General features: G+C 48.1%; 59 protein-coding genes (1 of these 59 running past the window's edge). 26 read left to right on the top strand and 33 right to left on the bottom strand.

The genetic code is table 11. The annotated features are described in order from the left end of the window. Window positions 1-102 precede the first annotated feature (102 nt). The gene (locus L985_RS01830) at window positions 103-681 is read left to right on the top strand and encodes an AAA family ATPase (protein ID WP_047391814.1); all 579 of its coding nucleotides are present in this window, start codon (window positions 103-105) and stop codon (window positions 679-681) included. A 38-nt stretch (window positions 682-719) separates the two neighbouring features. On the opposite strand, the gene L985_RS01825 is transcribed toward L985_RS01830, so the two are convergent. The 3 genes from L985_RS01825 to L985_RS01815 are packed head-to-tail and all read right to left on the bottom strand — an operon-like array spanning window position 720 to window position 3,148. After that, window positions 720-1,061, bottom strand: a complete 342-nt coding sequence (locus tag L985_RS01825; RefSeq protein ID WP_047391817.1) for a GNAT family N-acetyltransferase — start codon at window positions 1,059-1,061, stop codon at window positions 720-722. After that, on the bottom strand, window positions 1,062-2,108 hold the full coding sequence (locus L985_RS01820; RefSeq protein ID WP_047391821.1) for a DNA alkylation repair protein: 1,047 nt from the start codon (window positions 2,106-2,108) through the stop codon (window positions 1,062-1,064). After that, window positions 2,105-3,148, bottom strand: a complete 1,044-nt coding sequence (locus L985_RS01815) for a bifunctional transcriptional activator/DNA repair enzyme AdaA (RefSeq protein WP_047391825.1) — start codon at window positions 3,146-3,148, stop codon at window positions 2,105-2,107. The genes L985_RS01820 and L985_RS01815 overlap by 4 nt, the downstream gene beginning before the upstream one ends. Before the next feature lie 161 nt (window positions 3,149-3,309). Between L985_RS01815 and L985_RS01810 the strand changes: the two genes are divergently transcribed. From L985_RS01810 to L985_RS01795, 4 genes are all read left to right on the top strand, one after another. Then, the gene (locus L985_RS01810) at window positions 3,310-3,888 is read left to right on the top strand and encodes a class I SAM-dependent methyltransferase (RefSeq protein WP_047391828.1); all 579 of its coding nucleotides are present in this window, start codon (window positions 3,310-3,312) and stop codon (window positions 3,886-3,888) included. Continuing rightward, window positions 3,863-4,552, top strand: coding sequence for a response regulator transcription factor (locus L985_RS01805; protein WP_047391831.1), 690 nt, complete (start codon window positions 3,863-3,865; stop codon window positions 4,550-4,552). Before L985_RS01810 ends, L985_RS01805 begins: the two co-directional genes overlap by 26 nt. Then, on the top strand, window positions 4,549-5,898 hold the full coding sequence (locus tag L985_RS01800; protein ID WP_047391834.1) for a sensor histidine kinase: 1,350 nt from the start codon (window positions 4,549-4,551) through the stop codon (window positions 5,896-5,898). Before L985_RS01805 ends, L985_RS01800 begins: the two co-directional genes overlap by 4 nt. A gap of 136 nt (window positions 5,899-6,034) precedes the next feature. After that, window positions 6,035-7,828 carry an acyltransferase family protein gene (locus L985_RS01795; protein WP_047391837.1) on the top strand — a complete coding sequence of 598 codons (1,794 nt, stop codon included), beginning with the start codon at window positions 6,035-6,037 and terminating at the stop codon, window positions 7,826-7,828. A gap of 51 nt (window positions 7,829-7,879) precedes the next feature. Here the strand turns inward: L985_RS01795 and L985_RS01790 are convergent, their stop codons facing one another. The 3 genes from L985_RS01790 to L985_RS01780 form a co-directional block, all read right to left on the bottom strand. Continuing rightward, window positions 7,880-8,869, bottom strand: a complete 990-nt coding sequence (locus tag L985_RS01790; RefSeq protein ID WP_084642204.1) for a copper resistance D family protein — start codon at window positions 8,867-8,869, stop codon at window positions 7,880-7,882. Continuing rightward, complete coding sequence (locus L985_RS01785) at window positions 8,866-9,393, bottom strand: copper resistance CopC family protein (RefSeq protein WP_052169404.1); 528 nt, start codon at window positions 9,391-9,393, stop codon at window positions 8,866-8,868. Before L985_RS01785 ends, L985_RS01790 begins: the two co-directional genes overlap by 4 nt. 63 nt (window positions 9,394-9,456) lie before the next feature. After that, window positions 9,457-10,821: a copper amine oxidase gene (locus tag L985_RS01780; protein WP_071908738.1), complete on the bottom strand. Its 1,365-nt coding sequence runs from the start codon at window positions 10,819-10,821 to the stop codon at window positions 9,457-9,459. 245 nt (window positions 10,822-11,066) lie between these two features. Between L985_RS01780 and L985_RS01775 the strand changes: the two genes are divergently transcribed. Further along, complete coding sequence (locus L985_RS01775) at window positions 11,067-12,074, top strand: hypothetical protein (protein WP_052169405.1); 1,008 nt, start codon at window positions 11,067-11,069, stop codon at window positions 12,072-12,074. A 66-nt stretch (window positions 12,075-12,140) separates the two neighbouring features. Here L985_RS01775 and L985_RS01770 read toward each other — a convergent pair whose 3' ends face one another. From L985_RS01770 to L985_RS01760, 3 genes are all read right to left on the bottom strand, one after another. Continuing rightward, window positions 12,141-12,614, bottom strand: a complete 474-nt coding sequence (locus L985_RS01770) for a FixH family protein (protein ID WP_047391843.1) — start codon at window positions 12,612-12,614, stop codon at window positions 12,141-12,143. Beyond that, window positions 12,607-13,974, bottom strand: a complete 1,368-nt coding sequence (locus tag L985_RS01765) for a PepSY-associated TM helix domain-containing protein (RefSeq protein WP_029343245.1) — start codon at window positions 13,972-13,974, stop codon at window positions 12,607-12,609. Before L985_RS01765 ends, L985_RS01770 begins: the two co-directional genes overlap by 8 nt. Window positions 13,975-14,250: 276 nt before the next feature. Beyond that, entirely contained in the window at window positions 14,251-14,832 is a 582-nt protein-coding gene (locus L985_RS01760; protein WP_029343244.1) for a DedA family protein, read from the bottom strand. Between the two features lie 272 nt (window positions 14,833-15,104). On the opposite strand from L985_RS01760, the gene L985_RS01755 reads away from it, so the two are divergent. Beyond that, window positions 15,105-15,890: an NUDIX domain-containing protein gene (locus L985_RS01755; RefSeq protein ID WP_052169406.1), complete on the top strand. Its 786-nt coding sequence runs from the start codon at window positions 15,105-15,107 to the stop codon at window positions 15,888-15,890. A 47-nt stretch (window positions 15,891-15,937) separates the two neighbouring features. On the opposite strand, the gene L985_RS01750 is transcribed toward L985_RS01755, so the two are convergent. Beyond that, window positions 15,938-16,786, bottom strand: a complete 849-nt coding sequence (locus L985_RS01750; RefSeq protein ID WP_047391846.1) for a VOC family protein — start codon at window positions 16,784-16,786, stop codon at window positions 15,938-15,940. A gap of 121 nt (window positions 16,787-16,907) precedes the next feature. Here L985_RS01750 and L985_RS01745 point away from each other — a divergent pair, with 121 nt between their 5' ends. Both L985_RS01745 and L985_RS01740 read left to right on the top strand, forming a co-directional pair. Next, a complete protein-coding gene (locus tag L985_RS01745; RefSeq protein ID WP_029343241.1) occupies window positions 16,908-17,258 on the top strand; it encodes a winged helix-turn-helix transcriptional regulator in 351 nt (116 codons plus the stop codon). A 103-nt stretch (window positions 17,259-17,361) separates the two neighbouring features. Next, window positions 17,362-18,144 carry a nucleotidyltransferase domain-containing protein gene (locus L985_RS01740; protein ID WP_029343240.1) on the top strand — a complete coding sequence of 261 codons (783 nt, stop codon included), beginning with the start codon at window positions 17,362-17,364 and terminating at the stop codon, window positions 18,142-18,144. Between the two features lie 51 nt (window positions 18,145-18,195). Here the strand turns inward: L985_RS01740 and L985_RS01735 are convergent, their stop codons facing one another. The 3 genes from L985_RS01735 to L985_RS01725 form a co-directional block, all read right to left on the bottom strand. Next, window positions 18,196-18,780 (bottom strand): DUF4352 domain-containing protein, encoded by a 585-nt coding sequence (locus L985_RS01735; RefSeq protein WP_052169407.1) that lies wholly within the window; start codon window positions 18,778-18,780, stop codon window positions 18,196-18,198. Window positions 18,781-18,949: 169 nt separating this feature from the next. Beyond that, complete coding sequence (locus tag L985_RS01730) at window positions 18,950-19,885, bottom strand: NADP-dependent oxidoreductase (protein WP_029343237.1); 936 nt, start codon at window positions 19,883-19,885, stop codon at window positions 18,950-18,952. A gap of 111 nt (window positions 19,886-19,996) precedes the next feature. Then, window positions 19,997-21,466, bottom strand: a complete 1,470-nt coding sequence (locus tag L985_RS01725) for a methyl-accepting chemotaxis protein (protein WP_029343236.1) — start codon at window positions 21,464-21,466, stop codon at window positions 19,997-19,999. A gap of 154 nt (window positions 21,467-21,620) precedes the next feature. Between L985_RS01725 and crcB (L985_RS01720) the strand changes: the two genes are divergently transcribed. Both crcB (L985_RS01720) and crcB (L985_RS01715) read left to right on the top strand, forming a co-directional pair. Continuing rightward, entirely contained in the window at window positions 21,621-22,019 is a 399-nt protein-coding gene (gene crcB / locus L985_RS01720) for a fluoride efflux transporter CrcB (RefSeq protein ID WP_029343235.1), read from the top strand. Further along, the gene (gene crcB / locus L985_RS01715) at window positions 22,020-22,370 is read left to right on the top strand and encodes a fluoride efflux transporter CrcB (protein ID WP_029343234.1); all 351 of its coding nucleotides are present in this window, start codon (window positions 22,020-22,022) and stop codon (window positions 22,368-22,370) included. It begins immediately after the preceding gene. A gap of 54 nt (window positions 22,371-22,424) precedes the next feature. Here the strand turns inward: crcB (L985_RS01715) and L985_RS01710 are convergent, their stop codons facing one another. The 11 genes from L985_RS01710 to L985_RS01660 form a co-directional block, all read right to left on the bottom strand. Next, window positions 22,425-23,279: a DegV family protein gene (locus L985_RS01710; RefSeq protein WP_029343233.1), complete on the bottom strand. Its 855-nt coding sequence runs from the start codon at window positions 23,277-23,279 to the stop codon at window positions 22,425-22,427. 70 nt (window positions 23,280-23,349) lie between these two features. After that, window positions 23,350-24,381, bottom strand: a complete 1,032-nt coding sequence (locus L985_RS01705; protein ID WP_029343232.1) for an aldose epimerase family protein — start codon at window positions 24,379-24,381, stop codon at window positions 23,350-23,352. Window positions 24,382-24,470: 89 nt separating this feature from the next. Continuing rightward, window positions 24,471-26,147, bottom strand: a complete 1,677-nt coding sequence (locus tag L985_RS01700; protein WP_047391853.1) for a LytS/YhcK type 5TM receptor domain-containing protein — start codon at window positions 26,145-26,147, stop codon at window positions 24,471-24,473. A gap of 179 nt (window positions 26,148-26,326) precedes the next feature. Next, on the bottom strand, window positions 26,327-27,643 hold the full coding sequence (locus tag L985_RS01695; protein ID WP_047391857.1) for a hemolysin family protein: 1,317 nt from the start codon (window positions 27,641-27,643) through the stop codon (window positions 26,327-26,329). Window positions 27,644-27,679: 36 nt separating this feature from the next. After that, on the bottom strand, window positions 27,680-28,048 hold the full coding sequence (locus L985_RS01690) for a MerR family transcriptional regulator (protein ID WP_029343230.1): 369 nt from the start codon (window positions 28,046-28,048) through the stop codon (window positions 27,680-27,682). A gap of 155 nt (window positions 28,049-28,203) precedes the next feature. Then, window positions 28,204-30,339: a (Fe-S)-binding protein gene (locus L985_RS01685; protein ID WP_029343229.1), complete on the bottom strand. Its 2,136-nt coding sequence runs from the start codon at window positions 30,337-30,339 to the stop codon at window positions 28,204-28,206. A gap of 177 nt (window positions 30,340-30,516) precedes the next feature. Beyond that, window positions 30,517-31,851, bottom strand: a complete 1,335-nt coding sequence (locus L985_RS01680; RefSeq protein ID WP_029343228.1) for an alkaline phosphatase — start codon at window positions 31,849-31,851, stop codon at window positions 30,517-30,519. Window positions 31,852-31,955: 104 nt separating this feature from the next. Beyond that, the gene (locus L985_RS01675; protein WP_029343227.1) at window positions 31,956-32,393 is read right to left on the bottom strand and encodes an NUDIX domain-containing protein; all 438 of its coding nucleotides are present in this window, start codon (window positions 32,391-32,393) and stop codon (window positions 31,956-31,958) included. Window positions 32,394-32,452: 59 nt separating this feature from the next. Then, window positions 32,453-32,872 (bottom strand): hypothetical protein, encoded by a 420-nt coding sequence (locus L985_RS01670; protein WP_047391863.1) that lies wholly within the window; start codon window positions 32,870-32,872, stop codon window positions 32,453-32,455. Then, window positions 32,862-33,263: a YwiB family protein gene (locus L985_RS01665; RefSeq protein ID WP_235609852.1), complete on the bottom strand. Its 402-nt coding sequence runs from the start codon at window positions 33,261-33,263 to the stop codon at window positions 32,862-32,864. The genes L985_RS01670 and L985_RS01665 overlap by 11 nt, the downstream gene beginning before the upstream one ends. Before the next feature lie 129 nt (window positions 33,264-33,392). Then, on the bottom strand, window positions 33,393-35,093 hold the full coding sequence (locus L985_RS01660) for a glycoside hydrolase family 13 protein (protein ID WP_052169408.1): 1,701 nt from the start codon (window positions 35,091-35,093) through the stop codon (window positions 33,393-33,395). A 349-nt stretch (window positions 35,094-35,442) separates the two neighbouring features. Here L985_RS01660 and L985_RS01655 point away from each other — a divergent pair, with 349 nt between their 5' ends. From L985_RS01655 to L985_RS01615, 9 genes are all read left to right on the top strand, one after another. After that, the gene (locus L985_RS01655) at window positions 35,443-36,879 is read left to right on the top strand and encodes an NAD-dependent succinate-semialdehyde dehydrogenase (protein WP_023466816.1); all 1,437 of its coding nucleotides are present in this window, start codon (window positions 35,443-35,445) and stop codon (window positions 36,877-36,879) included. Next, complete coding sequence (locus L985_RS01650) at window positions 36,876-38,504, top strand: acetolactate synthase large subunit (protein ID WP_047391866.1); 1,629 nt, start codon at window positions 36,876-36,878, stop codon at window positions 38,502-38,504. The genes L985_RS01655 and L985_RS01650 overlap by 4 nt, the downstream gene beginning before the upstream one ends. Before the next feature lie 5 nt (window positions 38,505-38,509). Then, complete coding sequence (ytxJ, locus tag L985_RS01645) at window positions 38,510-38,836, top strand: bacillithiol system redox-active protein YtxJ (RefSeq protein ID WP_029343222.1); 327 nt, start codon at window positions 38,510-38,512, stop codon at window positions 38,834-38,836. 304 nt (window positions 38,837-39,140) lie between these two features. After that, a complete protein-coding gene (locus L985_RS01640) occupies window positions 39,141-40,676 on the top strand; it encodes a DHA2 family efflux MFS transporter permease subunit (RefSeq protein WP_023466811.1) in 1,536 nt (511 codons plus the stop codon). 120 nt (window positions 40,677-40,796) lie between these two features. After that, the gene (locus tag L985_RS01635) at window positions 40,797-41,093 is read left to right on the top strand and encodes a metal-sensitive transcriptional regulator (protein WP_029343220.1); all 297 of its coding nucleotides are present in this window, start codon (window positions 40,797-40,799) and stop codon (window positions 41,091-41,093) included. A gap of 13 nt (window positions 41,094-41,106) precedes the next feature. Beyond that, a complete protein-coding gene (locus tag L985_RS01630) occupies window positions 41,107-43,236 on the top strand; it encodes a heavy metal translocating P-type ATPase (protein WP_029343219.1) in 2,130 nt (709 codons plus the stop codon). Beyond that, entirely contained in the window at window positions 43,233-43,439 is a 207-nt protein-coding gene (locus L985_RS01625; RefSeq protein WP_029343218.1) for a copper ion binding protein, read from the top strand. The genes L985_RS01630 and L985_RS01625 overlap by 4 nt, the downstream gene beginning before the upstream one ends. Before the next feature lie 87 nt (window positions 43,440-43,526). Beyond that, on the top strand, window positions 43,527-43,751 hold the full coding sequence (locus tag L985_RS01620) for a hypothetical protein (protein WP_023466807.1): 225 nt from the start codon (window positions 43,527-43,529) through the stop codon (window positions 43,749-43,751). 171 nt (window positions 43,752-43,922) lie between these two features. Beyond that, window positions 43,923-45,224, top strand: coding sequence for a globin-coupled sensor protein (locus L985_RS01615; protein WP_029343217.1), 1,302 nt, complete (start codon window positions 43,923-43,925; stop codon window positions 45,222-45,224). Window positions 45,225-45,280: 56 nt separating this feature from the next. On the opposite strand, the gene L985_RS01610 is transcribed toward L985_RS01615, so the two are convergent. Both L985_RS01610 and L985_RS01605 read right to left on the bottom strand, forming a co-directional pair. Then, complete coding sequence (locus L985_RS01610; protein WP_029343216.1) at window positions 45,281-45,889, bottom strand: class F sortase; 609 nt, start codon at window positions 45,887-45,889, stop codon at window positions 45,281-45,283. Continuing rightward, a complete protein-coding gene (locus L985_RS01605; RefSeq protein WP_023466804.1) occupies window positions 45,861-46,649 on the bottom strand; it encodes a DUF4397 domain-containing protein in 789 nt (262 codons plus the stop codon). The genes L985_RS01610 and L985_RS01605 overlap by 29 nt, the downstream gene beginning before the upstream one ends. A gap of 220 nt (window positions 46,650-46,869) precedes the next feature. On the opposite strand from L985_RS01605, the gene L985_RS01600 reads away from it, so the two are divergent. Further along, on the top strand, window positions 46,870-47,328 hold the full coding sequence (locus tag L985_RS01600) for an Lrp/AsnC family transcriptional regulator (RefSeq protein WP_029343215.1): 459 nt from the start codon (window positions 46,870-46,872) through the stop codon (window positions 47,326-47,328). Continuing rightward, a complete protein-coding gene (locus L985_RS01595) occupies window positions 47,328-47,921 on the top strand; it encodes a LysE family translocator (protein ID WP_029343214.1) in 594 nt (197 codons plus the stop codon). Before L985_RS01600 ends, L985_RS01595 begins: the two co-directional genes overlap by 1 nt. 46 nt (window positions 47,922-47,967) lie before the next feature. Here the strand turns inward: L985_RS01595 and speB are convergent, their stop codons facing one another. From speB to L985_RS01580, 3 genes are all read right to left on the bottom strand, one after another. Further along, complete coding sequence (gene speB, locus L985_RS01590) at window positions 47,968-48,840, bottom strand: agmatinase (RefSeq protein WP_047391872.1); 873 nt, start codon at window positions 48,838-48,840, stop codon at window positions 47,968-47,970. 114 nt (window positions 48,841-48,954) lie between these two features. Next, window positions 48,955-49,797, bottom strand: coding sequence for a polyamine aminopropyltransferase (gene speE / locus L985_RS01585; RefSeq protein ID WP_023466799.1), 843 nt, complete (start codon window positions 49,795-49,797; stop codon window positions 48,955-48,957). Window positions 49,798-49,941: 144 nt separating this feature from the next. After that, entirely contained in the window at window positions 49,942-50,613 is a 672-nt protein-coding gene (locus L985_RS01580; RefSeq protein WP_029343212.1) for an NAD(P)H-dependent oxidoreductase, read from the bottom strand. Between the two features lie 378 nt (window positions 50,614-50,991). Here L985_RS01580 and L985_RS01575 point away from each other — a divergent pair, with 378 nt between their 5' ends. Together L985_RS01575 and L985_RS01570 are read left to right on the top strand one after the other, a co-directional pair. Next, a complete protein-coding gene (locus L985_RS01575) occupies window positions 50,992-52,548 on the top strand; it encodes a BCCT family transporter (protein WP_047391880.1) in 1,557 nt (518 codons plus the stop codon). An 89-nt stretch (window positions 52,549-52,637) separates the two neighbouring features. Next, the gene (locus L985_RS01570) at window positions 52,638-53,483 is read left to right on the top strand and encodes a metallophosphoesterase (protein ID WP_047391884.1); all 846 of its coding nucleotides are present in this window, start codon (window positions 52,638-52,640) and stop codon (window positions 53,481-53,483) included. Window positions 53,484-53,518: 35 nt separating this feature from the next. Here the strand turns inward: L985_RS01570 and L985_RS01565 are convergent, their stop codons facing one another. Both L985_RS01565 and L985_RS01560 read right to left on the bottom strand, forming a co-directional pair. Then, window positions 53,519-54,013, bottom strand: a complete 495-nt coding sequence (locus L985_RS01565) for a YwhD family protein (protein WP_023466794.1) — start codon at window positions 54,011-54,013, stop codon at window positions 53,519-53,521. A 65-nt stretch (window positions 54,014-54,078) separates the two neighbouring features. Further along, window positions 54,079-54,603: a hypothetical protein gene (locus L985_RS01560; protein ID WP_023466793.1), complete on the bottom strand. Its 525-nt coding sequence runs from the start codon at window positions 54,601-54,603 to the stop codon at window positions 54,079-54,081. Between the two features lie 168 nt (window positions 54,604-54,771). Here L985_RS01560 and L985_RS01555 point away from each other — a divergent pair, with 168 nt between their 5' ends. Both L985_RS01555 and L985_RS01550 read left to right on the top strand, forming a co-directional pair. Beyond that, window positions 54,772-54,957 (top strand): 2-hydroxymuconate tautomerase, encoded by a 186-nt coding sequence (locus tag L985_RS01555; protein ID WP_023466792.1) that lies wholly within the window; start codon window positions 54,772-54,774, stop codon window positions 54,955-54,957. A 72-nt stretch (window positions 54,958-55,029) separates the two neighbouring features. Continuing rightward, window positions 55,030-55,674 carry an NAD(P)-dependent oxidoreductase gene (locus L985_RS01550; protein WP_047391903.1) on the top strand — a complete coding sequence of 215 codons (645 nt, stop codon included), beginning with the start codon at window positions 55,030-55,032 and terminating at the stop codon, window positions 55,672-55,674. 55 nt (window positions 55,675-55,729) lie between these two features. On the opposite strand, the gene L985_RS01545 is transcribed toward L985_RS01550, so the two are convergent. Both L985_RS01545 and L985_RS01540 read right to left on the bottom strand, forming a co-directional pair. After that, complete coding sequence (locus L985_RS01545; protein ID WP_023466789.1) at window positions 55,730-56,908, bottom strand: NupC/NupG family nucleoside CNT transporter; 1,179 nt, start codon at window positions 56,906-56,908, stop codon at window positions 55,730-55,732. 122 nt (window positions 56,909-57,030) lie between these two features. After that, window positions 57,031-57,671, bottom strand: partial view of a phosphotransferase family protein gene (locus tag L985_RS01540; protein ID WP_235609851.1) — the 3' portion only. The gene runs 187 nt beyond the window's last position; only the last 641 of its 828 coding nucleotides appear in the window; the start codon falls outside the window, past its right edge — the gene reads right to left on this strand; it ends in the stop codon at window positions 57,031-57,033.

Below are 57,671 nucleotides of genomic sequence, written 5' to 3'. Positions count from 1 at the left end.
GGACTTCATACCTGAATTATATCAAATTACGAACAAACGTTCTAGTTATGTCACTCGTCGGAATGTGCTATTCTTAGCAGAAAAAGGAAATGAGGTTCGTCCATGAAATTTGTCTTGTTACTTGGTCCGCAAGCGGTCGGAAAGATGACGATCGGTCAGGAAATCGAACGGTTGACGGAGATGAAAGTCTTCCATAACCACCAGACGATCGACCTGTTATTGCCTTATTTTGATTTCTCAGAACCCGCACACCACCGTTTAAAGGATACGATCCGCCGCGAAATGTTCAAGGAAATGGCGAACAGTTCGCTTGAAGGTGTTCTGTTTACATTCCTCTGTCTATTCGGCGTCGAAGGCGGTGGTCTCGAGTTCATCGAAGAGACGGTCGAATTATTCGAACAAGCAGGTGCTGACGTCTATATCGTGGAACTGGATGCGCCAGTCGCAACACGCCTGCACCGGAATACGACCGAAAACCGATTGACGCATAAAGTAACGAAGCGCGATCTCGCTGCTTCTGAACAGGACTTACGCGAGACGACAGACGGATACCGGACACGTTCGCTGCCAGGCGAACTACCGGACGTCAACTATCTCTTCCTTGATACGGAACAACTAAGTGCACGCGAAAGCGCTGAAGCGATTTGCGATCATTTCAACTGGTCCAAAACAACGGTCTAATCACAAACGAGCCCCGTCCTACTCAAGCAGGCGGGGCTTTAGTGATAGAGTTCGCGTGCATATCGATTCGCTTGCAACTGGAATCCGTTCCGACGCCAGACCGCCGCGCTGCCTGCTTCGCCGTAGACACGCGTCAGTAATAACGTCCGCGCGAGATACGATAGAATCGATGTCAGTGCTTCCCTGATGTACCCGCGCTGATCGTCCTCATCCGTCGTCGTGTAACGTAAGTTTCCGGTCGATCCATTCCATGTGAAGGTAATCGTTCCGACGATCGTTTTCTCACGTAACGCATGCAGCGTCCACTTACAACCCGATTCTTCATCCGTTGCTTCGACAAACAATCGTGACGTCGTAAAATCCGGATGTCGTCCTTTCATTCAGCTCTCCTCCTCGACCTCAAACGTTGCTGTCGCGTAAACCTCTCCGTTAATTAAAATCGTTAATGTATGTGTACCAGGATAATGGACACGCGTCGTCATGTTCCGAAACGATTGGCGTCGTTCGACTTGTAAGACACCTTTAACTTCCCGCTCCCGCAGTTGAAACACCTTCCGACTCGTTCCACGTTGTTTGACGTAATCGATCGCGTACTCTAAGCGCAAACGTTGTGGAACGGAACTCGTCACCGTGAACGAGAAGTCGAGTTCTCCACCGATCGTCACTGGAGAAACGACTAAGTTCGTGACCATCACTTCACCTTGCGTGACATGTCCGAATAACTGTAAGACTTCTGGATTCCCACGCTTCAGTAACGTCCGGGAAGCGTGACGTAAAATCCAGTCCGTGTTCGGATCTGTTCCTAAGTGACGTTCGATCCGCTCGATCAGGTATTCCGGATGTGTCTTTGAAATATCATTCAAGTGATTGGCGACGCTCTTTCGAACATAGAGTGATGGATCCTGCAGTAACGCATCAAGAATCGGTAACGCCGGTCGCGGATCAGCAATCAAACGCGGAATTGCTTGTCCCCATGGTAGACGTGGTCGTGTCCCTTCAGACGCTAAGCGCCGAACATGTTCATCGTCTGATGTTGTCCATTTGAGCGCTTGCTTAAGATAGCGTTCTTGATCGACAAGTAGAAAACGGCGAACCGCGAACTCCGACGTCGAATGTGGCGTCAACTTGGCAAGTGTCGCTAGCGCAAGCGTCCAGTCAGTAAGGTCTGCCGTTCGTTCGACGTACTCTGGAAAAACAATTCCCGGTAGCCCGGTAAACTGCGGCGCGAGTCGCTCTAGCTCCGGCACCGAGTCCGGAAACGGTGACAAAATCGTCTCCAGTGTCTCCGCCACACGGCGGACACGTTGTTTAAACGCGAGTTCATTCCAGTCCCCCTGTTCGACTCGTCTTCGAAAATCTGGTACATCGACCGCCACGCCTAAGCGGTCGAGCCAACTCGGTGAAAACACATCTTTAATCAAACTCATCCTTCATCCAGTCCCCTCTGTGTGCGCTCCAGTTTGAGCAATGTTTCCTTGCGTGCGAGCCCACCCGCGTATCCACCTAAGTCTCCGTTCGTCCGAATGACCCGGTGGCACGGAATGACGATTGCCAGTTGGTTCGCCCCATTTGCCCGTGCGACGGCACGAACGGCAGTCGGCTGACCGATCCGGATCGCCAGTTCTTGATAGGAGATCGTCTCCCCACTCGGAATCCGTTCGAGTTCTTCCCAGACGCGGCGTTGAAAGGGTGTCCCGTATCGCATCAAGGGTGTTTGAAACGATATCGGCTCTCCTTTGAAGTAGCGACGGAGCTCCGCTTCAATTTGTCCAAAGACCGGTGATTCCCCGGGAACGATGACGGCGCGCGCTTTTTGACGCATCTGTTCGATTTCCCGCTCGAGTCCCCGTCGGTCGACGAACTCGAGCAGATGTAAAAGCTGATCGTCGGCAATCGCCAGCATCGAACCGAGTGGTGTATCGAGCCATTTCGCGCGTAAAACTTGCCCGTCAAAGCGTGATGGCGCCTGTCCGAGAATCCGTGCTGATGCCTCACGAAAACCACTGCTGGATTCATAACCACCGGCTAACTGTCCTTCGATGACCGGTTTACCGGTCCGGATCTCCTTCATCGCTAAACCCATTCGCCGTGCCCGGGCATAGGCGACAAACGTCATTCCGAAGCGCTTCTTGAACTGACGGCGTGCCGTTGATTCATCAAGACCAAGTGCTCGGAAATCCGCTTCCTTGAATCGTTTGTCCGGTTCTGCTTCGACCGCTTCGATCAGACGCTGAACCGTACCATGATCCCCGGGATATGCGAGTGGATGACACCGACGGCACGGTCGATACGAGGCAAGCAATGCCTCTTGCGCCGTCTCGAAAAACTCACAGTTCTCTGCTTTCGGTTTTCGTGCCGGACACGTCGGACGGCAAAAGATGCCGGTCGTCTTGACGCCGACGAAAAACGTTCCTTCATATGTCGCGTCCCGGCGAACGAGCGCTTCATAATACGTGCGGTGTTCCATCGCCTTCCCCTCCTTTGTCTTTAGTATAACGGCTTGTCTGGTTACAATGTCGCCGAAAATCAGGCATCGATTTTTTAAGATTCACTTAAGAAACATCATCCTGTTTTCGAAAGGGACGACGTGCATACTACATGCTATACTCAACGGAAAGTAGGGTTTTCATGTTTGATTTCTTAAAAGAAGCACTTCACGCTCCACTGCGCGTCGGAGCGGTCGCACCGAGTAGTCCACGTCTTGCCGAAATGATGGCACGACGCGCCGTCGCCGATCGTCCGCGCCAGATTCTCGAAGTCGGAGCCGGTGACGGGGCAATCACAAAAGCTTTGCTAGCCGCTCGTTCACCGGAGACACATCTTTTGATTTGTGAACAGAGCGAAACGTTCCGCCCCGCACTCGAGCAGTTGCTGGCTCAGGAAACGAACGTCACCCTCTTCATTGGTGACGTTCAAGGATTATCTGGTTCGTGGAGCGGACAGATCGACGTCATCGTCAGTGGTCTCCCGTTTGCGTCGTTCCCAGCAACATTACGGCATGACCTATTGGCACAGTTCCAAACATTATTACGACCAGGCGGTCACTTCATCGCCTTTCAATACACTCGGTTCCAGTTCAAGATGTTCCGGGATTATTTTCAAGAACACAGTTATTCGCACACGCTCTACAATCTTCCCCCGGCTTATGTTTTCGAGGGGGTACAACAGGAGGAATCTACACATGCCTACGCTCTTGATCGTCGATGATGAGGCGGATATTCGTCAATTGCTTCGACTCTATTTAACCAATGAATGTCACGAAATCATTGAAGCAGATAATGGCGAGGAGGCGTTAGCGATCCTTGCTTCGCGTCCGGTTGATGCGATGTTACTCGATGTGATGATGCCGGTTCGTGATGGCTTCTCGACCGTTCAGGCGGCGCGCGCTGCTGGTCACACGTTACCCGTCTTGATGCTGACGGCGAAACGCGAAGACATGGATAAGATTCAAGGCTTGACCTTTGGCGCGGATGATTACATCGGTAAACCGTTCAATCCACTCGAAGTCGTCGCCCGCGTCAAGGCGCTGTTACGCCGCGTCAGCCAGTATCATGTCCCAACTACAACTTCAGCGGTTCAGGTCGGTCCGTTCACACTTAAAGAAGACGAACGCGTCATCTTTAAATATGATGTGCCACTCGCCCTGACCCGCCGTGAATTTGATTGCCTGGCGCTCTTCTTGAGTCATCCCCGTCGTGTCTTCTCGGCTGACGATCTCTATGAACGGGTTTGGCAAGAAGAAGCACTCAGCTCCGCGTCGAACGCCGTCATGGTCTTGATCCATAAGCTCCGCGACAAAATCGAAGATGTCCCGAAAGAACCCCGTCACTTCCAGACTGTCTGGGGTGTCGGTTATAAGGTCGAACCATGAGACGGATCAAACTGACGGTCTGGATGCTTGTTCTGCTATTACTTGCCGCACTGTTAAGTACTACACTCGCTTGGTTGCTTGCTAGCCAGTTCCCGATTGGTACGAAGACCGTTCCTCGGTACTATTACACGACAGAGCAAGAAGTCGTCCAAGACGTTAAACGTGATATCGCCCGTTACGAGAGCAGACAATCGCCGAATGGTCCTTACGAATGGGCTGTTTACAGTGCCGATAGTCGACGCATCGACGCGTCTGATGAGTATCCGCAAGGCTTGACGCCGAGCCGGTTACTGGCTGCTCAAACACCGACCGAGCGAGAGCCGTCTGACACGGGAACGATTCGGACATTGCACCATATTGAAGCGATTTCCTTACCAAATGGTGAGTCTGGCTTTTTCCTGACGGTACAAACAAACAAGCCGAGACTGAATGAATATCAAGTCGGTAATCCGAATGCGTTCTTCATCTTGCAGGTCGTCTTGTTCATTCTCTTTTTACTGCTTTTGACGCGTTGGATCGCTAAATTGTTCCGGGAACTCGAGCGACGACTCGAACGGTTGACGGTCGAACCACCGCCGACCGAATCGCTCCCACCGGTCAAAGGACCGAAGGAGTTCAAATTGTTCGCGCAATCGATCGAACGGATTGAACAGGAACTCCGGACGTTACGGATGCGTGATCAGGAACGGTTCGTTCAGCAGTTACGATTGATCACCAGTCTATCGCATGACTTACGAACGCCCCTGACTTCAATCCAAGGCTTCATTCAATGGCTGACGGAAAAACATGAGACGTTATCTGCGACCGAGCGCACGGAGCTGCTAGCGATCGTCACCCGCCAGTCGGAAACGCTCGCCGCCCGAATCGATGAACTGTTCACGCTCGCTAAATTATCGAACACTGATTATCCAGTCGAACGAACATCACTTGATCTCGTCACACTGACGGAACAAGTCCTGGAGCTGTTTCCTGGCACTTTCGCTACTGTTAATGGTCCTGCACACGCGACTCTCTTCGCCGATCCGATGCTCTTACGGCGCCTGCTCGAGAACCTGATTCGCAATGCAACACTTCACGGGACAGGTGACATTCGGATTTCGATCAAAGAAGAAACAGAAGGCATCCAGCTCATCTGCTCGAATGCGATTGAGTCGACCTATATGCTAGAGGAACTAAACGAATGGCTGACACCTTTCGGGACATCTGACGCATCGCGTTCTTCCGGCGGTTCCGGTATCGGTCTGTCGATCGTTCAACAAATCATGGCACGTCATTCAGGTAGTGTCGAGTTGAATTCAAAAGACAACCGCTTCATCGTGACCTGTCGTTTTCCACGTGTTTCGTAAGCCTGCATCCGACGCTTTCGTCGGGTGCATTTTTTAGTCAGGTTGTTACTTCTTAGACACTTCTTTGAAATTGGAATTCGATACACTAAAGACTGTTAGAAATTAGTTGTCGTTTTAAAGGAGTTGTTCGTGTCTTATGAAATCCTCGTCTCGTTCGATTACATATATGCCAGGGCTTGATGGCTTACGTGCCTTCGCCGTCCTATCTGTCATTCTCTACCATTTATCCGTTTCATTCTTCTCTGGTGGTTTCCTCGGTGTTGATCTCTTTTTCGTCCTATCCGGTTACCTGATTACCGGTCTCTTGTTGCGCGAGTGGCAAACGACCGGACGCCTCGACTTGAAACGTTTTTGGATTCACCGCTTCCGTCGCCTGTTCCCAGCCTTATTCGTCATGCTGTTACTCGTTCTCGGGTACGTGACCGTCTTTGAACGCGACCTGTTGCATACGGTCCGCCAAGATAGTGCCTTTGCGCTCATTTACGGAACGAACTGGTGGTATATCTTCCATGACGTCTCGTATTTCGAGTCGTTCGGCAAACCGTCACCGATCCAAAATCTATGGTCACTCGCAATCGAAGAGCAGTTCTATCTGCTATTCCCGATCTTACTTTGGTTCGGAATGAAAAATCGTCGACTGTTCCTGCAATTGATTGGCGTTGCGATTGGCGCATCCGTGCTCGCGATGGCGATTCAGTTCACAGCCGGTGAAGACCCAAGTCGCGTTTACTACGGTACGGATACCCGCTTATTCGCCTTGTTGATCGGCAGTCTGCTCGCGTTTGCGTGGCAACCGACCCGCTTTAAGCTCGATATCCCAAAACGCGGTATCCGGTTATTGAATCAAACGGGCGCTGTCTCTTTGCCACTCTTGCTTATACTAATGATCGTCACAAGTGAGTTCGGAAGCTTCTTATACCGGGGTGGCTTTTTCCTTGTCGCCGTTCTTGCTGCGCTATTGATTGCTACGATCGCCCACCCGGCGTCGATTTGGAGTCGCTGGTTTGCGCATCCGGCACTCGTTGCGATCGGCAAACGATCGTACGGTTTATATCTCTGGCATTTTCCCGTCATTACGCTGATGACGCCAGTCGAGCAGATCGGAACGTTTTCATTGCTTCGGACCGTGTTGATCGTCGTCGTGCTGGTTGCGTTAACCGAAGCATCGTATCGCTTCATCGAACGTCCGATCCGTCAGCATGGTCTGTCCGGTTACTTAAAACGTCTATCGTTACATCCGCGACAGTTACGTCAGTTTTCAAAGATGCAGTGGACGAGTGTTGCCGTATTAACGGTTCTCGTCGTCAGCTTCATTGGTAACTTATCGATTCTTGCTGTCTCCGATACACCGAAGCCAGAACCTGCTTTTCATAAGGTAGCGGCGCCGAAAGAAAAACCGAAACCGGTCCTGAAACCGACGACACCGAAAGAAAAGCCCGACCAGCGAAAAATCTGTCGACCGACGCTTGCGATCGGTGATTCAGTATTACTCGGTGTCGAAGATTATCTCGGCAGCACACTCAAGCAATTGACGATTGATGCGAAACTCGGTCGCCAGCTCCGGGAGGCGATTCCATTGAGTCAACAATACGCCGCATATAACCAACATGGACGCCAAGTCATTCTTCATCTCGGAACGAACGGTAGCTTCCGGAAGGATCAGTTGAATAGTTTACTCGATCAATTCGCGAATGCCGATCACGTCTATCTGGTGACAGCACGCGTCCCGCGTCCGTGGGAAGCAGAAGTCAATCAGATGTTACGCGAGGCCTCGAAACGAAAACGGGTCGAGCTGATCGACTGGCATGCTGTTGCCGTCAAGCATCCGTCTTACTTCGAAGCGGATGGCGTTCATTTGAATATCAAGGGCGCACGTGCCTATTCGAAGATTCTTGCCAAAGCAACGAATTGCGCTGTTTCAACGAAATAAAACCACGTCAAACAAGGTAGCGGAACGATCCGCTACCTTGTTTTTTCATGTTCACCCTGTCGCCAGCAACCCAAGATAAATCAGACTGACGCTGAATAAGCTCAGCAAGACACCCACTGCATGGCGACGATACCCGAGTAAGAGCAGTGGTAAGGTCGCGATACCGATCATCAAGACCCATCCGTCCCCTGCTGGACTACTGGTCGGTAGTTGCCCTAGCGTCGGTTGTTCTAGACGACTGAGTGATGCACTCGCCATGAACAGCAATACTAAAATGATACTCTCCATTCGAATTAACGATCGCGGATCGTACGTTGAGTCAAAACGCAACCGGCGCCGGACGAGCGTGCCATTACAGAAGGCGTAGAATAAAAGCGGCAACAGCAGGAGGTGCTTCAGCAACAATGCTTGACCGTATGGCACACCCCAAAGATTCGGATAACGTTCAAGTGGAATCGCCAGTTGCATCAGCAACAGCCCCGACAGGATGACACCGATAAAAGCAATCCGGGCAAATGGACTGAACCAACTTAAAAAGGCAGACCAACGCTCGGTCGAGCGAGCACCGATGGCTATCCAAAATACGACACCGATCCAAGCTGTCACACATAAAAAGTGACTAAACTGAAGTGTCCATCCGAGAGCACCATATTTCGCTGCAGCGTGACTCGTTCCTGCGATACCAATCCATAATGGGATCGTCAAAAGTGCGAGGAGGACGGACCGTTGTTTTTGCCACGCGAGTACAATCAATATGAGTAAGGCAGCGAAGTAAACGACAAGAAACATCCGACCGATGTGTAATTCCAGTAAACCCGTTCGCAGAGCCGCTGTCATCGTTTGCGTCGAAAGCAGAAAACGAACGGCACCGATGACTGGGATACTCGTTCCAAGAACAAGCATCCCGAGTCCCGCTACCGCCCATGACGTACCGTCCATTAATGGTGGTTTGCGTTTCGTTGAGATGAAGCGTAATACCAAATAGCCCATCCAAAGCGCACCACCCATGTAGACGAGTAGTTCTCCTACGAACGCACTCATGTCGTGCGACGACGTAACAAGAGAAGGATGACGATACTGATTAACAGTCCCCCGACGATCCAAGGAAGCAGTGTCGGAACGAGTCCTTTTGAAACTGGCTCCGCTTCAGGAACGACTGCTGCTTTTGTTTCCATCGGCTCAGCCTTTTCTACAGTGCTTGTTTCAGCTTTTGCTGCACCCAGTACCGTAAAACGGATCGTTCCTTTAACGGGATGACCATCATCTGAAATCGACGCCCACTTGATCGTGTATTTCCCTTCCGTTAAAGGCTCTGAGACGACGGCACTGAGTTCATTTCCAATGATCAGTGGTTTTGCAAGAGGCTGTTCGACGCCATTCGCGTCTACTACACGTAAGGTACTTGTTTTTTCAACAGCCTCACTGAACGTCAACCGGATCCGATCGACGGGTTCAGATAATGCCGATCCCTCTGCCGGATTCGAGCTTTTTAAACTCGTGTGTGCTTCGACGGATATGGGCAACAGACAAATCAGGAATAGAAGTACAAATCGGATGATGCGCATGTCGTTTACCTCCTTTCTGCTTGATGTGTAAAAGAAAACCCGCTGTTGCCAGCGGGTCGTCCTTTATTGTTGCGGGCGACGACGGAGTGCGAAGAATCCAAGGATCGATGCTGCTGCGATACCAAGCAGTGACCAAACGATACCTGTCGTCGATGATTCTTGCATACCACCGAGACCTGTGTTCGGCATTCCAGGCGCACCTTTGAATTTATCTGGGAACTGATCGACGATTGCTGTCGCAGTCCCTTCCCCTACGCCGTACATATGCGCGTACGCTTCGCGAATCGCTGGGTACGTTTTGTCGTAATCTTTTTCATTGTAGCTATTGAAGGCAAGTAAGAGTTGGTCGATGTGGACCTTCAATCCTTCTTCCAAATCTTTCGCTTTTAAGCGACCTTCCGTTGCCGCATCGAGGAATGCTGCCTGTTCGACACGGTACTCATCAAGTTCCTTCACAGCCATGTCACGTGCTTGATCATCTTTCGCACCTGTTGCTTTGACATAGTCGACGAAGTAGCCGATGTGGCTCGACCAAATCTTCTTGAATTGTTGCGCTGCTTCGCTACCATAAACAGAGCCAATCGAAGCAGTCAGGTCATCCGTATTTTGATTCAAGGCACCAGCTGCCGCATCAAAGTCTTTTGCTCCGTCAATCCCTTTTTGCATCGCGAGCACTGCAAGCGCCGCGTGTTCAGAGAAGTTTCGGTTCAGTCCGGCACGAAGATCAGCTGCTGGTGTATCAACTTTCGTATTTTTGAATTTATCTGGGTACTGATCGACGATCGCACCAGATAACCCTTCTCCCACCATATACATATGCTCGATTGCTTTACGTAGATTACTGTAGGCAGCATCATAATCACCAGCAACGTAGCTATCAAACGATGTTAACAGTTGCGTGATATGGACTTTTAGTCCTGCTTCGAGATCCGCTGCCTTCAGACGTCCTTCCGTTGCTTTATCGAGGAACGCAGCCTGTTCGACACGATACTCATCAAGCTCTTTCAATGCTTTTTGTTTCGCGTCTTCGTCCTTGGCACCAGTTGCTTTGACGTAATCGACGAAGTAACCGATATGGCTCGCCCAGATTTCTTTGAAGGCAGCGCCTGCTTCTTCCCCGTAGACGGAACCAACAGCTGCCGATAAATCATCCGTGTTTTGATTCAAGGCACCGGCTGCCTGCTCAAAATCTTCTTTACCATCAATTCCTTTTTGCATCGCAACGACTGCGAGATACGCGTGTTCAGATAGAATTTGATCGAGTGTCGCTCGTAAATCCGATGCTGGAGATGAGACATCGAGGGAGACTTTTCCTGAACTGTGAGACATCTTACTATGGTCCTCATGACCATGTGCACTAACACCTGCTGCTGGAATCAACAATGCGGCACTAAGCGGAACAGCGAGATACGACTTTTTCATCTTCATCTTATGAACACCCCTTTGATTTTTTGGACTTCACATAGATAACGTAAGGAGTTCACGAATGGTTTTATCTTTTTACATTTTTTATTTAAAATATTTTTTCTAACGAAATAAACTTATGCAGCACTTTCATTATTTTTTAGTTTTTATTTACTCATTTCGCGAAACAGCCAACTTATTTTCTAATCATTTCATTAGAATCTTCTTATAACCTCATCTTTTATCTTTTATAGAACAGGAGTGGACTTATGAAACGGATTGTCATTGGCGCAGTACTTGCTTCGCTCGTCGTCTCGCAAGCAGTTGGACCTGTCGAAGCAAAAAGTAAAGCGAAGAAGAAACCTGTCGTGCAAGTCGATCGAGACAAAAATGGGATTCCAGATGCTTGGCAAAAACAATATCATTTGGGATATGGAAAACAAGTCGCGACAAAAGATCACGATCGCGACAGTTTGATGAATGCACAAGAGTATCAACTTCGCCTCAACCCTACAAAATCGGATTCGGACCGCGACGGAATCAAGGATGGGAAAGAAGATTCGGACCGCGATTCCCTTACGAATCAACAAGAATACACAGCGCATCTAAATCCGTTGAAGAAGGATTCCGATCAAGATGGTATTTCTGATGATAAAGAAGACCAAGATCAGGATCGATTGACGACACGAGAAGAATTCATCGTGGGTACGCAGCCACTGAAAAATGATTCAGATCGTGACGGCATCAAAGATAACGAAGAGGACCGCGATCAAGATACGCTTCTGAATGAAGACGAATTCGAACTTGGTTCTGATCCAACCAAAGCAGACAGCGATCAGGACGGGACTCGAGATGATCAGGAAGATACGGATCAAGACGGAGTTCAGAATGACCAAGAACTCAAACGGATCATGATCAAAGTGACGGATACGAATAAGAAAAAGTTCGAGTGGCGTTACAGTAATGAACATCAACGGAAAGAATTGCGCTTTAAAGACGAGATCGGTATTACTGACGTTGCGACGTTAAAAGATCGTCTTCTCGTCACACCATCGATGACGGAAGAAGAATTATTAACGTTAGTCGCACAGGCACTTCAATTGCCAAACATCAAAACGTTACACGTCCAGATCAAGTTCTATAATGGACAGGAACTCGAATCAGAAGATGAGCACTCGGATGACGATGATTCTTCGGATGACTCAGAAGATGATGATCAAGATGATGATTCAGACGATGACGGGGATGATCACGGAGATCATGGTGATGACGATTAATCGTCTATACGAAAAATGAGAGGGCGGAATAGTATTCCACCCTCTCATTTTTTATTTCCTTATTCTTCAATGATGGTGACCGCTACTTCCGTCAGCTGGTTTTGCTCCACCTTGTAAGATTTTTAAATCTTCTTTCGATAACTCACCGACGATGAACTGCCGTGTTGGCATGATCATCGTACCTTCACTGCTTGCATGCGCTTTGACATAATACAAACCGGATTTCGGTAGTGCCTTCGCAATCGTATAGACACCTGGCTTTGTCTCCTCTGCCGGTTCCATACTATAGCGTACTGTTCCATCCGCTTTCCAGATTTCGAAATGTACATAATCGACTTTTTGAACCGGTTTGGCTTCACGCCAGACTGTTGCTTCAAACGTCTGCTTTTTCTTGGCATCCGGTTGTAAGTCCTTTGGGATATTCATTTTGATCGATAACGGCTTAGCTACGGCATACTGTTCTGCTGCATCGGAATCGACCGCACAGCCAGCAAGACTCGTCGTCGTGACGAGCATGAGTGTTTGTATCGATTTACGCATTGAAGAACCTCCTTACACTCGGAATACGACGGATGACGAGGAAATCGACCAGCCAGACGACGAGCAACGATAGACCGACGAGCGGGAAGACGATTCCCAGCACGACAAGCACAGCGAGGAATCCTTTCAACATGAATGCTTTCGGTCCTTTCGGTGCCCCCATTCCTGTGCTTGGTTTTCGTTTCAACCAGAGATAGAAACCACTGACCGCTACGAGAATGATTCCAAGACAAATCAATAGACTGATCAATTGGTTGAACCAGCCGAATTCAGTTCCTTTGTGAAGCGTGATTCCGGTCGCGACGATTTTACCGACGACTCCATAGTTGTCATAACGGTAGTCAGCGAGCACGGCACCGGAATATTGATCGAGATGGATCGTCGCTTCATTCTGTGCTTTCGCTGGATACGCGGACAGTGTATAAACACCGCTCGGATCGCTTGGAATACTAATTTTAAAGCTTGGGTCCATTCCCTGTTGTTTACCGATCGCAACGATGTCATCGATCGAAGCCGGAACAGCTCCTTCGACTTTTGACTGCGGAACATCAAGTGTTTCAGCAGCCCATGGGACTTCCGCAATATCCTTCGTTTGAAGCGTTGACGTCGGTGCCTCCCCACCCCAGATGGACGGGGGATAGCCCAGTCCTTGGTTCGTGACGAGGGACTGGAAGTTTGCTCCCCAGAAACCGGACCACGGTAAGCCAGTCAAGATCAGGAACAGCATCCCTGCTGTGATCCAGAATGCCGGAACGGCGTGGAGATCACGACGAAATAGCTTCTTTCCTTGACGCAATCGCGGAAACAATACGCCGGCCACCCCTTTTTCTTTACGCGGGAACCACAAGAATAATCCTGTCACGATCAAGACGATTGCCCAACAGGCAACGAGTTCAACGAATCGGTCGCCGGTCGTTCCCGCCATCAGTTCTCCGTGGATCTCTTCGATTTTATTCATGATCCGGTCATCGTCTGATAATGTTCCGATGATTTTCCCGGAATACGGATTGACGAAGACGGTCGCCGACATGTCTGGTGACGACACCTTCACTTCACTGGATCGATTGTCGGATTCACCCGGTCGGTACGACGTGACGAGTGCATCGGGATACTTCGCTTTGACGCGATCGATCTGTTCCGTTGCCGTGATGCGATCTGCTTTTGGTGTGACTTCATAATACGATTGATACAGTACGTTTTCGATTTGCGGCTTAAAAAGATAAATGGATCCTGTCACAGCAAGCATGACGAGGAACGGCGCAAAAATGATACCAGTATAAAAGTGCCACCGCCAAATCGTCCGGTAAGCAGAAGAAGTCGGTGCTTTTTTGACCGTCTCTTCTGTCTGCATGAGATTCATATGTATCCTCCTCTAATAATAAATATGTCCACTCTGTGAACACCTCCTAGTATAAGCGTTTACAATCCAATTTCAGACACTTGCTTGTGACGATAAATTGCCAATACAGTGTGTAAATCACGTAGCTTTTAAGAAGTGAAAAACGTCTTTTTTTGACAATGATTTCACTTTTCTTGTAGATTCCTTCTTATTTCAAAAAACTATCTTTATTCATAAAATCAAACTTCATCTAAAAAAGCGAATCCTGATCTGGATTCGCTTGCTCGTGTGATGTTTTTATATTGAAGAACTTTCCTCGACTGATTCCTTTTGACGCCGATGATGCACGATACCAATTACGGCAATACCGATTACGATGATCAAGACAGAGCCGACGATTCCTGGATTCACCTGAAGCCAGTTCCACAGTTCCGACCAGGTGACGGCTTCTCCGATCCGGACGATTAAAAAGGTCCAAAGACCGGTATAAACGCCTGCCGCTAAGAACGTCATCACTAAATAGCGTGGTAACGGATAACCAAGAAGTCCGGCGACATAATGAATCGGATGTCTGACGCCGGGTAAGAAGAACGATAGTCCAATCGCCCATAATCCGCGTCGTTCGATGATCGTTTCTGCTCGTTCCAAGAAACGTGACTTCATCCACCGTTTGACGAGCGGAATCTCACGGAAGAACCGTGCAAGTAAATAAAACCATGTAAAAGCAATGAAGAAAACCGGCCATGCGGTCAACCAAATGACGACCGGGTACATTCCCTCCCGTAAACGTAATGCCGCAAAACTCATCATCAAGACATCGTCCGACAATGGGGTGAACATGATTCCGCCAGCCAGGCGGACGAGTGCCATGATATCCATCACGTATCCCTTCTTTCTGTTTCTCTCTATATTCAGTATCCCCGATTTTTCTGAAGTTGAGCCCTACCCATTTCTTAAGTTCTTCTTTAGCTTTACTTTTTCGATCAATATGAATCATCATCGATGACTGAAAATCATTCACACCATATGACATGTAGACGCAATCGATTCATAAAACATTCTTTTCCTACATCGAGAAAAAGGGTTTCATCCATCCGTTCGAGAAGGGGTACAACGTACATCTGAACGCTCATCTGATAGGAGGAATTTCCATGTTACATCGCCGGAAGACCTATACGATTCGTCCCGAACGCCTAGAAGAATTCACTGAGTTTTTCCATACCTATTTGTACCCGCTTCAAGTCAGCCATGGTGCCCGTCTTGTTGGGCGCTGGGTGACGGAAGCAGAAGATGAAGTCATCGCCATCTGGGAATACCGTGACCGCGAACACTTCGAACAAGTCGATCGTGATGTCCGCAACAGTGCCTTACGTCGTGAAGCGATGAAGAAGCGCGCACGCCTCGGCAAAAACCTTTATATCAAATCGTATGAAGATTTTATGACAGCGACCGGTACGTATGCTCCCCCTCGCGCGATCGTCAGCGTGACCGCGTATATCACGAACGATGCCGGTGAAGTTCTCCTCGTCCGTAACCTGCATCGTGGTGATACGTACGAGATGCCGGGTGGACAAGTCGAGAATCATGAGTCAATTCTTGACGCCATCAAACGCGAAGTCAAAGAAGAGACCGGTGTCGATGTCTCAATCGATGGTATCACCGGTATTTATCAAAATGTCTCAAGCCATGTCCTGTGCGTCTGCTTCCGTGGAAAAGCCGTCGGTGGTGAACTCGCGACCCAAGAAGGCGAAACGACGGATGTCGGCTTCTTCCCACTGACACGTGACTCGCTGAGTGAGTATATCAAACGGGAGCACTTCCAGTTGCGGACGCTTGATGCGATGGATCCACATTACTTTCCGCATGCCTTATATAAAGTCAGACCGTATGAACTGATCAGCCGGTACGACGGTAATACAACGTCGTCTTCACGGTAAACCAAAAATCCCCTTACAGTGTTTTCACTGCAAGGGGATTTTTTTGGTTACGTTGTTAATCGAGCGGTAATTCCAGCATCATCGGTGACATAGACATCGCCTGCTTGATCGGTAACGGTATAAGTGGAAGACTTCAACGCCTCGATTGTTGCTTGAAGCGTCGCTTGATCCGGATAACGTAGTGTCCAGTAGACGAGTCCGACCGCATCTTCCGGATTCGTCGGTGCGTTGACACCAGACCAGACGTTCAGACCGATGTGATGGTGATAGCCACCGGCAGCAACGAACAATGCACGCATTCGCGAAGCGTCAGCGGCAACTTCAAAACCGAGCGTCTCGACATAAAATGTCCGCGCTGCTTCGAGTGTCTTGACGTGGAAATGGACATGTCCTATGACCGTATCGCTCGGCATGCCATACCAGTCTTCTTCTCCCGCTTCGACAAGCATGCTTTGCCAATCGACGGGATCCGTCGTCATCTTGACGTCTCCATTGGCTTCGTATGTCCACGTCTCACGCGGACGATCGGCATAAATCTCGATTCCGTTCCCATCTGGATCCGATAGGTAAAAGGCTTCACTGACGAGATGGTCGCCTTGACCAATCTCAATCCCTTGTTCGATCAAATTCCGGATGACGAAACCGAGTTCTTTTCGGTTCGGTAGCAAAATCGCAAAATGATATAACCCGGCGACCGAGTTCGGTGGGAAACGACGGGCATTCGGATGGACTTCAAGTTCAACGAGTGGTGTATCTTGTGCGCCAAGAACTGTGAGCTGATCCGTTTGCGTCAGCACACGTAATCCAAGTGACGTTGTATAAAATGAAATCGAACGATCGAAATCCGTGACGCGTAAACGAACAGGACCGAGTGTAATCTGTGGGTGAATCGACATGTTGTTTCCTCCTTCAATGAAATAGCTCGTACCCCTATTATTACGCGGAAGCGATCGAAACGGAAGTAGGCACGAATAAGTGGTATAGTATCCTAAACGATACCATGAAGGAGGAAGACCGATGGAAGAGACACCAAGCTGTCGCGTCGAGACAGCGCTCGAAATCTTGACCGGAAAATGGAAGCCGTCGATTTTACTCGTCTTGATCACACACGGAACGCTCCGCTTCAGTGAATTGAAACGCCAATTGCCGAACATTACGCAAAAAATGCTGACGGCTCAACTGCGTGAACTTGAACTGAACGACATCGTTCATCGCGAGATTTATCAGGAAGTCCCGCCACGCGTTGAGTATTCTCTAACGGACTATGGACGGACACTTATCCCCGTTCTTGACGCCATCAATGCATGGGGCGAACAACACGTCATCCATCTCGAAAATAAAGACAAACTTACGTCTACTTCACAATGAGAAGTCCATTCCGATGCGATTTCTCATTTTTTATGGAATAAACTGTCTATTATCACGTATACTGACGTAATAGACTTCTGTTTTTGGAAAGGAATGAGTTCCTATGCATCAACTTCATGCGATCGAGCAACTGGTTGCTCGACTCAAACAAGATCCTGCAGTCGAAGCCATCTTCTTGAAAGGATCCTTCGGGCGGGGAGAAGAAGATGTTCATTCAGACATCGATTTGTACTGTCTCGTCTCAGAAGAACGTCAAACAAAATTCTTATCGCGTCGTTTGTCCCATCTTTCTACTTATCGTTCAATCATCTGGAAAGATGAGATCGACATCATCGCACCACAAATGATCGTCGTCTATGATGATCTCCTACATATCGATTTATTCACGGTGACGCTCGATTCGCTGAACCACAAGGATCAATTGCGCGTCTTGTATGATCCACAAGAACAGTTGACGGACTTTACCGATACATGTGACTTAACACTTTCTGCTCAAGAAGCGACCGATGAAGCAATCGATGCTGTCTGGTTCTTGTTTCAATATAAAAAAGCAGCAGCTCGGGGAAATGACTTATGGGCAGTCGAGATGCTCCGTAGCGCCTTGATTAAGTTCGCAAAAGTATTACTCCATCATCATGTTCCTGAACGAGCGCAACTCGGATTAAAGACGATTCCGACGACATTGCCAGACCATCCACGCTTTGCGCTTGAAGCAATCTATGACGTCCTGACACCCGCAACGCACGCTGAAGCGGCTCAACGTTATTTGGCTTGTTTAGAAACTGAACGAAACGCGCTCGACCAGACGCTTGCCTCTCATCCAGAGACGCTCGCTTTACTCGATCGATTAACGCCTGAACTCTCGATCCAACAATTAAAACGATAACGACAAAGGAGTAGCAGGCATTTGCCCGCTACTCCTTTGTCTGCTCACTAATCATCGTGTCAATTGAATCTCCTTCGATTGTCCACCTGCCCAGCCAAAGCCAGATGAGACTTCAAGCATTGGATTTTTGACCTGTTTCGGTAATTCAAAGACGATATTGCCGGTTTTTTCGATGTTCGGATTGATCGTCTCTAAGAAGAAGCCCATCCCGTCTTCATTTGCATAGAGATCAAGTTCCGTATCGGCTGAGTATTCCGTATCGCCGACATTGACTTTAAACATATTGCTGTCGACGAACCGTTCTTCCTTGTCTCCATTTAGAATCGTCAACCCGATGACTAAGAATTGTCCTGACGTTTTCTTTTCGCCGAGGACGTTCGACAACGAATCGACCATCTTGACGTCATTGACGACATACGTCAGTTTCCCGACCTTCACCTGATCGTTGATGCCATAGGTTTTCTTGACCGGCTTCGCCGCTGCTTTTGCTTTCACGGGTTTTGCTTCTGATTTGACTGCTTCTTGTTCGACCTCTACTTTTTTCTCCGGTGCTCCTTGTTCTTCGTCATCTCCTAGATTCCCGAGAATGACTGCGCCAATCACGATAATTCCTGCCCACTTCAATCCTTTTTTCATGTTACTTCCTCCTTTTAATGTGGCTGACTCACGTCTGATAGCCCTAGTATAGGAAGAAGCAACCCCTTATCCTTTACACTTTTTTAACCAGGTCTTTTTTTGTTTCAGGTTAGAAAAATAGATTGACAACACAAAAAAAAGAGCGCTGAATTCAGCGCTCTCTTGCTCCTTATTCTCCTTTGACCCGGATGACGATTTTTCCTTTTGCGTGCCCTTCTTCGCCATAATCATGTGCTTCCTTGATTTGATCCAGATCAAAAATCCGATCAACGACAGGTTGTAGCTCGCCACGCTCGACCGCTTTAGCGATATGCCGCAAACGTTCACCGGTCGGTTGCATGAAGACATATGCAGATCGTGCATTATGTTGCTTCGCTTGCTCTTCATCCGGTGGTGTAGAAATCGAGACGAGCATGCCGTTCGGCTTCAGCATCTGATACAGTTCCCCTTGCTTGTCGCCGCCCATTGTATCGAATACAAAATCGACGTCGCGAACACGATCCGCCGGATTTTCCTGTTTGTAGTCGATGACTTCGTCGGCTCCAAGTGCTTTTACCCAGTCAACGTTTTTCGTACTTGTTGACGTAATAACGTACAAACCATTCGCTTTCGCGAGTTGAATCGCGACGGTTCCGACACCCCCTGATCCGGCACCAATGAAGATCCGGTCACCCGGCTTCGCATCCATCACTTCGAACATGACCTGCCATGCTGTATGCGAGACGAGTGGCAGAGACGCTGCTTCTGCGAAACTGAGCGATTCTGGTTTTTTCACAACTAAATGCGCATCGACTGCGACGTACTCTGCATACGTCCCTTGACGAGCGATTTCCGGACGACTGAAGACAGCGTCCCCGACTTGAAGATCGGAGACGTTCGCTCCGACTTCCTGAATCACGCCAGCAACGTCCCAACCGATGACGAGCGGCATTTCGTAGCTCAACATCTGACGCAAGTAGCCTTCGCGTAGTTTCCAATCGACCGGGTTCACACTCGCGGCATAGACTTCGATTAAGACATCATCCGGTCCGATGACTGGCTTTTCCAGTTCTCCAACCTTGAATTGTTCCGATCCACCATACTGTTCAATGTAAGCTGCCTTCATCCGTTGACTCCTCCTTCAATATTCGTTCCCTATCTTCTTCCCCGTCCGTTCCACCGACAAACAGTCTGAAGATGCACAACAGCTCCCCATCGATCGATGAGGAGCTGTTTCTTAGCCATTCGTTTGCTGAAGGGTTGATGCCGTCTCGTTCAAGGCATGAATCGCCTGTTGCAGTTCCATGACCTGACCGACTTGGTGACGTGTCAGACCGGATAACGACTCACTTTGTGCGAGCAAGGCGTTCATGAACGTGTCGAGTTGACCGGCTGCTGTCGTGATAGCAACAAGACTGTTCGTCATCGTCGCGAACTGGGTCTGTGCCGACTGGATCGAACCAACGACTTCCGTTGCATCTGTTTCGATCGTTTGCAACGCTAACTGACTCTCTGCCATGCGTTCTTCCTGCTCACGTAACAGTGTCGTACTGGCATGAATCGAGTTACCGGTTTGTGTGACGTCTTGATCGACACGTTCGATAATCGCATTGATTTCTTTTGACGCTTCTGCCGTCTGCGCTGACAGGTTGCGAATTTCTTGCGCGACGACCGTGAAGCCTTTTCCGAACTCACCAGCGCGGGCTGCTTCGATCGACGCGTTAAGACTGAGCAAGTTTGTCTGAGCCGCAATTGCATTAATGCTCGACGTAATCGCGACGATTTCTTGGAAACGTCCAGCGAGCTGTCCGAACGACGTGACCGACTCATCCATGCTCGTCGTCAATTGTTGCAAGGATTGTCCAGCTAGACCAATCGTCTGCCTGCTTCGTTCAGCGGTTGTCCGCGATGAGGAACTCCGCTCGAGGGCGCGATCGACTGAAACCGTCACATCCTCCATCCGGTTGACTTGCTGGTCATTCAATTGGCGAATTTCACGAATCGCTTGGACGCTTCCTGCTGCATCATGTGCCAGCTGTTGCATCGCCATATCAACCTGACTGAAAGAATCCTTCGCCGCGTCGACCGTTTCACTCATCTCTTCTGTGAACGTCGTTACTTCCGTTGCTGTTGCTGCCGTTTGCTCAAGGGCGACTTGCGACGTTGCCGCGTAAGCTTCCGATCGCTCTTGTTCTTGACGAACTGCCTGCATGACGTTTCGTCCAAAAACGGCAACGAAGACAGCCGCTGAGAAGATCATCAAATAGATGACATACGCGACGATCAAGTCGAATGTGTTCGTAAAGACAATCGTTCCGTTGGCTGTGAATAACGCCATTTCAAGTAGTCCGAAAATCCCAGCCAGAACGACGAGACGCGGAATCAAATAGACGATTGAAATCGTCAAATAAAGGTAAGCAATCGTCCAGATGATTGGGGACGGTAATGTCATCAAAACTAAGGCGAGGACGAGATACGTTAATGTCACTTGAACATATTTCCCACTCGGACGATGTCCGAGTAGCCGGTTGCCGACCAGCAACGCGACCGCCAAGATCAGACCACCGACTAAAAACTGATAGAACACACTGATTGGAACGTAATTCATTTGGGCAAATACGAAAATCAACGGATGCGCAATTGTAATCAACGTTGCAATCAGACGGGATAAAATCTTTGTACTTTGTTGCTCGAGGGCAGATACCATCTTGTTCAAACTCCTTCATCATAGTAAAGTCATACAATTGTTCATCGGCAGAAAGAATTCAATCGTTAAGTCTCTCCGATGACTTTTTTTCTTGACGCTTTCTTGAGAGCGGGAGTACGGTTAACGTAGACTTTTTTCAGAAAAGAGGATTCCTATGCTCTATGTACTCGTAGGTCTCGCAGGTGTTCTCGGTGCCTCTGCACGTTATGGACTTGGACTGCTGATTGGCGACTTTACGAACGGTCCGTTTCCGTGGCCCACGCTTGCGATCAACTTGATCGGTAGCTTTCTGCTCGGCTACGCGACACACTTTTTATTTCGAACGAAACTCTTGCATCAATATGCGATCACAGCCATCGGAACAGGCTTCATCGGCTCATTTACGACGTTTTCGACATTTAGCGTCGAGACCGTGACCTTACTCAACGAACATCATCTAGCGGACGCGTTCCTCTATATGCTCGTCAGCCTATTCGGCGGTCTGTTCCTGTCTTATCTTGGTTACGCGCTTGGGACACGACGACTGCGATACGTGACGAAAGGACGTGGGTGAATGGAATTACTCGCCCTTGCCATCGGTGCTTTTTGTGGTGCTATCAGTCGGTTTGCCGTCAGTCAATGGATGAAGACGTTTTGGAAACGCGAATTTCCTCTGGCGACGTTCCTGATTAATGTACTCGGTTCGTTTTTACTCGGACTCGTCATCGGTGCGCATCTGGATACGACATGGACGTTACTCTTAGGTACCGGTTTCCTTGGATCGTTTACAACGTTCTCGACGTTTAAAATCGAGACATTACAGTTATTTCAGGACGGAAATCGTAAAGTACTTACTCTCTATCTCATCTCGAGCTACGGTTTCGGAATTCTTGCAGCTTTCCTTGGAATCACACTTACAGCTTGAACGAAACAAGAGGCGACGGAAAAATCCGTCGCCTCTTGTCGTATCCGTTTTAATTTAATCATTCATCCAGAATAGACCGACTGTTTCTGCTCCAGCATGTGTTCCAATTGCTGGTCCGAACGTGCCTTCAAGAATCGTCAAATCCGGGAACTTCGCTGCGACTTGTTGCCGCAGTTCCGTTGCCATTTCCGGTGCCATCGTCGTCGCGACATAAATCCGGTTCTTGTAGAACGTGTGCTGACGCATCGATTCATCGATTTGTTTAACCATTTCGATGTAAGCTTTCTTTAAAGAACGTGCTTTTTTGAATGGTACGATTTTTCCTGCTTCATCCGTCGTGATGATCGGTTTGATGCTGAGTAGGTTCGCAAGGAACAAGTCACCGGATGAGACACGTCCACCCCGGCGCATCGTTTCCATATTACCGACGATCATATAGAAATGGGTCTTTTTCGTCAACGCTTGTAAGGCTGCGACGATTTCCTCGACGGATTTCCCCTGTGCCGCGAGCTCCATCCCGTAACGAATGAACTCTTGTTGGTTCTCAAACGCCGTATGAGAGTCGATGATATGAACGGGGAAGCTGGCTGCTTCCGCTGCTGATGCTGAACTTTGGACGGTACTCGATAATCCATTCGTACAGTGCACTGCAATTGCACAGTCATAACCTTCTTCTTTCAGACGTTCATATGTTCCAACGAACTCCCCAAAAATTGGTTGTGATGTTTTGGCAATCAGCTTTTTGTCCGCATCTAGGGCACGGAACAATCGCTCGACCGTGATCGCATTCTCTTGATACGCCGTATCACCGAGTAAGATTTGAATCGGTACGACATTGACGCCGATCGCTTCTGCCTCTTCTTTCGTGAAATAGGCCATACTATCGGTCACCCATGCTATTTTAGTCATTTTCCTTAGCCTCCGTTAGATTCTTCTCGCTTTATCCTACCATATACAGAAGTGGAAATCGCAAGAAACGTCATGACATCATCTGAAAATGAAACGATGTACGCTTATGATAGTGCTCATCGGCATGCAAGACGACGGAAGGAAAATTCGGTTGGTTGATCGCATCCGGTAATCCTTGTGTCTCAAAGCAGATTCCGAGGTACGGTGTTGCTCGTCTTCCGCAAATCGTAAACTCACCCGACAAATGATTAGCGGTGTAGACGACGACTCCCGGTTGATCCGTCACGACGCGCAATCGCCGCCCACTGATTGGTTCGTCGAGAACGATTTCTCCACCCTCTCTAAGCAGGAAGGGGTGATCGACACCACTACCTGCTTGGCGGAGTTGTTCGTCTGATGCATGTGTCACTTCATGTAACGGGCGGGTATCGAGAAAATCAAAGACGGTGTCTGTCACCGGGAGAATGTCACCGGTCGGTACCGCATCTTTCGTCAACGGAACATAAAAAGGTGCATCCATTCGTAACAGATGCTGTTCGATCGTCGTTTTTGCCTCACCCGTCAAATTAAAGTACGTATGATTCGTCGGACTGAATGGTGTCGAAGCTGTCGTCTCCGCTTCATAATGGATATGCAGGATGTTCTCGTCTGTCCATTCGAAGGTCAGCGTGAACGACAAATGACCCGGATACCCGTTCTCACCACTTGGACTATCTAAACGTAGAACAAGTTTGTCGTCGTTGATTTCGTGCGTGAACATCCGGTTCGCCCAATTTTCGCTTCCCCCATGGAGGTGATGCTCGCCCTCATTTTGTTCGAGTACATACGTCATTCCTTCTAGCGCAAACGCGCCGTTTGCGATTCGCCCTCCGACCCGCCCGATCGTTGCACCTAAGTGATGCGGATCATCTTGGTATTCTGATAGGTCGTCAAACGCGAGTACGACATTTTCGATTATTCCATGTTGATCCGGAACCCGGATGGCAAGAATTTTTGCGCCTCGGTTCAAGATATCGATACTATGCCCATGCACATTCTCTAACGTGAATCGTAACAAGGACTGATCACCTAGTTGTCCCACTTCTGTTGTTGTAATCATCATCTGCTTCCTCCTGTACGATACATTTTCCTGTTTTCGTATTTACCCTCGGAACAAGACAAAAAAACAACAATGGCAAAATGCCATTGTTGTCAAAGGGACGGAAGAGGTAATCGTACTTCAATCCGAGTACCTTGATGCGTGATTGAGTGGACATGTAATGTTGCGACCGAACCATATGTCACGTCTAATGCGCGTCGAATCAGAAACAGGTTCGAATCACCCGCTTCTTTTTGATCCAGTTGTTGCATCACAGCAGGCGGTACACCTTGCCCATTATCCGTAACTTCGATGACCCAGTCTGTCGTCGTCTTGAAAGCACGGACATCAATCCGGTGATGTCGTCCTGCCTTTACGAATGCATGACGCAGTGCATTATCGACAAGCTGTGTCACAAGGAATGGAAACACGAAGTATTCTTCAACAGCGGTCTCGATATCAAGATCGACCGTGATATCCGCAGAGGTCAGTTGATTCGGACGACGTCGCGTTCCTTCTAATGATAAGTATGCCTTTAAAGTTGCCAATTCCTCGCGTAGTGGATGTTCATCATGCCGCGTCGCTGCTGTCAGAAGCTGCAACAGTGCATTCAGTTGATGTTTAACAGGCGTTCCCGGGTCAGCTGTCCGCTGGATTTCTTCGATGATTCCTTTCAGATAGCTGACGTGTAACATCGGTTTCATCTTTCTTCCACTTAACCGAAGCAACTGATCTTCTCGATGCATGTGTAGCTCTCGTGCTAATAAACGGACAAGTTGTTCCGTCATCCGCTCGACGGTATCATCAAATAAATCCTTCGAAAAGTAACAGATGACCCCTGCTTTTTGACCGTTGATACGCATGGGGTGAAAACTTAAAATTTGCCCCGTCTGCTCGTCTTCTTGTCGGACGGGTTCTTCTGCTTCGATCCATCGTTGTTCCTCCCGTCTCGGTTGCTCGCCACAGACTGCAGGTTGCTGGTCCGTCATATCGATGACGACTTCTGTCGCCCCGAGCACGACAATTCGTTGCATCTTTGTTTCCTTCAATAATGTCGCTCCAATCTGTCGCGCGACTTCGGAAGTCAATCCTTGCTTTCGTAAGGGCTGTAACGCTTGCAGTAAACGGTCGGAACGCTCAGTTTGCCGGACGAAGAGTGCACCTTCGAGTCGAAGTTGTGTCCGTAAAATCATGATGAACAATACGACACCGCACATATTTGCGAACAGTAACGGAAAGGCGGCTCGACCCATCAAATCCAGTGCCTCCGTCGTATCCGGTGCAAGCAATAACGTGACGCCACTCTCAAACAATAACGCTGTCAATACGATACCGATGGGCGGAACAATTGCATAACCATCATGCAAACGCCAGCGTTTTCGATACCAGCCGCTCGCAAGTCCAGCGAGCATTGCGATGATCCAACCTGCTTCTGCCCCTAACGAACCAAGCACGTAACGATGTAGACCAACCAAACATCCCGTGATGCCGCCGACTACCGGTCCACCAATCAATCCACTCGTCACGATGACAGCGAGTCGGGTATCGAGCAACAGGGCATCCTTTTCGACAGCTAACCCGAGTAACGGGTCAATCGTCGTATCTTGCGAAAGTTCAATTCCTGCGTAGTTCATCAGAATACCGGATGACACGAATGCGAAGAGCAGTGGAAGGTTCATTCCGCGGTCCATCTTGAATATGTATCGGGAAATGCGCCACTGGGACAATAAAAAGGCTAACAGTGCTAACATACCTAAACGACTCAGTAAGAATGGGATCTGCTCAAGCACGGAATACCTCCTCGTTTCATAGGACGCGAATCAACAAAAAAGTCGTATTAGAATACATTCCCGCTCCTCTCTGCATTCTCCTATCATGACTGCCGAAAGTTCGCACAATCCGTCCATTCTTGATTTTTTGACTGATGCGATGAAAAAAAAGCCGGTTCCTCCATGAGGAACCGACCATCTTATGCTTCTGCTTGTTCAGCTGGATGCAACCAAATCTTGACGCGATTGATTTGATAGTTTTCCATCTCCATCACTTCGACGGAGAAGTCTGGTGTGTCGATATGCTCACCTGGCTGAAGATCAATGTTGTGCATCTGAATCCAGCCACCAATCGTATCGACATCTTCGACATTCGTAAAACGAATATTGAAACGTTCTTCTAGGTCAGCGAGCAAGACTGTACCGTCGAGTAGGAACTCGTCCGATTTGACCTGTTCGATTTCTTCGACTTCATCTGCGTCGAATTCATCACGGATTTCACCGACGATTTCTTCGAGTAAGTCTTCCATCGAGACGAGACCTGCCGTTCCACCGTACTCGTCGACGACGAGAACGAGATGGGTCCGGGTCCGTTTCATCTTGCGAAGTGTCTCTTGAAGCGACGTCACTTCCGAAACAACCGGTAAATCCTTCAGATAATGTGTCACCGGATGCTCATTTCCGTTCGCATAATCCGTCAAGACTTCCTTGACGTTGACGTATCCGAGAATCCGGTCTTTATCATTTTCTTCTGTAACCGGATAACGCGTGTATGGATTATCCATGAAGATTTCCATCAGTTCATCCTTCGTCAAACGTTCCGAGATCGTCTCCATCCGCATTCGCGGTACCATCAAGTCTTTGACGATGTGCTCATCAAACGCAAAGACATTTTGCATGAGGGCAAGTTCCGTTTGGTTGATTTCACCACTTTGGAAACTTTGCGCCATGATGATTTTCAATTCATCTTCCGAGTGAGCTTGTTCGTGCCCTGCTGGTTTGACACCGAACAGACCGAGGAATAAACGCGCTGAACCGTTGAGTAACCAAATGAATGGGTACATGATTTTACCGAACACATACAGTGGACGGGCGAACAACAATGTCATGCGTTCTGCATACTGAATCGCAAGCGTCTTCGGAGCGAGTTCACCGATGACGACGTGTAAGAACGTTACGGATACGAATGCGATACCAAACGACAAGAGTGTCGAAACAGCAGCAGAGATCCCGAAGTCGTCGAAGACAGGATGCAAGATCTTTTCAACGGTTGGTTCACCAAGTGCCCCAAGACCAAGTGCCGTGACCGTGATACCAAGCTGACAGGCAGACAAGTAGTAATCAAGATCGCCCGCGATTTTTTTCGCAAGGACGGCACTTTTGTTCCCTTCTTGAATCATTTGATCCAAACGCGACATCCGAACCTTAACGACAGCAAATTCCGATCCGACGAAAAACGCCGTCAACGCAATCAACAAGACCACTAAAAATAAATTGATGAATAATATAGTATCCAAAATCCCCTAAACAGGGGTCACCTCCATTGTTTTGTATTAAAGCTGTGCAATCAAGGAAGCAATCAATGTCAGACGCCGTGACAATTCTAAGCGAATCGCTTGTTTTTCGACGTCCGTCGAATCTAACAAACGCTGCTCGAGTCCTTCAACTGTCGCCTGAAGTTGTTTCACTTCCTGATAAATCGTCTCCCCTGTTTTTTGTTCCCGTTCCGTAAAAGAAGCAAGAATCTCTTGCAGGGAAAGCCGTTGAGACTTCAAATATTCAATCTTTTCGATTTGATGAATGACCGATTCGTCATACAAACGGTAACCAGATGCGGTGCGCTCTGGTGTTAACAGACCAAGTGATGTGTAGTAATCGATCGTTCGTTTTGATAAGCCGGTGGTCTCCGCGACCTGACCGATTCGAAGTAACGCCTTCCCAAAAGATTCTCACCTCCTTTCCATAGCTAGTTCTTTTATCTTATCATGTCAAAACCATACAGTAAAACGTCGCGCTTTTTTAGAGAAAAAAACGACTACTCCCGTTCGCACGAGAATAATCGTTTCATCCCACTTTATTATACGGTTACAACAGGTTCTTCGACCGGTACACCGACGATTGACCGTTCGAGTAATTCGACGACATCGTACGTAGCAACCGTCTCGTCGACTTCCTTCGCCTTCGTGCCGTCACTGAGCATCGTCAGACAGTACGGACATGCTGACCCAATGACAGACGGTTGGACGGTCAACAATTGTTCCGTCCGTGCGACGTTGACCCGTGCGCCGACTTTCTCTTCTTGCCACATCATCCCGCCGCCAGCACCGCAACACATCCCTTTTTCCCGGTTACGTTCCGTCTCAACGAGCGTGATTCCTGGAATCTTCTCGAGAATATAACGTGGTGCGTCATAAATGTCATTGTAGCGACCAAGGTAACACGAATCGTGATAGACAACACGCTCCTTGACTTCATGGAGCGGTGTGATGCGTTTCTCGTCAATCAGTCGTGCAAGCAATTCAGTATGGTGATAGACTTCAACGTCCGGACTCAGTCCGAAGTCGGGGTACTCATTTTTGAATGTGTTGTAGGCGTGCGGATCAATCGTGACAATCTTTTTGACGCCATATTTCTCAAATGATTTGATGTTTGCTTCTGCAAGTTCTTGGAACAAGACTTCGTTCCCGATCCGGCGCGGTGTATCGCCTGAGTTTTTCTCATCGTTCCCGAGAATCGCAAACGAGATGTCAGCTTCGTTTAGAATCCGCGCAAACGCCATCGCGATTTTTTGACTTCGGTTATCGTACGATCCCATCGCACCAACCCAGAACAGGTACTCGAAGTCTTCGCCCGCTTTTTTCTTCTCCTTTGCTGTCGGAACGACGAGTTCATCCCGGTTTTTCCGCCAGTTTTCGCGTTCTTTCCGGTTCATCCCCCACGGATTACCTTGACGTTCGATGTTTGCCATCGTCCGTTGCATCTCCGGATCCATCTTGCCTTCCATCATGACGAGATGACGACGGAGGTCGATGATCTTATCAACATGTTCGTTCATGACCGGACACTGATCTTCACAGTTCCGACAAGTCGTACACGCCCAGATTTCTTCTTCCGTAATGACATTCCCAATCAATGAATCCGGAACGATATCCATCTGCCCCGCTGCTGCCAGTGAAGCGATTTGGTTGCCTTGCGATCCTTCAAACGCAAAGGCAGGTGCCCATGGCGAACGTTGGGTGATCGCTGCCGTTTTCATGTTGAGATGGTCCCGTAATTTAACGATCAAATCCATTGGCGACAGCATCTTACCGGTTCCGCTCGCTGGGCACATGTTCGTACAGCGTCCACACTCGACGCAAGCATATAGATCAACGAGCTGTTTCTGATTGAAATCTTCGATCCGGTTGACGCCGAAGCTGAACTCCGCTTCGTCATCTTCTGCCTCTTCCATGACGGATAGATCAATCGGTGCCAAACGCCCGACTTTTGACGTCCGACCGAGCCAGACATTTGCTGTACCGGCAATCAAGTGCGCGTGTTTACCTTGCGGGATGTAGACCATGAAGCTAAGTAAGAACAAGAGATGCGCCCACCAGAAGAAGACGAATAATCCGAACGCAACTGATTCCGGCACCCAACTGAATAAGAACGCGATGCTTGAAGCGACCGGTTCACCGAGCGTCGAATGATTCTCATAGACAAGGAAGAATCCATTTCCGAATAGGACGGCGACCATCAAACCACCGATGAAGATCAACGCAAGACCTGCCATGAAATTCCGCTTCAAGCGGACGAGTTTCTCGACGTACCGGCGATAAAATCCCCAAACGACGGCAATCAAGATGACAAGCATGACGATTTCTTGGAAGAATGTAAAAATCGGATAAAGCGGACCGAGTGGAACATGCGGGAAACGCTGACCGACGGCGAGTCCTTTCCAGATAAAATCGATCGCTCCAAATTGAACAAGTAAGAAGCCGTAGAACATCATGACGTGGATAACGCCACTTTTCTTATCCTTTAATAATTTCTTTTGGCCGAAGACGTTGACTAAGACCGCGTCAAGTCGTTCTTTGTTCGTCAGTGTCCATTCCGCCTTTTTTCCCCGTTTAATGGCGGCATAACGACTTTTGACGAGTGACGTGAACAGATAGCCCGCATAGCCGATGACGAGTAGGAAGGCAATCCAGTTAATGAGTAAAAACGTATTCATGTTCGAACAAACCCCTTTCCCCCTAAAGCAGTTGTGTTGAAATGAGTATAGCATATAATGAATGGCTATTCATTCATTTTTTTCATTTAGTTTTTACTGTGTCACATAAGCAGATAAGTACTCAAAAAAAATCAAGCAGTGGATGATCCACCGCTTGATTTAATCACGTCCAATACGTCATTTTTTTAATTTCATGGCATTAGCCATCAGGCCAGGGATGTCCGTATTTTCATGCAACCCACTGAACTGTTCGCTTTGTGGACCGTACGCGTAGAGCGGAACGTCAACACCTGTGTGTACCGAAGTCGTCCAACCGACATATGCCCGTTTACTGATCATCTCATTCAATGTCATGACGCGTTTCTTCGCATCCACTTTTTGCAACGTCTGAATTTCTTCAGCCGTCAAATCGAACGTTGTTTCCCGTTTGACGACAGTTGCGATATTCGATAAGTCATCATTGAACTGACGAACCATCTCATCACCCGTCGCTTTGACGTTTTTCAAGACTTCCGGTTTTGCGACGTACTCGTCGTATCCACCGACTGACATACCACCTGTATCGTGGTCACCAGCAACGACGACCAATGTGTGTTTATCTTTTGCTGCAAAACGAAGCACTTTTTCAACTGCCTGGTGGAACGCCTCTGCATCCTTCATCGCCCAAGCAGCATCATGCGCGTGACCCGCCCAGTCGATCTGACTGCCTTCTACCATCAAGAAGAAGCCATCGCGGTCTTTCTTCAATGTTTGCAGGGCTTTCGATGTCATCGTCGCAAGGCTCGGTTGATTCGTATTTTCTCGGTCCAGTTCTGGTGCCATTCCTTCTTCTGCAAACAAACCAAGAACTTTACGACCGTCTGTCTCATTTAGACTTTCGAGTGAATCCGCGTACTGATAGCCTGCCCGTTCTGCTTTCTTCACTAGATTACCAGCCTCTTGGACACCACCATTCTTTTGATCAAAAAAGAATTTCTGACCGCCACCGAGTAAGACGTCGACTTTCATTTCATCCATGTATTGCTTCGCGATGTCCGCTTCGTTCGCGCGCGTTACGACATGCGATGCAAAAACAGCTGGTGTCGCATGTGTGATGGCTGATGTCGAGACAAGTCCTGTTGCTTTGCCTGCTTGATCCGCCCGATCAAGAATAGATGCTACTTCTTTTCCACTCGGATCCATGCCGATTGTTCCATTGTTCGTTTTTGTTCCTGTTGCCATCGCCGTTCCGGCAGCTGCTGAATCGGTCACTTTCGTGTTTGCCGAATACGTCCGCATCATTCCTTTTAAGTGACCGTCGAGTTCAGTTTCCTCGCCTCCTTGATACCAGCGATAATTCGTTGCATAGGCAGCCGAATAACCGTCCGGGATCATGAAAATGACATTTTTAACCTTCGCCTGTTTCGTGTTCTGTTTTGCCTCGACCGGCTGAGCCGATTCATATGTATAGCCTGCAACTCCTGTCATAAGCACTGTACCGAGAATACCTGTCGCCATCCATTTCTTGTTCATTCGTGTTTCCTCCTTGTTCACGATGATGGTTTCATCATACCGAGCGAATGTAAATGAACGATGGAGACGGCTTTAAGGAATGTAAAGAAACGATGACAGCCGAGTTACCACTTCATCTCTTCAAACATATAATAGCCTTTGTGCTGTTCTTCTAAATATGCCGATAACGGAAGACGGACGTCTTCACTCGTGATGTACTTCGCTAACTCCGTTTGATTGATCCACTTCGTCTCGATGATTTCTTCATCGGGATCATTTGGATCAACTCTTCCACTCACCTGACAATCAAAATAAGTCACAAGGCTGTGCGCTTGATAAGTTGGCATGAAGTTCTCCGTTAAGAAGGCAAACGACGACGATGTGACCGTCAAGCCAGTTTCTTCTTCCACCTCGCGACGCAGTGCTTGCTCGAGGGTCTCTCCAGATTCAATCTGTCCACCGGGTAAGCTCCAACGGGCGTCCAGTCCTGATTGGTTGTTGACTACGAGCAGTTGAGCGTCTTTGCGGATGATCGCGACGATGATTCGATAAAGTGGATACATGGCGCTTCCTCCTAAAAAAAGACCACCCTGTCTAATACAAGATGGTCCACTGTGATTGTTTATTCTAAGCCGAGCGACTGTGGCAGACGGACTGCACGTGCGAAGGCATTTTTATAATCCTTTTTAGCGACTAACTTTTCGACTTCACGGATTGCTGGATGCTGTTCGTCTGCGAACGCACCAAGAATCGTCAAGTAACGTTCGTACACTTGATCGTCTTCCTGACGTGCTTTCAAGAGTGCTGTATACAGCATGACAGTATCTTCGCCGTACAAGACAGGTAATTCTTCATTAATTAAAAGTAGCGTATCGATGGACTCCGGGTCGACCTTCGGATTGTATTCCGTGATGGCCTGCTCTGCGAGTGCTTCGAGTTGATCACGCCATTCGTTATAACGCGGCTCATCGTTCTCGAGCCACTCAAACCATTCCTCTTCCAACATCTGCTCCATTTGACGTACTGTTTGTTCAAATGCCATTCGTCTCACTCCGTTCCCAAGTTAAATCAATCGTATACGTACCGACTGCTTGTCCATTCATCTTTAATGTATAGCGAAACTGCATCTGTTGCCGTTTCATCTCAATCGTTTCCGTGTCTGTTTCCATCAACATTTGACCGAACTGACTGCCATACTGGCTTTTGGTCGTCTCTCCTAAAATAAAGACATGATGCATCGCAACAGGACCTTTACGATTCAAGGCGATCTGATCTTTTGACCATTTGATCGTCGTATCAATCGGTTGTTCATCCGGCTGAACGAACATCACGGCAAAACCATCTTTTGTTTCAAACAATGTGCCGTCCGCTTCAAGTTCGACCGATTCACGCATCGGACCATCTTCAATCGTCGTCACCTGTCGTAATGACACCGGGTACTTTACTGGTTTCACTTCTATCACCTCATCGTTTAGCGTACACGATTTTTTCGTCTGATGCACCTTCTGCTTACATGCAACAAAAAAACGGATTCGATATACTTCGAATCCGTTCAAAACATATTAGCGCACACGGTACAGACGAGCTTCGAATGGACGAAGTTCCAGTTCTGTTCCTTCATGGTGCATCGTCGGATAGTTGCCAAGCAACATATTGTCCGAGTGCAAGATGATGTCCGTATCGATTTCTGCTGTTTCGCCTTTTAAGTTCGTAACGATCAAGAACTGTTCGTCACCAAACGTCCGTGTATACGCGTAGACTTTTGTATCTTCCGGTAAGATAAGATCGTACGCGCCGTAGATCAACGTCTCTTCCATCTTACGAATTTGAATCATTCGTTTATAGAAGTTCAAGATTGAATCTTCATCTTGTTCTTGCGACGCGACGTTGATGTCCGCGTAGTTCGGGTTGACACCAAACCATGGAGATTGATTCGAGAAGCCACCGTTTTGCTCATTCGTCCACTGCATCGGTGTACGTGAGTTATCACGGGACGAGTTCCAGATGACTTCCATGATTTCCTCATGTGTCTTACCAGAAGCAAGTTGCATCTCGTACATATTTTTCGTAGCAACATCATCATAATCCGAGATGTCCGGGAATTGAACGTTTGTCATCCCGATCTCTTGTCCTTGATAGATGAACGGTGTGCCTTGCATGAAGAAATACATCATCGCAAGCGACTTCGCGCTCTCTTTCCAGTACTGTTCCTCGTCGCCCCAAAGGGAGACCGAACGAACCTTATCGTGGTTTTCGAGGTACAAGGCATTCCAACCTGTTGCTTCAAGTCCTTTTTGCCACTTCGTCAGCACTTGTTTCAGTTTGACGACGTCGACGCCTTTTTCCGCATCTGCGCGCCAGAGATCCATGTGCTCGAACTGGAAGACCATGTTCATCTTGCCGTTCTCTTCTCCGACCCATAGATCCGCTTCTTCCGGTGTGACACCATTTGCTTCTCCAACTGTCATGATATCGTATTTAGAGAACGTCTCATCCTTCAACTCTTCGAGATACGCATGGATGCCTTCGACGTTCATATGCATATCGAATGAAGGGACATACGGCATACCGAGCGGGTTCGGGAGATCAGCAAATGATTGATCCTTGTTGATGTGACTGATCGCATCGATTCGGAAACCGTCGATGCCTTTATCGAGCCACCAGTTAATCATCGTATAGACGGCTTGACGCATGTCGCGGTTTTGCCAGTTCAAGTCCGGCTGACGACGTGAGAAGACGTGGAGGAAGTACTGCTCTGTCTTTTCGTCATATTCCCATGCTGATCCACCGAAAATACTTTCCCAGTTATTCGGCTCACCACCGTTTACAGCATCTTTCCAGATGTACCAGTCGCGTTTCTCATTGTCTTTTGACGAACGTGATTCAAGGAACCACGGGTGTTCATCGGATGTGTGGTTGACGACGAGATCAAGCAAGACCTTGATGTCACGCTTATGCGCTTCTTCCATTAAGAGATCAAAGTCCGCCATCGTACCGAATTCATCCATGATATCTTCATAATCACTGATGTCATATCCGTTATCATCATTTGGCGATTTAAACATCGGACAAATCCAAAGCACATCAACACCAAGATCCTTCAAATAATCCAGTTTTGCGATGATACCGGGAATATCGCCGATTCCATCGTTGTTTGCATCGTAAAAGCTGCGTGGATAGATTTGGTAAGCAACTGCTTCTTTCCACCAAGCTCGTGTAATTGTTTGTTGGGCCGTTTCAGGGCGCGGTATCATTTGTGTCATGTGTCGTGAATCCTCTCGTAGGTCAGTCATTAGTGGTCTTTTTCATCATCCAATACATAGTCATCTTTAAAGCGCAACCGATTGCGCAAATCCTCTACCTTCATCTTATCAAATCCACTTTTAAAGTCAATGTTTCGGGGGTGATTCCACCATTTCACATCAACGGGTGTCACTCTTTATTCACGATGAATATTTCATAGCGTTTTACATTACATTTACTGAATTATCCTACACTGTTTATCGGTCGATTTCTACCCTTTTGCATAACCTTTCCTTCCGAGAGTGAATCTTTTTTTCTTCGTTCGGGTATACCCTTATCAATGCACGTAAAAAAAGGGGGATTTTCAGGATGAAGGGACAATTCTTTATTGGCGGACAATGGCTAGATCACGGACGAGAACGGACGGATGTTACGAATCCGGCGACCGGGGAAGTCGTCGGTAGTGTACCAAACGGAACAAAATCAGACGTCAACGATGCTGTCGAAGCAGCACGGAAGGCATTTCCTGATTGGTCGAAACGGACGGTCTACGAACGTGCCGAACTTCTCGAGAAATTATATGCGAAGATGATTGAGAAAAAAGATGAACTGGCTCGCCTGATGACGCTGGAAATGGGGAAACCGCTCGCTGAATCAGAAGGTGAAGTGCAGTATGCCGCAAACTTCGTCAAGTGGTTTGCAGAGGAAGGAAAACGGGCGTATGGGCGTGTCATTCCAACGCATGATGCTTCTAAACGACTTCAAGTCATCAAACAGCCGGTCGGTGTCGTTGCTGCAATCACACCATGGAACTTCCCGGCTGCCATGATTACCCGAAAGCTTGCTCCGGCACTCGTCGCCGGATGTACGTTTGTCATCAAACCACCAACAGCGACTCCGCTTACCGCGCTTCGTCTTCTTGAACTCTGTCAGGAAGTTGGGATTCCAGAAGGCGTCGTCAATGCCGTTACAGGCAGCGGGAAAGCACTCGGTGAATCACTCGCGACACATCCACATGTCGATAAGATCACCTTCACTGGTTCAACCGAAGTCGGACGGACGCTGATGGCTCAAGGAGCAGAGACGATCAAGGCGATGTCGCTCGAACTCGGAGGACATGCACCGATTCTCGTCTTTGATGACTGTGACCTTGATTTAGCTGTTGCTGAGACGATTAAGTCTAAATTCCGTAATGGCGGACAGACGTGTGTCTGCGGAAACCGGATTTACGTATCCGACTCGATCTATGACGCGTTCGTTGAAAAACTCGGGCAAGAGACAGCGAAGTTGAAGACCGGAAACGGTCTGGATGCTGAGACGAAGATTGGACCGATGATCAATAAAGCGGGTTACGATAAAGTCAAAAAACATGTTGATGATGCGACATCCGCTGGTGCACGAGTCGTCACGGGCGGAACAGGAACGACGGATGAGGAGAACGATGTCTATTATTATGAAGCAACCGTTCTTGCGGACGTAAAACCCGGCATGCTGATCATGAACGAGGAGACGTTCGGACCTGTTGCTCCCGTCCAGCGTGTCAGTTCTGATGAGGAGGCGGTTCGTTACGCCAATCAGACACCATTCGGTCTCGCTTCGTACGTCTTTACAAAGGATTACGCGCGTGCCATTCGTGCAATCGAGGGGCTTGATTATGGAATCGTCGGCTGGAATGATGGCGTTCCTTCTGCTGCGCAAGCACCATTTGGTGGAATGAAACAATCCGGTCTCGGGCGCGAAGGCGGTAGTGAAGGACTCGAAGCGTATCTTGAGACGAAGTACATTTCCATCGGTGGACTAGCGTGAACGCGGCGGATTGGTTCGTCCAATGTTTAGAGGCAGAGGGCGTCACGCATATCTTTGGTGTTCCCGGTGAGGAAAACATCACATTGCTCGAATCGCTCAGTCGTTCGTCGATCACCTTTATCACGACACGTCACGAAACGAACGCCGCTTTCATGGCAGCGATGTTCGGTCGCCTGAGTGGGCGACCGGGTGTCTGCCTATCGACACTAGGTCCTGGTGCGACCAATATGATGACCGGTATTGCAAGTGCGACGATGGATCACTCCCCTGTCGTCGCGATCACGGGTCAAGGCGCAACAGCACGGCAACATAAGGCGTCGCATCAAATGTTTGATCTCGTAGATCTCTATCGTCCTGTCACGAAGTCCAGTACGTCCGTGCTGTCGGCGGAGGTCATCCCGGAAATCGTTCGACGTGCCTTTGCGACAGCAAGTAGTGAAAAACCAGGGGCAACCCATATCTCTTTTCCAGAAGACATCGCAAAACAAGAACGTAATCAATCAGTGACACCCTTACAGCAGGATAGTACGCCAACGCATCTCCATTCCTTGACGATTGATGATCCCGATGCTTTACGTCTGATTGAACGAGCAAAACGGCCCGTCATCATTGCTGGATTTGGCATCCACCGGCAGCAAGCACTTGAAGCGTTTCGAGCATTCGTCGAAAAGCTCCAAGCTCCTGTCGTCGAGTCGATGATGGGAAAAGGAGCGATTTCTTCACACCATCCGCTCGCTGCACACACGATCGGTTTACCGGACGTCGATTACAACCAGCGGATTCTCGATGCGAGTGACCTCATTATTACGGTGGGCTACGATATTACGGAGTTACCTCCGCAAAAATGGAACCCGAAAAAGACACCAATCGTCCATTTGGATACGAATCCTCACGAAATCGATGCCTATTATCCGGTCGTCGCGAACGTAGTCGGACCACTCGTCGATATGCTGACTGTATTGACTCCTTTACTTCCAGAGCGTGCGTGGAACGGCTGGCAACACGATCGCGATAAATTACGCGACGAGATTCAAGAAACGTACTCGCTTGCCTTGCCTTTACATCCTCAAAGTATCGTCCGTGAACTCGAACGAACCGTCGGGGAGGATGGCATGGTCTTCTCAGACGTCGGCGCCCATAAAGTGTGGCTCGCTCGTCATTATCAAACGACACGTCCAGATCAATTATTCATTTCCAATGGATTCGCTTCGATGGGCTATGGTTTATCGAGTGCGCTCGCAGCCAAGCTGTTATATCCGAATCGGCGAATCGTCTGTGCGGCTGGAGATGGTGCCTTTCTGATGAATGGACAAGATCTTGAAACTGCCGTTCGTCTGAAGCTTCCACTCGTCGTATTGATTTGGCGTGACGGAACCTACGGACTGATTGAATGGAAACAACAACAAGCGTATGGGCGGTCGTCCTACATCACGTTTGACAATCCAGACCTCGTTCAACTGGCTCACGCCTTTGGGGCACTCGGTCTTCGTGTCGGTGAGCATGGTTCCCTCGCACATTGTCTTGACCAAGCATTTGCAAGTGATGGACCCGTTTTAATTGACTGTCCGGTCGATTACCGGGAAAATCTAAAGTTAAGTGAACGTCTCCGGACGTATGGAGGGTGATATACATGACACAACCACGTAAACTGCAATCTATTTCTGATTTTGATCAATTTGCGTCCGAACACACCGCGTTCGTGATTTGCAAACACAGCACGACGTGCCCGATCAGTGCCGCAGGATTCTCGGAGTATACGAAGTTCGCGGATGAAACATCTGTTCCAACGGCGTATCTTTTCGTCCAAGAAGCTCGGACGTTATCGAACCACATCGCCGAACATTACAGCGTTCGACACGAGTCACCACAAGTTTTGTTCATTCAAGACGGTAAATCGGTCTGGACAGCCTCTCATTACGACATCACGAAAGATGCACTCGAAACGAACGTCCAGTAATGCTAGCTATGAAACAAGCCTCCGGCTGTTTCAAACTAAAGACGACGCGCAATTTTTCTTTAACGAGAAGGATTGCGCTTTTTTGTTTACCTTGAATCGTTTCCCTAGGAAGCGATTTCGAGTGTACAACATGCTGTTCTTCTCGTTTAGCCTACTAGAAAAACGCTTTCAATCTTACACAAAAAATAAAATTATCTTTCTTAGCTATTATTATTTGTAATTCGAACTAAATCAGATTAAGATAAACTACAGATAGAACGACCGTATAGAAATCTGTACCGTTAGTTTAGTTAGGAGGATACTCATGCAACAAAGTGCAACTCATACTGCTCGGGCTCCTTACGGCATACTCGCCGTTTTGATGATCGGGGCATTCATTGCTTTCTTAAATAATACTTTGCTCAACATCGCCCTGCCTTCGATCATGAAGGATTTAGCGATCGAACCATCAACTGCTCAATGGCTGTCGACTGGTTTCATGCTCGTCAACGGTGTCTTAATTCCGACATCTGCGTTCTTGATTCAAAAATATTCGGTTCGTCGCCTCTTCTTACTCGCGATGACCCTCTTCTCGGCCGGAACGATTCTTGCCGGCTTCGCAGAAGTCTTCCCTGTCTTGCTCGCAGGACGGATGATTCAAGCATCCGGTTCTGCGATCATGATGCCGTTGCTGATGAACGTCATGCTCGTCAGTTTCCCGATTGAAAAACGTGGGACTGCGATGGGCTTCTTCGGATTAATCATGATGGGAGCTCCAGCAATCGGACCAACGCTATCTGGTTGGATCATCGAGCACTATGATTGGCGGATGTTGTTCCACTTCATCACACCAATCGCCTTGATCGTTCTCGTCGCTGGTTTCTTCTTACTTCGTGACGTCAAGGAACGGTCTGCCACTCGCATTGATCTTGCTTCCGTTGCACTTTCGTCACTTGGTTTCGGTGGCTTACTGTACGGATTCAGCTCAGCTGGCTCTAAGGGTTGGGACAGCTTCCACGTCTATGGAGCGTTGATCGTCGGAGTTATCGCACTCGTGACATTCATTTACCGTCAGCTCCATATGGAACGTCCGATGCTCAACTTCAAGATTTATCGTTACCCGATGTTCGCCTTGTCTTCTGCCATCTCGATGGTCGTCACGATGGCGATGTTCTCCGGGATGTTATTGCTTCCGATTTATGTCCAGACAATTCGCGGTATCTCACCACTCGATGCGGGTCTCATGCTGTTACCGGGTGCCATCTTGATGGCCGTCATGTCACCGATCAACGGGAAACTGTTTGATAAGATTGGTGGTCGTCCTCTTGCGTTAACTGGTTTGTTCATCACAGTCGTTACCAGTTACTACTTCAGTCAGCTTGAGATGGATACGACGTATACGCATCTGATCGTCCTGTATTCATTGCGGATGTTCGGGATGTCAATGGTCATGATGCCAGTCTCGACGAACGGTTTGAACCAGTTACCAACACGTTACTATCCACACGGAACAGCGATGAACAATACGTTGCAACAAGTATCCGGTGCGATTGGTACCGCCTTGCTTGTTACAATCATGTCGACGCATGCGAAGACACGTGGAACAGAACTCGCGGCTGAAGCAGCGAAGAACATGACGAGTCAACCGACAGCTGAAGCGGCTGCTGCTTTAAAACAGCAGATTACGATGCAAGCAACGCTTGACGGAATCAACTATGCGTTCTTCATCTCGACGTTCATTGCTGGTCTAGCATTCGTCCTTGCTTTCTTCATTAAACGGGCGACACAAGCTGAAGACATCATTAGCGATCAACGTTCATTAAACGAAACGATCGTCAAACCACAAGTTTCCAATCAATAAGTACAAAAGCAGTCGCCTCTCGCGACTGTTTTTTTTTATTTCTTAAGCTAAATACTGGTACCCCCCATACCTATATGTTACAGTAAAGATGACAACAAGATCACCAAAGGAGGTACGACTATGACACACGATCATCCCGTCGTTCCACGAACGAACGAAGAACAAGATGCGTTGATGAAACGACTAAAGCGCATCGAAGGACAAGTCCGCGGGATTGCTAACATGGTCGCTGAAGATCGGTATTGTATTGACATTTTGACGCAAACGGCATCAATCCAAGCAGCTTTGCGGCAAGTCGAACTACAAATCATCGAACGCCATGTCAAGATGTGCATGCATGAAGTTGCCACCCGTCAAGACAGTACGGACGCTTACGTCGAAGAATTGATGGCGGTCATCGCTCGATTGAAAAAGTAAGGAGGGTTTTCTGATGTCAAAAACGATTGAGTTTGATATTGAAGGCATGACGTGTGCCGCCTGCTCTGCCCGGATTGAAAAAGTCCTCAACCGGATGGACGGGGTTGAAGCAACGGTCAACTTGCCGCTTGAAACCGCTCGTGTCTCGATTTCTGATGCCTATGACGATCAAGCGATCATCGAAAAAATCCGAAAAATCGGCTACGGGGCAACGGTCAAACAAGCACCACACGCAACAAAATCGAATCGCCGGATGCTGTATCGCTTTATCATCGCGGCCCTTCTATCGTTACCGCTGCTTGCGAGCATGCTGACGCATATTCCGAACAGTCCGTTTCATCTTCCATTCTTGATGAATCCGTGGCTACAGTTTGCTTTAGCAACACCAGTACAATTCATCATCGGAGCGCCCTTCTACAGCGGGGCTTATAAAAGTTTACGGAGTGGGAGTGCCAATATGGACGTTCTCGTTGCACTCGGGACATCGGCAGCCTACTTTTATTCCGTTGCTGAAATGCTACTCGTCTCTAATATGCCTCACCTTTACTTTGAGACAAGCGCGATTCTGATTACACTCGTCCTGCTCGGTAAAGTTCTCGAAGACCGTGCCAAACAACAGACGACAGGAGCAATCAAAAGCCTGCTCTCCCTTCAAGCGAAGGAAGCCGTCGTCTTAGAGGATGGACAGGAACGAACTGTCTCCATCGACGCGATTCAAACTGGTATGATCTTACTCGTAAAACCCGGGAACAAAATTCCGACAGATGGTGTCATTCGGGCTGGCGACGCGTATCTCGATGAATCGATGTTGACTGGTGAATCCGCGCCTGTTCATAAAACGGTTGGGGAATCCGTCATTGGTGGTACGCTGAATACGAACGGATCTTTACAAGTCGAAGCGACAAAAATCGGACAAGCGACAGTTCTCTCGCAAATCATTCGTGTCGTCGAACAAGCGCAGACTGAAAAAGCACCGATTCAACGACAAGCCGATCGGATTTCTGGTGTGTTCGTGCCGATCGTCGTTGCCATCGCGCTTCTGACGTTAGCCGCTTGGTGGATGTTCACCGGTTCCTTTGCGGAAGCGATTCGTCCTGCCATCGCGGTGCTCGTCATCGCTTGTCCATGTGCGCTCGGGCTTGCGACACCAACTTCGATCATGGTTGGAACCGGAAAAGGGGCGGAACGAGGTATTCTCTTCAAGGGCGGTGCTCAACTCGAGAATCTTCAACATGTCGATGCTGTCGTCTTTGATAAGACCGGAACACTGACAGTCGGTCGCCCCATCGTCGTCGAAACGTTCGGTACGGAGACAGCGCTCGATTTCGCTGCTGCGCTTGAACGGCAATCGGAACATCCCCTTGCTCGCGCCATCACAGCAGAACGGGATGTCGTCTTTGATATCGAACGATTCCACGTCGAATCAGGACATGGGATCACGGGACAAATCATGGGACATGATCTCATCGTCGGATCGGCGCGAATGATGCAGGAACGCGGTCTTACTCTTCCCGACTGGACATCACTTGGAGCGACACTCGTATATGTTGCTGTCGACGGAAAAGTCGTTGCCGGATACGCCATCCGTGACGCGTTGAAAGATTCAGCGAAAGAAACGATCCGGCGGTTGCGCCAGACAAAAGAAGTGTATCTCTTGACCGGTGATCGTCGGGAAGTCGCCGAGCATTTAGCAGAGGAGCTTGGACTCGATCCAGCGTTCGTCTTTGCTGACGTCTTACCTGTTGAAAAGGCTGATGTTATTCAATCACTTCAACAAACGAAACGTGTCGCGATGGTCGGAGACGGTATCAATGATGCCCCTGCTCTTGTAACGGCGGACGTTGGCATCGCGCTCGGTAGCGGCACGGATGTTGCCCTTGAAGCAGCCGACGTGACATTGCTTGGACACGACTTAAAACAAGTTTTACTTGCGATCGAGTTGAGTGAGCAAACGATGAAAAATATTCGTCAAAATCTTGTCTTCGCACTTGGCTATAACACGATTGGCATTCCGGTCGCTTTTCTCGGGCTGCTTGCCCCATGGCTTGCGGGCGCTGCCATGGCATTCAGCTCTGTCTCTGTCGTGACGAATGCGTTACGATTAAAACGTACCCCACTATCTGAAGGAGGAACATCATCATGAAAGAAACAACATTATCTGTTATCGGTATGACATGCAATCACTGTAAAGCGAGTGTTGAATCCGCTCTATCTGAAGTCGAAGGTGTGCAACAGGCAACTGTCTCACTCGAACAAAACCAAGTGACCGTACAGCATGAGGACGTTTCACGTGAGCGTCTCGTCGATGCGATTGAAGAGATCGGCTATGATGTGCCGACTGCATAATTTTTTTAAGCCAAACTGCTTCTAACTCGCAGTTTGGCTTTTTTATTTTTTGAAAAGCGGGAATGTACGGAGTAAGGAGGGGTTCGTATGGTACCGAAAATCGAATTCGTAGAACACTTCGACGACAACAAAGGAAAACGATTTAAAATCGAACTTTGGAATCTCGGAACCTTCACATTCAGTGCTGAGTCAGCTCGTGGACCTGTCACCCGTTTCACCTCCATTGATATTCAGTTTGTCCAAGCTTGCGTTCAACGGATGCGCTCGATTGTGGACGCCAAAAAAGCATTTCAGGAAGATCAACCGGTCTAATCCTGCATATTTTTTATTCTCCTCATGGCATTTGCCATGAGTTTTTTTGTTTCCGGTCAATGTTTTTCAATATTCTCGTCTTTTTTTCGAAAATCAGTATCACTTCGTCAAGATGAACCGATAAGAAACAGACATCAATTTATTCACATCTTGAGTATTGGAGGCAACTACGTGCGTAACCCTTTTAAAAGTAAGACTACTTCAGCTTATCAAGCTACAATCGGCTTTCCTGATTCCCGTCTCATTACAAAGACGGCAGATCCTGATCTCACATCCCGTCTCGTATACATGGGCTATACAGAAGAACAGCTACAGACACTCAAATCAATGGCGCCTGTCGTTCAAGGTATCTTAGATGAAGTCCTCGAGCAAGTGCTTGACCATCTATTATTGAATCCCGAGATGGCAACGATCGCGAAACAATCATCGACACGCGAACGACTGAAGAAAGTCTTCGCCGACTACTTTACGAGTTTGTTAACAGGAAATATGGATGAGTCGTTCCTTGCGATGCGAACACGGATGGGACAGACGCATAAACATAACTTCGTTCCCGTCACGTGGTTCATCGCTTCTTACGCAGCGTTTCAGACGTTGTTGATTCCAAAAATCGTCGAACACTATCAACATGACCCAGCCCAACTGACGACAGCTGTGCTTGCCTTGACACATGCGATGAATTTAGATGCTCAAATCGTCACGAGTCAGTACGTCGATTCTCGTCTTCATGAAGTGACAGCAGCGAACGAGTCGCGCCGTCAACTTTTGACAGATGTCGTCCGTGTCAGTCAAGAAGTTGCAAGCTCCGTCGAACACACGGATCATGCCATCATCGAGACGAGCCGCCGTGCCTCACAAGTGTTGGCAGAAACGGCTCAAACGGAGCAGACGAGTCAGCAGCTTGTCCAAATGACGATTGCCAACGAACGACAGATGCAACAGATGGAGCAACAATTCGCGCAATCGACACAACAAGTCGGTACTTCGCTTGAAAGCATCCATGAATTAAAGACGACGTCGGATGACATCGTCCAGATGACACAAAGCATCGAAGCGATCGCCAATCAGACGAACTTACTCGCGTTGAATGCTTCGATCGAAGCAGCACGTGCCGGTGAACACGGTAAAGGTTTTGCTGTCGTCGCGACCGAAGTCCGAAACCTTGCTGAAAATGCCAAGTCATTAAGTAGTAGCATCAATGGTCTGATTCAAAAGAACAATGGTAATATCACACAACTCGTTTCTCAGATGGAAGACATCACACGCGCCAACACCGCATCGCAGCAAGAATTGCAACAAGTGAAACAAGGAATTCAAACCGTTAAGAGCGAGATGGAAAACTCCCTCACCTTATTTGGACGTAACAAGGAAAACCTTGGACAAATCGTCGAGACGATCCAAGGACTCAGTAAGACGACACAAGGCTTGACGACACTGACGACGGATCTTGTCGCTGCTTCCGAAACACATTAAAAAATAGGCAATTCTTATTCTCGGTTCTGACCGAAATAAGAATTGCCTATTTTATTTTACTCGTCTTGTTCTGCTGTGACGACAAGACGCTGATCGTATCCTTTTGATTCTGAAAACGTACCAATACATGAAATAAGCGTCAGTTTATTCATGACGGTCGCACCGAAGATTGATCCAACCGGTGCTTCATCGACAGGATAGGACATGACGTTCGTCACCACGTATGATACCTGTTGTCCTGCTTTTCCCGTCACTTCAATCCGTTGCCCTTTTTTCATCTTCGCTAAATCATAAAAAACAGCGGGACCTTCTTGATCGTCCAAGTGTCCGGCTAACACGACATTTCCAGTTTGTCCGGCTTTTGCTCCGTACTTGTACCAAGCGACCTGATCGGTCTGTTTCGGAACATCCATCCGTCCTTGTTTATCCTTCCCGACGACTTCGATGTTCGCTTTCACATCGAGCGTCGGAATCGTAATACGCGTTGGTATGAACGCCTCTTCGTCCACCTTTTCAGATGGAGTGGACGAAGAAGACGTCGTTGTTTCGGTTTGTTTTGGTTTTTCCGGCTTTGTAGCATCTGGAGGTGATCCCGATTGACATCCGGCTAATACGAGTAAGAGAAGAAGACTACTCTTAAGCGTTTTGTTTACGACGGACGACATACGCTGTTCCTACTAACAAGGCAGCAGCTGCTGCGACTGCCCATGGTGTAGCAGAAGCCGTATCAGATGAACCACCAAGTCCTGTTTCTGGCATTGATGCCATTTCACCACCATCTGGGATCAAGAGGACTTCAAATGCTGGTTCGCCTTCAAGTAAGCCAATTGCGAGCGCTGTATAGTTTTTGCCACTGTCGAGTTTGACTCCATCCAGTGCTTTGACGACATCCGTTGCGCCTGCAGGACGGACCTCGAGGTCATATGTGCCTGCATCGAGTGTACCGTAGTCAGAGACTTTCGAGAATTCAAGGTTACTGAAGAGTGGGTCTCCACCTTTTGGTGCGACATCAACAGCTGGTGCATCCGGTGCAAAGTGTGCGACACGGACCATTGATTTGCCGTCTTCGCCTTTACCGTTGTCTTCCATGACCGCTAGTTTGATATCAGCCAATTTGCCGATTGCTGCGACAGAGTAGAATTTACCAGCTTCGACGTTGAGTGTTTGAGAGAGCACAGGATCTTTTGTTGTTCCTGCAGCGAATACTTCTACTTTATGTTCCCCAGCTGGTAGTGTGAGGTAATCTGTGACATCTTTGAATTTCGCTCCTGATACTGCTTTTTTGCCATCGACCGCAATATCAACTGCTGGAGCATCTGGTGAAGCATGAATGACACGAACCATTGCGTCATCAGCTGCGCCTACTGGTAACACGAATAGTGCAAACAGTAACGTAGCAGTCACAAACGATAAGAGTTTCTTCATTTTTTTTCCACCTTTCTGATTGTCAAATGTACATCGCTCTCAAACCAATGTTCTTACACTTCAGAACATTTCCTTCGTGGTGACATCTTAAACTTAAGACAGTTCCGTATATGTGTAAAGATTTCAGTGTGCTATGAACTTGTTTTATAAACACTTTGACACCTCCTTTCTTTTCGAAATAAAATATTCTAAATAACAATAGAAAGGAAGGTTTTTATTTATGGATTCCTACGATTTAAAAATTATTGATTTTTTAAGAAGCGATGCTCGTATGAAATGGTCGACACTTGCACAGCACATCGGTTTATCGGCACCGGCTGTAGCAGAACGTGTAGCACGCTTACAAGAGCAAGGTATCATCCGTCAATTAACAACGGTGCTAGACCCTTCCTCCTTTGACTATCGTCTTGCTGCGTTCGTCGCTGTTTCACTCGAGCGACCGGAACACCGAGCGCCATTTCTAAAACGGGTTCAAGAACTTGAGTACGTACTGGAATGTCATCACGTCGCCGGGGACGATGATTATCTACTTAAAATCCGTTGTCGTGATACAGAACAACTTGATGAAATCATCACCTACCACATCAAAGAATTAGCAGGTATCCTGCGGACAAAAACAACAATCATCATGCGGACGGAAAAGGAATCGCTTCATTTTCCGTTACCCGAGGTTGACTGATGTTTGCGACTGGTTTTGGAATCGGGTTTGCGTTAGCGGCTCCCGTAGGTCCAATCGGACTTTTATGCATGCAACGAACGCTTCGACATGGACGAATTTCCGGCATCGTTTCCGGACTCGGAGCCGCAACGGTAGACTTCACTTATGGATTGATTGCATTGTCCGGTTTTTCGCTTGTCCAATCCCTAATCACTCAAGCACACTGGATGCAACTGATCGGCAGTCTGTTTTTGTGTTACATCGGCTGGTCGATGTTTCAAGCTTCTTCGAACGCCTCGATTTCCGATACAGCCTCGTCACGGTTAAGTAGCTATCTATCCGTCTTACTCCTGACGTTCTTGAACCCGATGACAATCACGCTATTCCTGGCGTTGTTTGCACGCTTTGAGTTAACAATGATGAACGGACAAGATGCCTTTTTGTTTCTAATCGGTATTTTTCTTGGTTCTGCCGCTTGGTGGGTCATTCTAGCGAACATCACGCATCTGCTCAAGCACCAGCTTGCGACACCCACTTTACGTATCATTCAATGGACGTCTGCCAGTCTAATCATCGGATTCGGTGCGTTCGGGGTCATTCAGTTCTTCCTCTGAACAAAACAAAAGAGACCGACATCACGTCTGGTCTCTTTTTGTCTATTCATTTAATGAATCCAATCATCATTTCACGTAATACCTTCGCTGCAGCGATCGCTGTCATGTCAGATTGATCGTATGCTGGGCATACTTCTACCAAATCCGCACCGATGACGTCAACGTCTGCTCGTGCAATCATATGAACGACCTCAAGTAATTCCTTCGTCGTCACCCCACCGATTTCTTGTGTTCCTGTCCCTGGTGCTGCTGACGGATCAAGAACATCGATGTCGATCGTAACGTAGACCTTTTTACCGGCAAGTGTCGGAAGGACTTGACGAAGCGGCTCGACGATCTCGTATTTGAAGAGGTTGTAACCTGATGTCTTCGCCCATTCGAACTCTTCTTTCATACCTGAACGAATTCCGAATGAATAGCAGTTCTCTGGTCCGATCAAGTTGGCGATCTTCTTGAGTGGCGTCGAGTGCGACAATGGCTCTCCTTCATATTCGTCTCGTAAGTCCGTATGCGCATCAAAGTGAAGTACGACAAAATCATCGAAGTGTTTATCGAACGCTTTGACGACTGGCCACGTGACTAAATGTTCGCCACCCATACCGAGCGGGAACTTGCCTGCTGTCAGTAACGAATCGACGTATTCTTCAATCATATCAAGTGATTTTTGTGCATTCCCGAATGGTAACGGGATATCTCCCGCGTCAAACAATTTTGCGTCAGCGATGTCACCATCTAAGTACGGGCTATATTCTTCTAAACCAAGTGAGACTTCACGGATACGTGCCGGACCGAATCGTGAACCGGGACGGAAACTGACCGTCCAGTCCATCGGCATGCCGTATAAAATTCCTTTTGCATCTTCGTGAGTCGGTTGACTCGCGATAAAGACTTTTCCTGAATATGCTTCATCAAAACGCATGATCCATTCCCCCTGTTCATTTGCCGTTTGCTGATGCAAACGCCTGTTTACCTGACAACAGAGCGATTTCGAAGATCGAAACCGCTCTGTTCATGTGTGCTATAGTGACTGAGCTCAGCCGTTCGTCAAATCTTTAACGAACTTCGGAAGCGCGAAGGCTGCCGTGTGAAGCTCAGGCGTGTAATACTTTGTGTCGATCTCGTGGAAACGCTCTGGTGCAACTGCAAGCGGATCATGTTTCTTCGATCCGATCGTGAACGTCCAAAGACCACTTGGGTATGTCGGAACGTTTGCGATGTAGAGCTTCGTGATCGGGAAGATTTCTTTGACGTCGCGTTGAACATCACGGATCAAGTCTGGTGTGAACCATGGGTTATCCGATTGTGCGACGAAAATGCCGTCCTCTTTTAATGCTTTTGAAATACCAGAGTAGAAGCCTTTCGTGAACAAGTTGACCGCTGGACCAACTGGTTCAGTCGAGTCGACCATGATGACATCATACTCGTTTTCTGCTTCTGCGATATGCATGAATCCATCCCCAACGATGACTTCGACGCGTGCATCGTCCAATCCACCTGCGATGTTCGGGAGGTATTTTTTCGAATACTCGATGACTTTTCCGTCGATTTCAACTAAAACCGCTTTTTCGACGGACGGGTGTTTCAAGACTTCACGGATGACTCCGCCGTCTCCTCCACCAACGACCAGAACCGATTTTGGATTCGGGTGTGTGAACAATGGGACGTGCGCGACCATCTCGTGGTAAACGAACTCGTCCTTATCTGTCGTCATGACCATTCCGTCAAGTAACAACATCGTACCGAACTCGTCCGTTTCAACCATCTCTAGGCGTTGAAACTCCGTTTGTTCGCTCTCATAAACGTGGTTGACACGGAATGTGATACCGTAATCTTCCGTTTGGTGTTCCGTGAACCATAACTTTAATTTTTGTTCCATTTGCGATAGAACCCCTTTCTTTCATCAAGACAAAAGTTGTTCGTATGCGAGTGGCGTTTACGGCGCTTCTTAATCATACAAATGCGAGTATACCGAATTTCGAAAGAAACTTCTATATAATCCGAAAATTTTTGTCTTTCGTCTTTACTCGACGAACGTCACGATTTCATCGAGCGGACGACGTTGCTTTTCACGTTTTGGTTCGTCTGCTCGGTAACCGAACGCGACCATGACCGGCACCGTGAAAACAGAACGATCGAGCAGTCCACGATCGACGAGTAATTGCTCGACGGCTTGCTGGTCGAATCCTTCGATCGGGCATGAATCCACACCGATTTGTGCTGCCGTCGACATCATGTTCCCGAGTGCGATATAAGCTTGTTTTGCTGCCCAGTCTTCCATCGCTTTCGGGTTATCACCAATCGCGAAATCCTCTTTTAAAAACAGACCATAACGCTTCGTCCGTCCGGCTTTCGCTTCTTCGGATAAACCAAGGAAGTCCATCATCTGCGTGACATGTGGACCATCTGCCTGCATTTGCTCCCCTGTCCGGGCGAGGAATAAGACAAAGTGACTCGCTGTCGGCAATTGTCCTTGCGCCCCCCAAGAGACTTCTTTTAATGCTTCACGAATTTCTGGATTTTGAATGACGAGCATGTTCCATGGCTCATAACCGAACGAGCTCGGTGACAGACGCGCTGTTTCTAAAACGAAACGAAAATCTTCTTCTGGGATCATTTGACCGTTAAATGCCTTTGTGGCATGACGAGATTGAAATGCTTCGAGAATCGCTTGTTTTTGTTGTTCTTTTTCCATGGGAAATGCCTCCTTCAAAATGATGACTGCTTTTGTTATATCAAATCTGATTTCAGACTGCCTCTGATTTGCTCATATCAAGCTTTACGTTAGTTTTAAGACGAAACGGGAAATAACAGTATTAACGTTTTCTTTTTCTTTATTTCCACATTATTATAGATACGCATGATTGAGCCCTTTTTTGCTCTCCCTTCCTTGTAAATCATTGGTTTTTTTGTTCTCATTTCCCGGTCGATTTGCTTTTCCGCTCAAATGTTTGTTACGGTAGTACCCTGCGTGATTAGGTTTTGTTATTGGATTGACGGGGTAATGATAATGTCGTTGCCATCATTTGATACAAAACAACTATGTAAAATTCGAAAGAAGGTGTGGAACACGATGGAAAATAATCGAAAAAGTAAGATCACAAAAGTCTTTATGGTATCCGTCATTTTCTGTGTGCTCTTTACCATATGGGGAATCTTACCGGAATCCCTAATCGGTGCAGCTAGTCTCGGAAATGTCACAGCTAAAGCACAATCCTTTGTCTCTAACGGATTTGGCTGGCTTTATCTACTCGGCATGAGTGCTTTTTTAATCATTGCTATCTTTTTAATCTTTTCCCGCTTCGGTTCAATCCGACTCGGTAAGGATTCGGACCGTCCTGAATATGGTCTCATTTCTTGGTTTGCGATGCTTTTCAGTGCTGGTATGGGAATCGGGCTTGTCTTCTGGGGTGTCTCAGAGCCATTGACGCACTTCCATACGCCACCAGTCGCAACAGACGATCCGACGGAAGCAGCACGCCTCGCAATGCGCTATTCGTTCTTCCATTGGGGACTCCACCCTTGGGCCTTATACGCGATCGTCGCGCTTGCTATCGCGTACTCGACATTCCGAAAAGGACGTCCTGCTACGATTGGTGACACTGTCGCTTCATTGATGAAGCCTCGGTACGCTTCTGCCGGTAAAGGTACTGTCGAAGTACTTGCTATCGTCGCAACAGCATTTGGTGTCGCGACGTCGCTCGGTCTCGGTGCACAACAAATCTCAGGTGGGCTCAACTTCCTGACAAGTAGTATTCCAAACACATTCACGACTCAAATCATCATCATTGTCGTCGTTTCGATTCTCTACATGATCAGTGCCGCGTCAGGTCTCGATAAAGGAATCGTTCGTCTCAGTAACGCCAACATCGTTCTTGCCGTTCTGTTGATGATCGGTGTCCTCTTCCTCGGACCGTTCAGTTTCATTATGGACCTCTTTGTGCAAACGACAGGTGCTTACCTGCAGAACTTACCCGTCATGAGCTTCCGGGCTTCTGCTTTTAACCCAGATGAACGTGAGTGGATCAACGGTTGGACGATTTTCTACTGGGCTTGGTGGATTTCATGGTCACCATTCGTCGGTACGTTCATCGCCCGCGTCTCAAAAGGACGGACGATTCGTGAGTTCGTCATCGGCATCATGCTTGTCCCAACCATCTTTGGTCTCCTTTGGTTCTCGGTCTTCGGTGGGTCAGCGATCTGGAACGAATTGTTCCAAAACGTCAATTTGATTTCGACCGTTAACGATAAAGGGGTCGAAACTGGAATGTTCGCTCTGTTTGAGACATTCGGTGGTTTAGGTACGTTCCTCAGTATCGTTGCCGTCTTCTTGATCACGACGTTCTTCATCACTTCGGCTGACTCCGCGACGTACGTTCTCGGTATGCTATCGTCTGGCGGTAGCCTGATGCCAAGCTTACGCATCAAGCTTGCTTGGGGTGTCATCCAGTCTTCGATCGCTGCCGTCTTACTTTATGCCGGTGGATTAAGCGCCTTACAAGCAGCCGCTGTTCTAGCCGCCTTCCCGTTCATCTTCGTCGTCGGAATGATGGTCATCGCCTTGTTCAAGGACTTGTCAGATGAACCCGATGCGCAAAAAGAAGTCACAGATTTAAAACAAGATGCTTAAATTGAATTGATTTCCTCCTTCCGTCGCATACGGAAGGAGGTCTTTTTTGTTATCCTGAATTATGCTGAGTAGAAGAAATGAGGTGGCTTATGCGAAAACGTACACGCTGGCTAGTATCCCTTGGTGTCCTCGCCTTAGGAAGCTGGTTTTTATATCGTGAAAATAACGTCATTGATGTCTCACGGATGACGGTCACGTCGAATCGCTTACCGGAAGCGTTTGATGGCTATCGCGTCGTGCAGGTCGCAGATTTACATGGCAAAGCGTTTGGGAATGAACAAGAACGACTACTGAACAAGATTGATCGCGAAAAGCCGGATCTCGTCGTCATGACAGGTGATTTGATTGACTCGAGGCGAAACGGTGAAGAGGCCGCCCTTACACTCATGAAAGCGCTCGTTGATCGATATCCGGTCTACTTCGTCACCGGGAATCATGAGGTGCGACTCAATCTAACGATTTTGCCGAAGCTTGAGCAACTGGGTGTCACCGTTCTCCGGAATGAATCGCGCGTCATCGAATACCAAGGTCAATCGATTTCGTTACTCGGTATCGATGATCCGACGACGACACGATGGCGCGAAGGTCTGTCGGAACCGGATGGCATTCGTCAAAGTCTCGATCAAGCATTGCAAGACGTCTCACCTGATGCGTTCCAGCTCTTGCTTGCGCATCGTCCGGAATATAAATCTTTGTATGCCGAGCGTTCCATTGATCTCGTTTTGTCTGGTCACGCCCACGGTGGACAGATTCGTCTGCCGTTTACGGAAGGTCTGTATGCGCCCGGTCAAGGATTCTTTCCAACCGTGACGGCCGGTCGCTATCAGGAACAGCAGACTGAACTGATCGTCAGTCGTGGTCTCGGGAACAGCCTGTTTCCGTTTCGTCTGTTCAATCATCCGGAACTCGTCGTCTTAACGCTGAAACGACCATGAAAAAAGAACGTGTGCCGCGGCACACGTTCTTTTGTTTAGACCAACGCTTCATGTAGAGCAGCGTCAGCATTTTCCCACATCTCAGGTTTATGTGTCTGTAAGAAATCACGTAACAATTCTTTTGAACGCTCATCCATGTGATCGACAACAATTCGTCCTTTAAGGGATTTATCCATTTTATTGACATGATCAGCGAGAATCTTGAATCCGCGACGTGCTTCCGCATCGACTAACAGATCGCAGGCAGCGACACCGCCGTAATAGAAGCCTTCAGGTTTACGACCGACTGTCACCCAAACGATCCAGTACAGTTTACCGTTTGGCGTATCGGCTTTATCCGTCGTGAACTTGACGCGTTTCTCGATGGCTGCTTTCGCGTGCATCGCGCCCATATCGATGTAAGCTTCGCCGTCTTCCGGAGAAATGATGACGGGTGACATACTATTTAAGCTGAGTGTTCCGACACCAAATCCTCCGTGACCGTCTGTAGAGTTATCTGAAATGATATTAAAGTTAATCTTTTTTTCCATCGTGTTTTGTCCCCTTTTAATCCTGTTGCTTCTATCATACCGTATTCCGATGTGTCTGCAACCAGTCACTCGTAACGAAGTAACTGTAATTGTTCTTCTGATGCTCGGCGAATCGTCGGGAGACGGTAACACGTCATGGACGCAATCTCCTCATGCGCCGGAGGATTGACCTCTTCGAGATGAAGCAAAGCGCGGTCAAACAGGGTTTGCGCCGCACGACCGAACAAGAAGAGACGTTCTAGTGAAGAACACCGCGACCGAATCGCACGTAACTGATGCGCGAGTTCTCGCACTTTCGCCTCGACCTCTTCTTCCATGTCAGCTGTCGGTTTTCGATTTTGAAACAACGGTTTGAAACGTACATCGTCTTCAAGCAACGTCAACATCCCGTATCGCTTTGCTTCTTTTTGATTCAGCAGTTGAGCGAGTTCTTTATCCGTTACGAGTCGACCGAATGGAATATTCTGTTCAAAGACGATATCTGCGACTTCAAGTCCTTTAGCACCAGACAACGGATAATTCGTATCCTCCGGTAACGCCCGATCAAAAATCAGCAACGTATGAATCTTCTTCCGTATGATTGCGTCCATATGTCTCTCCTTTTCTGTCGTATGTGTATGACTACCTTCGCTTCCGACAAGAATAGCTCCTACCTTATACCCTTCTTTTTCGAAAACGATGTTCGAATTGACGAATCCCCTATCGAATGCGCTATACTGATGGCGTATCGTCATCAAGCTAGAGGGGGAAATGAAGTCATGCCATATGTTACGGTTAAAATGTTATCGGGTCGTACAGTCGAACAAAAACGTGCTTTGATTGAAAAAGTTACGGAAGCGGTGTCGGAAACGACAAATGCTCCAAAAGAAAACATCACGGTCTTCATCGAAGAGATGGAAAAAACAGATTACGGTCAAGCTGGCGTCATGTTCGCTGATAAATAAACAACAAGAGACGTCCGGTCGTTACCGCACGTCTCTTTTTCCCATCTACTTGATCTCTAAGGAGGAATTCTTATGACTACTGTTACTGTACTTGGTGCGACCGGTCGAACGGGTCGCCCTTTAATTGATCGGTTATTAGAAGACGGCTATGATGTCCAAGCACTTGTGCGTTCCACGTCACCGGACTTACCGGTCCATGACCGACTCCACGTCCTGACAGGAGATGCGACCAACCCGGACAATCTCGAAGAAGCACTCGCAGGAAGTACCGCTGTCTTCAGTTGTCTCGGAACTGATCAACAACAGGTCCTTTCGACAGCGATTCCACATCTCGTCACGAAGATGAAGGAAGCAGGCATCGAACGAATTGTCTTCGTTGGTACAGCAGGCATTCTCGATGCGTCAGAAGAACCTGGGAAGTATCGTTTCCAATCGAGTGAGTCCCGTCGCCGCTCGACGATTGCAGCAGAGGATCACTTGAAAGCTTATCTGACGTTAAAGGATGCAGACGTCGACTTCACCGTCATCTGTCCAACACAACTGACGGAAGACAACGCACTTGCTGCTGACGACCTCTTGATCGAGACGACACGCTTCACTGCACCAACAGGTCCGATTCCCCGAGAAAACGTCGCGCAGTTCGCTTACGAAGTCTATCGTGACGGAACACATCATCGGGTCCGTGTCGGGATTGCTTCGCATGGATCAACTGAGTGAAAAACAAAAAGAGCAATGGATCAGCAGATCCATTGCTCTTTCATATGTGTAACGATTACAGCAAGACGCTGACGACGATTGCCGTCAAGACACTGACGAGTGTTGCGCCGTAGAGTAACTTCAGACCAAAACTAGCTGCAACGCTTCCTTGGCGGTCGTTCAATCCTTTAACCGCACCAGCGATGATTCCGATTGACGAGAAGTTCGCAAACGAGATCAAGAAGACAGACACGATTCCGAGTGTACGCTCCGAGAATTCTTTTGAGTATTCTGGAAGACTCAACATCGCAACGAATTCGTTCGTGATCAACTTCGTTGCCATGACACTACCGGCACTGACAGCTTCCGCCCATGGAATACCCATGATGAAAGCGAACGGTGCAAAGATGTATCCGAGGATTTCTTGGAACGAGATGTTTAGAACCATCAAGAAGATATCGTTGACCATTCCGATCAAGGCATTGTAACCGATCAACATTGCACCAACGATGATTGCGACTTTGAATCCATCCATGATGTATTCGCCGAGCATCTCGAAGAACGTTTGTTTTTCTTCGACGATTTCAAGAATATCTTCTTCCGGATCAACCGTGTACGGGTTGATGATCGAGACGATCATGAAACCACCGAACAAGTTCAAGACGATTGCTGTAACGACATATTTCGGTTCTACCATCGTCATGTATGCACCGACGATTGACATCGAAACCGTCGACATCGCTGACGCACACAATGTGTAGAGGCGGTTTGCTGGTAATTGACCGATTTGTTTTTTGACTGTGATGAATACTTCTGATTGTCCGATCGCAGCTGAAGCAACCGCGTTGTAAGACTCAAGACGTCCCATACCGTTGACTTTTGATAGGACGAAACCGATACCGCGCATTAAGAGTGGTAAAATCTTCGTGAATTGTAGAATCCCGATCAAAGCAGAGATGAAGACGATTGGGAGCAAGACATTGATGAAGAATGGTTGTGCGCCTTCGTTCGCTAAACCACCGAAGACGAAATCAATTCCGATCGCCGCATAACTAAGCAGTTTTTCAAAGACTTTCGCGACGCCACGAATGACGATATATCCGAACGATGTATTGAGTAAAATGAACCCAAGTACGAGCTGAAGAACTAGCATGACCGCAAGCGGTTTCAATTTGATGCCTTTACGGTTACTGCTGACAAGGAGTGCCAAGCCGAAAACGATAGCCAGTCCGAGTAGTGCGATAAGATATTTCATGAAGTACCCCTCTATCTATTAGTTGTTTATCAGTTGTACATTCGTACGATGTCTGACGTTTAATCTCTTTCCAAGTAATAGAATAATCAATATTCCGAAGAACTACAAGAGGAAAAGTTCATTTAGTAACCGCTTTCGTTATTTTCATAGACTTTCAAGACAAACTTTTCCAAGCGTTCCCGAACATTGTCCTGACTAAGGTTTTGCCTTCCATATGCTTTCCACCCCGGATAGACGTCAATCGTTTCAGGTCCAAAATCAAAAACAGCCCGAATATCCCACGCGTGATCGTAGGAATGTTTCGTCTGCTCGCAGTAACTTTTTAAAAAATGATCCGCTATCTCAACAGATTCGAGCAAGGCAAGGTTCAAACGACAATGCGCAAGGTCGACTTCAATGGGTCCTACACACGCATTCACCCAATCAATCGTATGGCACGTTTCATTTATTTCGTATAACACATTGACCGGATGAAAATCCCGATGAATGAAACGAATACGTTGACTTTCGACCGGTTCGATCGCCAGTAGCTGACGCCATCTCTCCGAATGCTGCGTCCACGTCGGGACGTGACGTTCCGTCGTATACGGTTGATAGACATAACGCGATTCTGGTATCGGTAGTGCATGGATCGCAGCAAGCACCTGTGCCAATCGTTCGACATATCGCTCATCCACCTGATCGATTCGGATCTCTCCCGGCGAGCGGGTCATATATAACCACGGCGGTATTTCGTCCCTGACATCCGCTTGATAGTCCAGTA

Source organism: Exiguobacterium sp. ZWU0009 (assembly GCF_000798935.2).
Classification (GTDB): Bacteria; Bacillota; Bacilli; order Exiguobacteriales; family Exiguobacteriaceae; genus Exiguobacterium_A; species Exiguobacterium_A acetylicum.
This window is presented reverse-complemented; position numbering and strand designations above follow the sequence as displayed.

Bases quoted from the DNA above. Each gene is read 5' to 3' on its own strand.
- L985_RS01830 (WP_047391814.1), top strand. From the start codon at position 103: ATGAAATTTGTCTTGTTACTTGGTCCGCAAGCGGTCGGAAAGATGACG.
- L985_RS01825 (WP_047391817.1), bottom strand. From the start codon at position 1,061: ATGAAAGGACGACATCCGGATTTTACGACGTCACGATTGTTTGTCGAA.
- L985_RS01820 (WP_047391821.1), bottom strand. From the start codon at position 2,108: ATGAGTTTGATTAAAGATGTGTTTTCACCGAGTTGGCTCGACCGCTTA.
- L985_RS01815 (WP_047391825.1), bottom strand. From the start codon at position 3,148: ATGGAACACCGCACGTATTATGAAGCGCTCGTTCGCCGGGACGCGACA.
- L985_RS01810 (WP_047391828.1), top strand. From the start codon at position 3,310: ATGTTTGATTTCTTAAAAGAAGCACTTCACGCTCCACTGCGCGTCGGA.
- L985_RS01805 (WP_047391831.1), top strand. From the start codon at position 3,863: ATGCCTACGCTCTTGATCGTCGATGATGAGGCGGATATTCGTCAATTG.
- L985_RS01800 (WP_047391834.1), top strand. From the start codon at position 4,549: ATGAGACGGATCAAACTGACGGTCTGGATGCTTGTTCTGCTATTACTT.
- L985_RS01795 (WP_047391837.1), top strand. From the start codon at position 6,035: ATGAAATCCTCGTCTCGTTCGATTACATATATGCCAGGGCTTGATGGC.
- L985_RS01790 (WP_084642204.1), bottom strand. From the start codon at position 8,869: ATGAGTGCGTTCGTAGGAGAACTACTCGTCTACATGGGTGGTGCGCTT.
- L985_RS01785 (WP_052169404.1), bottom strand. From the start codon at position 9,393: ATGCGCATCATCCGATTTGTACTTCTATTCCTGATTTGTCTGTTGCCC.
- L985_RS01780 (WP_071908738.1), bottom strand. From the start codon at position 10,821: ATGAAGATGAAAAAGTCGTATCTCGCTGTTCCGCTTAGTGCCGCATTG.
- L985_RS01775 (WP_052169405.1), top strand. From the start codon at position 11,067: ATGAAACGGATTGTCATTGGCGCAGTACTTGCTTCGCTCGTCGTCTCG.
- L985_RS01770 (WP_047391843.1), bottom strand. From the start codon at position 12,614: ATGCGTAAATCGATACAAACACTCATGCTCGTCACGACGACGAGTCTT.
- L985_RS01765 (WP_029343245.1), bottom strand. From the start codon at position 13,974: ATGAATCTCATGCAGACAGAAGAGACGGTCAAAAAAGCACCGACTTCT.
- L985_RS01760 (WP_029343244.1), bottom strand. From the start codon at position 14,832: ATGGATATCATGGCACTCGTCCGCCTGGCTGGCGGAATCATGTTCACC.
- L985_RS01755 (WP_052169406.1), top strand. From the start codon at position 15,105: ATGTTACATCGCCGGAAGACCTATACGATTCGTCCCGAACGCCTAGAA.
- L985_RS01750 (WP_047391846.1), bottom strand. From the start codon at position 16,786: ATGTCGATTCACCCACAGATTACACTCGGTCCTGTTCGTTTACGCGTC.
- L985_RS01745 (WP_029343241.1), top strand. From the start codon at position 16,908: ATGGAAGAGACACCAAGCTGTCGCGTCGAGACAGCGCTCGAAATCTTG.
- L985_RS01740 (WP_029343240.1), top strand. From the start codon at position 17,362: ATGCATCAACTTCATGCGATCGAGCAACTGGTTGCTCGACTCAAACAA.
- L985_RS01735 (WP_052169407.1), bottom strand. From the start codon at position 18,780: ATGAAAAAAGGATTGAAGTGGGCAGGAATTATCGTGATTGGCGCAGTC.
- L985_RS01730 (WP_029343237.1), bottom strand. From the start codon at position 19,885: ATGAAGGCAGCTTACATTGAACAGTATGGTGGATCGGAACAATTCAAG.
- L985_RS01725 (WP_029343236.1), bottom strand. From the start codon at position 21,466: ATGGTATCTGCCCTCGAGCAACAAAGTACAAAGATTTTATCCCGTCTG.
- crcB (WP_029343235.1), top strand. From the start codon at position 21,621: ATGCTCTATGTACTCGTAGGTCTCGCAGGTGTTCTCGGTGCCTCTGCA.
- crcB (WP_029343234.1), top strand. From the start codon at position 22,020: ATGGAATTACTCGCCCTTGCCATCGGTGCTTTTTGTGGTGCTATCAGT.
- L985_RS01710 (WP_029343233.1), bottom strand. From the start codon at position 23,279: ATGACTAAAATAGCATGGGTGACCGATAGTATGGCCTATTTCACGAAA.
- L985_RS01705 (WP_029343232.1), bottom strand. From the start codon at position 24,381: ATGATGATTACAACAACAGAAGTGGGACAACTAGGTGATCAGTCCTTG.
- L985_RS01685 (WP_029343229.1), bottom strand. From the start codon at position 30,339: ATGAATACGTTTTTACTCATTAACTGGATTGCCTTCCTACTCGTCATC.
- L985_RS01680 (WP_029343228.1), bottom strand. From the start codon at position 31,851: ATGAACAAGAAATGGATGGCGACAGGTATTCTCGGTACAGTGCTTATG.
- L985_RS01675 (WP_029343227.1), bottom strand. From the start codon at position 32,393: ATGTATCCACTTTATCGAATCATCGTCGCGATCATCCGCAAAGACGCT.
- L985_RS01670 (WP_047391863.1), bottom strand. From the start codon at position 32,872: ATGGCATTTGAACAAACAGTACGTCAAATGGAGCAGATGTTGGAAGAG.
- L985_RS01660 (WP_052169408.1), bottom strand. From the start codon at position 35,093: ATGACACAAATGATACCGCGCCCTGAAACGGCCCAACAAACAATTACA.
- L985_RS01655 (WP_023466816.1), top strand. From the start codon at position 35,443: ATGAAGGGACAATTCTTTATTGGCGGACAATGGCTAGATCACGGACGA.
- ytxJ (WP_029343222.1), top strand. From the start codon at position 38,510: ATGACACAACCACGTAAACTGCAATCTATTTCTGATTTTGATCAATTT.
- L985_RS01640 (WP_023466811.1), top strand. From the start codon at position 39,141: ATGCAACAAAGTGCAACTCATACTGCTCGGGCTCCTTACGGCATACTC.
- L985_RS01635 (WP_029343220.1), top strand. From the start codon at position 40,797: ATGACACACGATCATCCCGTCGTTCCACGAACGAACGAAGAACAAGAT.
- L985_RS01630 (WP_029343219.1), top strand. From the start codon at position 41,107: ATGTCAAAAACGATTGAGTTTGATATTGAAGGCATGACGTGTGCCGCC.
- L985_RS01625 (WP_029343218.1), top strand. From the start codon at position 43,233: ATGAAAGAAACAACATTATCTGTTATCGGTATGACATGCAATCACTGT.
- L985_RS01620 (WP_023466807.1), top strand. From the start codon at position 43,527: ATGGTACCGAAAATCGAATTCGTAGAACACTTCGACGACAACAAAGGA.
- L985_RS01610 (WP_029343216.1), bottom strand. From the start codon at position 45,889: ATGTCGTCCGTCGTAAACAAAACGCTTAAGAGTAGTCTTCTTCTCTTA.
- L985_RS01605 (WP_023466804.1), bottom strand. From the start codon at position 46,649: ATGAAGAAACTCTTATCGTTTGTGACTGCTACGTTACTGTTTGCACTA.
- L985_RS01600 (WP_029343215.1), top strand. From the start codon at position 46,870: ATGGATTCCTACGATTTAAAAATTATTGATTTTTTAAGAAGCGATGCT.
- L985_RS01595 (WP_029343214.1), top strand. From the start codon at position 47,328: ATGTTTGCGACTGGTTTTGGAATCGGGTTTGCGTTAGCGGCTCCCGTA.
- speB (WP_047391872.1), bottom strand. From the start codon at position 48,840: ATGCGTTTTGATGAAGCATATTCAGGAAAAGTCTTTATCGCGAGTCAA.
- speE (WP_023466799.1), bottom strand. From the start codon at position 49,797: ATGGAACAAAAATTAAAGTTATGGTTCACGGAACACCAAACGGAAGAT.
- L985_RS01580 (WP_029343212.1), bottom strand. From the start codon at position 50,613: ATGGAAAAAGAACAACAAAAACAAGCGATTCTCGAAGCATTTCAATCT.
- L985_RS01575 (WP_047391880.1), top strand. From the start codon at position 50,992: ATGGAAAATAATCGAAAAAGTAAGATCACAAAAGTCTTTATGGTATCC.
- L985_RS01570 (WP_047391884.1), top strand. From the start codon at position 52,638: ATGCGAAAACGTACACGCTGGCTAGTATCCCTTGGTGTCCTCGCCTTA.
- L985_RS01565 (WP_023466794.1), bottom strand. From the start codon at position 54,013: ATGGAAAAAAAGATTAACTTTAATATCATTTCAGATAACTCTACAGAC.
- L985_RS01560 (WP_023466793.1), bottom strand. From the start codon at position 54,603: ATGGACGCAATCATACGGAAGAAGATTCATACGTTGCTGATTTTTGAT.
- L985_RS01555 (WP_023466792.1), top strand. From the start codon at position 54,772: ATGCCATATGTTACGGTTAAAATGTTATCGGGTCGTACAGTCGAACAA.
- L985_RS01550 (WP_047391903.1), top strand. From the start codon at position 55,030: ATGACTACTGTTACTGTACTTGGTGCGACCGGTCGAACGGGTCGCCCT.
- L985_RS01545 (WP_023466789.1), bottom strand. From the start codon at position 56,908: ATGAAATATCTTATCGCACTACTCGGACTGGCTATCGTTTTCGGCTTG.